Here is a 57,671-nt window from a genome sequence, read left to right on the forward strand (position 1 = left end):
TCTTTTTATAAACTATATTGTAGTCTCTTCCTTTTGACAGTGTTCTTCCATTATATGTTACGGATACATAGGGTGTAATGGTTCTTCCGGAATAGGTCTGCCTGCTTACATTCGATATGGAAGCTTTACTGATTGGAATACCAGTGAAGTTTTTAACTGTCAACTGATAAGTCCCAGTATTCCCCCTCCTAGCCTTAACAAGAACACAATAGGTTCCGCTGTCCAACTCAATATGATCGCTGTCCACTGCCAACCCCAGTGAGGAATCCACATCTTGGTAAAACGATCCCTTTTCATCTCCGCTGGTTGTATAAACTTTCACTTCTATATCAAAATCAGCAGAATAGGCCAAGGTATACTTTCCCTTCCCCACGTGGATTCTATAGAAGTCTTTTTCATCTCCGACCGCAATCATTCCCCTCATTGTTCGCCCCACAGTCGTTGGGTTCGCTGTAAACAGAGTGTCATTGCTCTCCGTCTCGTCACAGGCAATCGCCTGAAATGAAGTAGTTAAGGTATAGCTGCCCACATGTGGTGTAGTAATAAAGAGTCCTCTTAGAGCTCCAAAGCCTACATAGTAGGTTCCAGGATTCAAATAATAATTAATCTCCTGATGGCTTGTCCCTGAATCATTGATATCCCTGTCGGAAGATCTCAACTCCTCTCCGCTTGCGGACAGAAGCAAAAGTCTCTGGTAATACTCTGCCATAAAATCCACCTTCAGGCAACCCGGAGTACTGATAACCACTTTATAATACTTTGCCGCATTGTTTTCTTCAGTAAAAACTCCGCTGATCCTGTCATAAGGCAGTTTTAGGGTTCCTGAATTCACGATAGATTCAGCCGATACATTCAGCCCGCAGAGCAAAACCATAAAGCAAAGTATTCCCACAAAGGTTGCAAATCTTTTTTTCGTATTCATAATCATTACCTCCCTGCATTTTTCTATATTATACTATTTGTACCATTTCTTTTCAATTTTTTTCAGGTTTTCGCTCAATATTTTAAAAAGTCATAGTTACTGTTCACAGTAACAATCCATATTTCTATTTCACAAAATATTAATGTTTCTGATGTTTTCATTAATTCTCTGGACACACAAAAGACGAAATGCTATGATAGGATAGAAAAAACGGAGGAGAATATTATGATCAGAACAATTTTGAAACCATTGTCCTTTATACCAGCCCTGCTGCTGATGTATATGATTTTTTCCTTTTCCGGTCAGACAGGCGACGTATCCTCACAGCTCAGCTATAAAGTCAGCTATAAAATAGTAGAAACTGCCGATTATGTCTTCGATGGAAATCTGGAAACCTGGCAGATCGATGAATGGGCCAATAAAATCAACTTTATCACCCGAAAACTCGCACATATGACAGAATACTTTGCACTGGCTGTGGCCGTGTCCTTTCCATTATATGTGTACGGCCTCCACGGTATCCTGCTGATGCTGGTGGCCGGCTTGATCTGTGTTGGGTTTGCCTGCGGGGATGAGTATCATCAGTCCTTTGTTGCAGGCCGCAGCCCCTCAGTGAAGGATGTGTGCATTGACAGTGTAGGAGTGTTTTTGGGAATTATTGCGGTCCGCATTGTTGGATGGACGGGCCGGAAAACAATTTTCAAACCCAAAAAGCCAAAGGTAAAGAAGGTAAAAGGACGTAAAAAAGTAAAATATATGGATGATACTACGTATCACGTTCCCTATGGCAATCCCCAGGGGCAGAACCGTTACGGTGCTCCTCCAAATCCAGGACAAAGCTATTATGATCCCAGAAGTGCACAGCCTCAGGGACCTACTCCATATCAGACAGGCCAAAGCCAGCCCCAAGGTTACCACGGCCCACAGGCAACTCCGCCACCATATTCTCCAGGTTACGGGTATCAGGGCGCTGATGCCGGTGCATGGGCACCTCAGGACCAAAGTATTCACTCGGAGATACCGGAACCGGAATATATGGAGGACTGGAGAATCGATCCATCCGACGTATTCAATAACGAATCAGCTGCCGGAAGGAATCGTGCTTACTATCCGGAAAATGACGCGCTGGCAGACGACTGGGGCCTGAAGGACCCTGCCAGCCAGAGAGAGCCACATCAGAGAAAACAGGTTCCACCGGTTCAGCCTCCCCTTCAGAATGCAGGGCCGGCAAATATACCCAACCACCAGCAGCCCAGGAGGGAAGCTCCTAAAAAGAAACCTACCAGGAAAAAAAAGGACTGGTTCTTTGATTTGTAACAACGCTGCAAATATAGAGAAGTTCTGAGGGAATGCAGAGATACGCCTGCATTCCCTCTTTTCGCCCGATTATCTTTTGTATGATTACAATGAACTTTTGATACTGCAAGATCAAAAAAAATTAACGTATACAGAGAGCGTCGCTCATCACACAGCGTCTGCTCTTTGTGAATGATCTCGCTGAGGTCAGTCCTTCCCCGGTACGGCTGCAAATGGAAAAGGTCGTGTAGCCCTCACTCCCAAAGCCGAGACCTGCATAGGACGGTGCATTTTTCACAAAGATTGCGGTATCTACGGCTTTTCCAAATTTCGTCAGGTTGTGGATGTTGGTGGAATGCATGTGTGCGCTGTGCTTGTTTCCATGCTCCAGCTCCACTGCCGCTCTGATGCCCTCCTCTACATTTGGCACCCGCACGATTCCCAGTACAGGCATCATCAATTCCTCCCAGATCAACGGATTTGTCTTATCACCCTCAAAGATAATGCACCTGACCTCCTCCCCCACAGTTACTCCAATTTTTTCGAGCAGCGCTTTTGCACTCCGCCCCACGCACTGCCGGTTTAATGTCCTTTTTCCATCTTTCTGTACAAACACGGTCCCTATCAGCTTTTTCACCTCATGGGCGGTGGCCTGGTAGCATCCCGCCTGTTTCATATAATAAATCAGCTCATCTGCGATTTTATCAACTGCGATCACTTCCTTCTCCGTAAAACAGGGAAGATTGTTGTCAAAGGTACAGCCGTCTACAATATCCTTTGCAGCCTTAGGGATATTCGCCGTCTCATCCACCAGCACCGGAGGATTCCCTGCCCCTGCACCCATGGCTCTCTTTCCGGAGGAGAGGACAGCAGACACCACCCCCGGACCGCCTGTTGCCACCAAAAGACTGATATCCGGATGTCTGAACACCCTCTGACTAATCTCCATGGTCGGTTCTTTCACGGCTACCGCGATATTGGCAGGACCGCCCGCTTCAACACTGGCCCGGTTTACCATATCGACCGCCCTGTTGGAAACCTCCTTGGCGGCAGGGTGAGGCATGAAAACCACTGTGTTTCCTGCCGCAAACATTCCTATGGTGTTGCATATCACGGTTTCAGAGGGATTGGTACAGGGGCAAACAGCTCCAATGACTCCGAACGGGCCGCTTTCCACCAGGGTCAGCCCCCGGTCACCGCTCCATGCCGTTGTCACCAAATCCTCCGTACCCGGCGTTTTGTCTGCCACCAGATAATGCTTTTTTATTTTATCTCTGGTATTTCCCATACCTGTTTCTTTTACTGCCAGCTCTGCAAACAGCTTTGCATTTTCTCTGGTCCTGAGCCTTATGTTTTTGATTACCTGTTCCCTCAGATCAAGAGGCATTGCCTGCACTCTCTTTTGCGTGATCCCAGCTGCAGCTATGGCATCCTCAAGCTCCCTGAAGATGCCCATTTGACTGCTATCTTCCTCCTGCTCCTGGTTTAGCACCGGAACATAACTGGCCAGCGCCTCTTCTACGATTTTACGAATCTCTTCCTGTGTCAATGCCATACTCATTCCTCTCTGGTTTTAGGTGATATCAAGATCTTCATAGCGTTTTCATCTCGGATACAGCAAAATCCTTCTTCAATCGCACTCAGTGGGTAAACACGGGTAACGTACTTTTCCAGATTCATCTTGCCTGCGGAAACATATCCCATAATCTCCCTCATAAGAGCTGCGGTTGTGGCGTGCACACCGTGCACGGACAGCTCTTTGTAGTGAATCAAATTGCTGTCCAGATAGCCCTTGCCGTCGCCTGCTATTCCACCAAACAGGCTGATTCGCCCCATCTTGGATGCAACTTCGAGAGCCTCTGTGTGAACACTTGGCACGGACAGGGCTGTGATCACCACATTGGCCCCCCGTCCCTCTGTCAGTCTCATCACTTCCTCCACTGTATTCTGTTCCCTGGGATTGATGAGTGTGATATCCGGTATCATCTCCCTGGCGATCTTTGCCCGCGGTTCTGCAATCTCCACCATAATTACTTTCCTGGCACCTGCGATCCTGGCCAGTTCAGCGTGGATACATCCAATATAACCGCTCCCATAGATCAAAACAAAGTCCTCCGGCCCGATGTTAAGATAGGTCTGCGCATTCAGGGCACAGGCCGCCGGCTCTGACAGTGCTGCTGACATATCGGACACATTTTCTGGGATTTTGATCACATTGCCCATCTCAATGGCCTGTTTTGGAATCTCCATTTTCTCCGCAAAAGCACCCTCATACTGAAAGCCAATGGTTTTTAGGGAGTTGCACATATTCGTGTGCCCTGTACTGCAGGGCCAACACTCTCCGCAGCCTACAGCCGGTGCAACTGTGACGCGGTCTCCCACCTGAAATCCTTTCTGTTTAGCCAGTCGTCCGGCATGGATAATCACCCCTGCTGATTCGTGCCCTAACACCCTTGGAGGTGTGATCTTTTCATTTCCCTTCATAAAAGTCCGGAAATCCGTTCCGCAGATGGAAGAGAAATTTATCGAAACAATGATATTATCTTCTGTGGGGACCGGCTGAGGTACCGTGGTCACCCTCATCCGTCTCTTCTCATCGATTACATATGCCTGCATTTCCGATTTCTGTTTTGGAGACTGACTTACAATTTCCTCCACTGCCAAAGTAATAATTTTTTCCAATTCTTGTTTGTCCATGCTTCTCCTCCATCTTTAACAATCTTGTAATTTAAATAGTTTTCCGAAAACTGTTTTGTATCATATGTAATTATTATATTATCATTTGATACTATCCTACTCCTTTTTCCCGCTAAAAGCAATAGCTTTCCTCCGCATTGTCTGATTTTTGTCAGTATTGCACAGTTTTCACACTAGGCGAGGTATTTTCACGCTTTGTGTAATAGTATACATCGTAGGTTTATTTTCTCTCAAAATAAAAACACCGCAGTATGAAAGGTAACATTCCATACTGCGATATTCATTTTCCTTTACTCTGTAAGTGCTGCTTTTATAACTCAGCAAGTAGCGGAATGGAAGGCGCTGCTCCCCTTCTGGATACAGTAATAGAGGAAGCCCTTGCACACCGGTCCAAGTTTTCTCCCATAGGAAGCCCCTCCAGAAGCCCGGCTATGAAATATCCGGTAAAGGTATCCCCAGCCGCTGTGGTGTCCACAGCCTTGACGGGATAAATGGGCTGTGATACGGTTCTCTGATAATCCGTGTACACGGCCCCGTCCCCTCCCAGGGTGAGAACCACCTCTGAGTATGGATAGAGCTTTGCCATTGCTTTTAAAATCTTTTCCGGATCTTCTTCCCCAGTAATCTCCCTGCCCTCAATCTCATTCATCATAAAAACTGCTACCTTTGACATATCACATTCTTTCAGGTAAGCGTCAAAGGGGGATGGGTTTAAAACGACTTTCATTCCCCGTTCATAAGCCCGGTCAATTATGTAGGCCAGCTCATTGATCTCATTTTGCAGGAGCAGATAATCCCCTTCCCCAAACTGTTCCAGCACACTGTCCACATGCGCCCTCTCCTGTCTGCGGTTGGCGCCGGCGTATAGCATGATGCAGTTCTGGGCATCCCTGTCCACCTGGATGATGGTATGTCCGCTCTTCCCATCCAGCCTTCGCACAAACGAGGTGTCAACCCCATCGTCCTTCAGGCATGAGAGCAATTCCTGCCCCTCCTCACCCACGGCACCGGCATGATAAACCTGACAGCCTGCTTTTGCAAGGGCAACCGACTGGTTCAGCCCCTTTCCCCCGCAAAATGTTTCCATTCCCTTGGAAGTCTGCGTCTCCCCAGGACGCATGATATGGTCTACCTGATAGACATAATCATAATTCAAAGACCCAAAATTTAAAACCTTTTTCCCCATTTTGAAATTTCCTTCTCCTTTCTGTAAGCATACTTTGATTATAGCACAGCCCGTCCGCTTCCGCCAGTATTCGTATTCTTATCACCCGGAAGGTTTAAATGCCTTTTAAAAACACAGTAAATATACTCCCCCTCCCCTCCGCTGACTCCACCATAATGCTCCCGCTCTCCTTCAGCAAAATCAGCCTGGCCAGGTAGAGTCCCAGCCCGGACCCGCTCTCCTCTTTCACACCTGGACAGCGATAAAACCTCTCAAAAATCCGTTTCTGTTCCTCTTTTGGGATTCCTACTCCCTGGTCCTGAAAGGAGATTTGCATATAGCTGACCTGGCGCTGTACGGATATCCGTATTACAGTGCGCGGAGGGGAATATTTGAGAGCATTCTCCAGAATATTTACAAAGACCTCCCTGGTCCATCTCCGGTTCTGCAGAACCTTTCGGTCCTCAAACTCCTCCAGCACAATGGAGATTTCCTTTTTCTTTGCCAGATGATAGACTTCACGTACTGCCTCCGACAAGGTTTGCCCCAGATACTCCGGGTTGGCCTGGAACTGGATGGCGCCGCTCTCCAGCCTGGAAGCATTCACAAGATTTTTCAAAAGCCATTCGCTTTTAACCGCTTCCTCCCGGATGTTTTTCAAAAAATGCTGGCTCTCCTCCACGGAAAGTTCCGGGTCTTCCAAAAGCTCCCCATACATGCGAATGTTTGCGAGAGGCGTCCTAAGCTGATGGGAGATATCCGATATCAGTCCCTTCACCTGATTATTCTCCTCCTTTGCCCTAAAGGATGTACTCATGATCTCCTTTTGTATCTGTTGAAGCAAAAACGCTACTCTGGAGTCCAGATTCTCTTTAAGGTCCGGGTATTTTGCAGACTTTCCATGGACAAAGTCATCCAGCATTCTGGTAATATAAGTTATTATTCTATCGTAGTACAGCTTTGCGGCGCCCGCTCCAATGAGAGCAAACGCCGCCGCAATGACAATGATACCCACAATTTTCATATTCATTTACTCATCTTTCCACATATACCCCATCCCATGCACTGTCCTCAGGTGCTCCCCGGCATCATCCAGCTTCTGCCGCAGCCGTGAAACCGCCATACTTATGGAACGATCATCCACATACCGCTCTTTTGTACCCCAAACGGCCTCCCAGAGCTGTTCTCTTGAGAGAAGCTGGCTTTTGTTTCGGAGAAAATATTCCAGTAGTCCATATTCCGTCTTACTGAGCCTGCACTCTCTGCCATGGCAATATACCCTGCACTCGTTTAAGTTTAACCGTATCTCCTTTGAACACAGTATGCTATGCTCCTCTCTGCGCTTTAGCACAGCCTTCACCCGCATACGCAGCACAGCCAGTGAAAAGGGCTTTGTCACGTAATCATCCGCTCCGGCCCTGAAGCCCTCCACCATTTCCTCCTCCATGTCCCTGGCGGTCAGGAGTATCACAGGCATTCCATAATCCCTTTTCAGTTCGCTGCAAAGTGTAAAGCCATCCCCATCCGGAAGATTGCAGTCCAGAATCAAGATGTCAAAATCTGCTTGCTTGAACAGAACCTTTTTTAGTTCCTTTACTGATTCCGCTGTTTCTACCTCATACCCCTCCTTTTGAAAGGCAAAGGCCAGTCCCTCCTGCATCCTGTGATCATCCTCCACAATCAGCATCCTCATGCTTCAACATCCCTTCTCAAAAGTTTTCGTAAATGCGCAGACCTGTTGAATAGTTACAGTATTTCCTTTATTCTGCCATCCTCCAGAGTAATGATTTTGTCGCAGAGCTGGGCCAGTTCCTCATTGTGCGTCACGATCAAAATTGTCTGGTTATATTTACTTTGGATCTCCTTTAGCAAAAGCATTACCTCCAGGGAATTCTGCCGGTCCAGGTTTCCAGTGGGCTCATCTGCTAAAAGCAGTGCCGGACGGTTCACCAATGCCCTGGCAATCGCAATTCGCTGCTGCTGCCCTCCGGACATCTGCCCCGGCATCTTCCCTGCCTGATCCCCTATGTGCAGCATCTCCATGACCTCCTCCACAAAGTCATGGTCAATCTTGTTTCCCCTCTCAAAGGTACTCGGTAAGGTAATATTATCATATCCGTTCAATACCGGCAACAGATTGTAGCTTTGAAAGACAAATCCAATAAAACGCCGGCGAAACACCGCCAGTTCCTTTCGGTTTAAGCCTGACAGGGGCCGGCCCTCTATCTCGATTTCCCCCTCTGACGGCTGGTCCAGTGCACCGATTAAGTTCAGCAGGGTGGATTTTCCGCTGCCGGAGGCTCCCACGATGGCGGCCATCTCCCCCTTTTCTATGGAAAGATCCACTCCGTCCAGCGCCCGAACCAGCGTATTGCCGCTCCCATAATACTTTTTCAATTTTATTGTTTCTAAAATTTTCATACGCTTCCCCTCTCTGCCTCTATCCTATATCAGACAGTTCCTCTGTAATTTCGTGAAACAGCACCCTCTTGGCAGGAAGTATCACTGCTATCAAACTGAGCAAGATATTTACTCCCGTGACTCCTATGGCCAAGGGCCAGTAGAAGGAGTACTGTGCATTGATAAATACAAAACCGTGATCCATGAAATATTTTACGGGTATCTGGATGACTATTGTAAAAATAATCATTAAAATACTGATGATACTTCCATATGCCACCCCCTCCCAGGCCATGGTACACATCAGCCTGGAATCGGTGATTCCCATAGCTCTCATGACTGCAAACTCCTTTTTCTTTTCCATCAGAATGTAATTTACAGTGCTTAGAATATTGAAAAAACCAATCGCGAGCAGCAGGATCACAATGATTCGCACCAGTATCATAGTCTGCTCCAGATACTCCTTCTGCCTAATGATCTCTTCAGTATAATCAATGACACTGCAGCCGTCCACGCCTTTTAGGATACTTCTGATTTCCTTTGCTGTCTCGTCAGCTGTCTTTTTATTTTCTAACTGTACTGAAACGATGTTGTAGCCATCTACATCGAAACATTGCCTGAATTGATCATTTGTTATGATAATACCAGTGGTATCAGGCGGCGGATACGTCAAAAATTCCTCATTGTCCGCAACTCCTCCCTTTACGATTGCACCAATGGTAAATGTCCGCTCCTCGTAGGCATCCTTAAACTCACCCTGGGGAAGAATACCCAAGATACGCATATTTTCCTCCGTAATCCTGCCTGGATTTTCCTTGGGAAAACGCAGTGTAACTCTGTCACCTACATGCAGGCCAATGATATCCCAGTTCCCCACTCCATCCATCTCCGTCTGAAAAATAACGGTATCCTTCTGTTTTACAGAATCAATGTCTCCCTCCAGTACAAAATCTTCCATCTCCCTGAGCATTTCTTCATCATATCCATAAAACTCGGTCTTCAGGTTGTATTGACCGTTTCCCTCATGGAACATATGTCCTCCCACAGTTTCTATCAGCGGATTATACTTATCCAGGTTCTCCCAGAAGCCTTTCTCCAGCGCCGAGTCCCTTATTTGCTCCTTTTTTAACAGGATCGCGCCAAAATAAAAAGAGACGGGTTCAGCCAGCCTTACTTCCGGCAATGCTTTCATTTTTTCTACCTGTTCTTCCCGGATCTCCCCTGCCAGTCTCAGGTTTTCAATTGCCACCTTGATGTCCGCGTTGGTCCCATTATCTGACATCTGTGTCAGTTTATGGTTCCGTTCCACCTGTTCTTCGATATAACTGCCGGTCAGAAACACCGTGCCCCCCAACGCCAGCATAAGGATCATGGTAATAACCCTTCCTTTCCTTTCCAGAATATATTTCAGCAGCACAACTGGCATCATATGGTTGGTTTTTCTGGACCATATGAGGCTTGCTCCTGCCTCTCCCGCTTTCTTTGACCTCAGATACCCCCTTCCTGTTTTCTTCTTTTCTTTCTTTCCTCTTATGGTCTCGATGACATTCATTCTGCCCAGTTGGAGCGTGACTAAAAGAACAATAAACAGCAGGATCAGTAAAATCAAACCTGCATTTACCATAATATCTCGTGGAGACAGCTGGCCCAGATAGGATACGGAAAAATCTACTGCGCCCACTCCGCGGTAAAACTGATAAATCCCCCAAATCAACGCTGCCCCCAATGCTGTCCCTATTGGAAATCCTGCCAAAAATAAAAACAAAAGCTCGCTTCCAAGCAAGATTGCTATGTCCTTCCTCTCTAAGCCGAACGCCTCCATCTTGCCATACTCTCTGATCCTCTGCTGTACAGAAATTCGAAAGATGCTATACAGTATGATCATGGAAAAGATCGTCACCATTATGGTTCCCAATGCCTTATCCATCCCCATACCTGCCAGCCACTCCTTAAACGCTTCACCCCTGACTGTTCCCTGCCCGTTATCTGATGAGTAACTGAAGTCAATGTCATATCCGGTCACATTAAATTTTCTATAGTCTATTTTATATAAGAGATTTCGATTTTGGATCGCGTCCTCCCCGATCCCGGATTTTTCATGAAAGTCTGCCTGGAGCTTACTGATATCCCTGCTCTCATCATATTTAAGGTATAGCAGATAGGAACCTCCATTGGTGTCCTCTTCTGACACATATCCATGCTTTAGACCATAGCCCTTGTCATTCTCCCTGTCCTTTAAGATCCCTGTTACGGTGTAAGCGTCTCCCTCCATTTCAATCTGCGCCCCCAGCCCATCTTCTGTAAGGTAAGCCAGGACCCACTTCTCTAAGGCAATCTCCCCTGCCCTCTTGGGATACCGTCCCTCAAGCAGCTTTAGACCCAATATATCCTGGCATCCCCTGTCTATCATGCTGAGACGGAGCGCCATTGGATTATCATAACCTCCATATGACTTGCCAAGGCGTTGATATCCAATCTTCTCAATCCCACACTCCTGTGCAAGGCTGAACGCTTTTTCTACCTCTATATCTGCTAAATTCTTATAGGCATAATGATAATCCCCGTAAATCTCCCTGGCTCTTTCCAGCTCCATCTTATTGTTTGCCTCAAAGGCACTGGTGATGGCAGTGAGGATTGCCACGGTGGCAATGATGCCCAAAAGCACATAAAGAGATTGCTGCTTAAAAAATCGGATGTATTTCAGGCTTAATCGTATCATACTACTTCCCTCCTCTGTCTCTTTCTGATTTTATCATACGCCCTAAATATAACAATTTGTCTACAAAACAAAGAAACCCAAAAAAGGCCTGCCATACTGATTCTTTTCAGTATGACAGGCCCCTCTTCTATGACTTACTCTATTCTTCAGTGACACCTACCAGTTCTTCCATGTCTTCCTCAATCTGTACATCACCGTCATCCAAATCGGCTTCCATGATTTCCAGATCTTCATCATCCATATCGTACTCTTCCTCCATGCCGGTATCAATCTTTACATTGCGGTAGCGCTTCATACCTGTTCCGGCAGGAATCAGTTTTCCGATGATGACATTCTCCTTCAATCCGATCAGAGGATCAATTTTGCCCTTGATGGCTGCCTCTGTCAGTACCTTGGTAGTCTCCTGGAAGGAAGCTGCGGACAGGAAGGAGTTGGTTGCCAGGGATGCCTTGGTGATACCAAGCATAACCTGTTTGCCCTCAGCAGGCTGTTTACCGTCTTCCAGCATTTTCTCATTTTCATCCTCGAAATCCAGAATGTCCACAAGGGTGCCCGGAAGCAGCTCTGTATCTCCATTGTTCTCAATACGAATCTTCTTCAGCATCTGGCGCACAATGACTTCGATGTGCTTGTCATTGATCTCCACACCCTGCAGGCGGTATACACGCTGTACTTCCTGGATCATATAGTCCTGTACAGCACGCACACCCTTAATCTTTAAGATATCGTGCGGGTTTACGCTACCTTCTGTCAGCTCGTCTCCAGCCTCCAGATAAGCGCCATCCTGTGCTTTGATTCTGGAACCGTAAGGAATCAGGTAAGTCTTAGAATCCCCGGTATCCTCATTGGTCACCACAATCTCACGTTTTTTCTTTGTATCCTTAATCATTGCCACACCGGCAATCTCAGTGATGATCGCAAGACCCTTTGGCTTACGTGCCTCGAAAAGCTCCTCCACACGGGGAAGACCCTGTGTGATATCGCCTCCGGCCACACCGCCGGTATGGAAGGTACGCATGGTCAGCTGTGTACCCGGCTCTCCAATGGACTGGGCCGCAATGATACCCACGGACTCACCCACCTGTACCGGCTCCCCGGTTGCCAAGTTGGAACCATAGCACTTTGCACACACACCAATGTGTGATTTACAGGTCAGGATGGTACGGATCTTAATCTTGTCAAACGGTTTCCCGTTTTCATCCACACCCTCAGACATAATTCTGGCTGCACGCCTTGGCGTGATCATATGATTTGCCTTTACCAGAACCTCGCCCTCTTTATTCTTAATGGTCTCACAGGAGAATCGCCCTGTAATACGCTCCTGAAGACTCTCAATCTCTTCTTTTCCATCCTGGAAAGCCTTCACCCACATACCCGGGATTTCCTTACCCTCACAGCAGTCCACCTCCCGGATAATCAAATCCTGGGAAACGTCCACCAAGCGTCTGGTCAGGTAACCTGAGTCAGCAGTACGAAGTGCCGTATCGGACAGACCTTTACGCGCTCCATGTGCGGACATGAAATACTCCAGTACGTCAAGTCCCTCACGGAAGTTGGATTTGATAGGCAGCTCTATGGTATGACCAGTTGTATCTGCCATCAGTCCACGCATTCCTGCCAGCTGCTTGATCTGCTTGTCGGAACCACGGGCTCCGGAGTCCGCCATCATATAAATATTGTTGTACTTATCCAGTCCGTCCAGCAAAGCCTTAGTAAGAATATCATCCGTGTTCTTCCAGGTCTCCACCACTTCCTTGTAGCGCTCCTCCTCAGTAATCAGACCGCGCTTATAGTTTTTGGTGATGCGGTCCACCGTATCCTGAGCCTTCTGGATTAGTTCCGGCTTCTCGGGCGGCACGGTCATATCAGAGATTGATACGGTCATGGCTGCTCTGGTGGAATATTTGTAACCCATAGCTTTGATGCTGTCCAGAGCTTCCGCAGTCTTGGTTGCACCGTGGGTGTTGATGATCTTCTCCAGGATCTGCTTCAGTCCCTTTTTACCCACATGGAAATCCACTTCCAGCTTCAGGAAGTTCTCCGGTTTGCTTCTGTCCACAAATCCCAAATCCTGTGGCAGAATTTCGTTGAAGATGAAACGCCCCAGGGTAGATTCCACATTTCCGGTTACCACCTGTCCGTCCGGGGTGGTCTTGCTCAAGCGCACTGTGATCCTGCTCTGCAGGGTCAGTACCTTATTTTCATAGGCCAAAATCGCCTCATTTACATTGCGGAAAAACTTGCCCTCTCCCTCAGCGCCCGGTCTCTCCTGAGTCAGGTAATAGATACCCAGCACCATATCCTGTGAGGGAACTGCCACTGGTCCTCCATCGGAGGGCTTTAACAGGTTGTTGGGTGAGAGCAGCAGGAAACGGCACTCTGCCTGCGCTTCCACGGAAAGAGGAAGATGCACAGCCATCTGGTCACCGTCGAAGTCCGCGTTGAATGCGGTACATACCAAAGGATGCAGCTTGATTGCCTTACCCTCTACCAGAATGGGCTCAAATGCCTGGATTCCCAGACGGTGCAGTGTGGGGGCGCGGTTCAGCATTACCGGATGCTCTTTAATGACATCCTCCAGCACATCCCATACCTCTGTCTGCAGTCTCTCTACCATTTTCTTGGCGCTCTTAATGTTGTGGGAGATTCCCTTTGCCACCAGCTCTTTCATCACAAAGGGCTTAAACAGCTCTATGGCCATCTCTTTTGGCAGACCGCACTGGTAAATCTTAAGCTCCGGTCCCACCACGATAACGGAACGGCCGGAGTAGTCCACACGTTTTCCCAGCAGGTTCTGGCGGAAACGGCCTGATTTACCTTTCAGCATATCGGATAAGGACTTTAGAGCACGGTTACCCGGTCCGGTTACCGGACGTCCCCTGCGGCCGTTGTCAATCAGGGCATCTACCGCCTCCTGGAGCATTCTCTTCTCATTGCGCACAATGATATCCGGCGCTCCCAGCTCCAACAGCCTTTTCAGACGGTTGTTGCGGTTTATGATTCTTCTGTACAGGTCGTTTAAATCAGAGGTGGCAAATCGTCCTCCGTCCAGCTGCACCATAGGACGCAGATCAGGCGGGATCACAGGGATTACGGTCATAATCATCCACTCCGGGCGGTTGCCGGACTCACGGAAAGCCTCCACAACCTCCAGTCTCTTGATGATCCTGGCCCGCTTCTGGCCTGTGGATTCCTTTAAGCCTCTCTTTAACTCAACAGACTCTTTCTCCAGGTCAATGGCCTCCAAAAGCTCTTTGATGGATTCCGCTCCCATTCCCACACGGAAACGGAACCCCCATTTTTCCCTGGCTTCCTGAAACTCGCGCTCTGTGAGCACCTGTTTGTACTGCAGATCCGTATCCCCTTTGTCCAGGATAATATAGTTGGCAAAGTACAGCACCTTCTCCAGTGTTCTCGGAGAGAGATCCAGGATCAGGCCCATCCTGGAGGGAATTCCTTTAAAATACCAGATGTGGGACACAGGAGCCGCCAGCTCTATGTGGCCCATGCGCTCGCGGCGCACGCTTGCCTTTGTAACCTCAACACCGCATCGGTCACAGATGACACCCTTATAACGGATTTTTTTGTACTTTCCGCAGTGACATTCCCAGTCCTTGCTGGGTCCGAAGATACGCTCGCAGAACAGACCGTCCTTCTCGGGCTTTAAGGTTCTATAATTTATGGTTTCCGGCTTTTTCACCTCTCCTCTGGACCAATCTCTGATCTTATCCGGAGATGCCAAACCGATCTTTATTGCATCAAAAGTCATTGGCTGATACACTTCATTGTTTGTTGTTTCTGGCATTGATGGTTCTCCTTTCTTTCCATCCTTTCAGGGCTGCTTATTCCTCAAAAGATTCTTCCAGGTCTAACACCGCGTCATCTTCTTCCACATCTACCAGTTCATCGCCTTCAAATTCCTGCTTGCTGAAGCCATAGTCCCCGAAGGATTCGTCCTCCTTGCCATAGCCCCGCTCGCCCTCAATGACAGAGTGAAGGTCCGTCTCACCGTAGTCTACGGTCTCCATGATCTCCACCTCTGTGTGGTCGTCACGCAGCACACGCACATCCAGGCCTAAGGACTGCAGCTCTTTTAGGAGCACCTTGAAGGATTCCGGAATACCCGGCTCAGGAATATTGTCGCCTTTGATAATCGCCTCATAGGTCTTCACACGTCCGATGACATCATCCGATTTCACTGTCAGGATCTCCTGAAGGGTATAGGAAGCACCATATGCCTCAAGGGCCCAAACCTCCATCTCTCCGAAACGCTGACCGCCGAACTGGGCTTTACCTCCCAGAGGCTGCTGTGTTACCAGAGAGTACGGGCCTGTGGAACGGGCGTGGATCTTGTCATCTACCAGATGATGGAGTTTCAGGTAATGCATGTGTCCGATGGTAACCGGGCTGTCGAAAAACTCACCGGTACGCCCGTCACGCAATCTTACCTTGCCGTCTCTGGAGATGGGCACACCCTTCCAGAGCCCCCTGTGATCCCTGTTCTCATAGAGGTAATCCATCACCTCAGGGAGAAGTTCCGCCTCATGTTTTTCTTTAAACTCATCCCACTCCAGATTGACATAGTCGTTTGCCAGATCCAAAGTGTCCATAATATCATTCTCGTTTGCTCCGTCGAATACAGGAGTAGAAACATTAAAGCCAAGAGCTTTCGCAGCCAGACTCAAATGAATCTCCAGCACCTGTCCAATGTTCATACGGGAAGGCACACCCAGAGGATTCAGCACAATGTCCAGAGGACGTCCGTTGGGCAGGAAGGGCATATCCTCCACCGGAAGCACGCGGGAAACCACACCCTTGTTGCCATGGCGGCCGGCCATCTTGTCACCGACGGAAATCTTTCTCTTCTGTGCAATATAGATACGAACCGCCTGGTTTACTCCAGGTGACAGCTCGTCACCGTTTTCTCTTGTAAATACGCGGGCATCCACCACGATGCCGTACTCGCCGTGGGGCACCTTCAGGGAAGTATCCCTTACTTCTCTGGCTTTCTCACCAAAGATGGCGCGCAGCAGGCGCTCCTCAGCCGTCAGCTCGGTTTCTCCCTTGGGAGTCACCTTTCCAACCAGAATATCTCCGGCGCGCACCTCTGCACCAATGCGGATAATTCCGCGCTCGTCCAGATCCTTCAAAGCATCATCACCAACGCCCGGAACATCTCTTGTGATCTCCTCAGGCCCTAACTTAGTATCTCTGGCCTCTGCCTCATACTCTTCAATGTGGACAGAGGTATACACATCGTTCATAACCAGACGCTCACTCAGAAGTACCGCATCCTCGTAGTTGTATCCCTCCCAGGTCATGAATCCGATCAGGGGATTCTTTCCAAGAGCGATCTCTCCGTTGGAGGTGGAGGGTCCGTCTGCGATTACCTGGCCCTGTGCAACCCGGTCCCCTTTGAATACAATGGGTCTCTGGTTGTAGCAGTTGCTCTGGTTACTTCTGGAAAACTTTGTCAAATGGTACTCATCTCTGGTACCGTCGTCATTCTTAATTACAATATCCTTTGAGGTGGAGCGTTCCACCGTACCTGTATGTCTGGCAACCACACACACACCGGAGTCTACCGCTGCCTTTGTCTCCATACCGGTACCAACTACGGGAGACTCTGTGGTCAGAAGCGGAACAGCCTGACGCTGCATGTTGGACCCCATCAGCGCACGGTTGGCATCGTCATTCTCCAGGAAAGGAATCAGGGCTGTTGCCACTGAAAATACCATCTTTGGGGACACATCCATGTAGTCAAACATGCGTCTCTCATACTCTTGGGTCTCCTCGCGGTAACGGCCGGATACATTTTTATGGAGGAAGTGCCCGTCATCATCCAATGGCTCATTCGCCTGAGCCACGTGGTAGTTGTCTTCCTCATCCGCAGTCATATAGATAACTTCGTCTGTGACACGCGGGTTGGTGGGGTCTGCCTTGTCAATCTTGCGGTACGGAGCCTCAATGAAACCGTACTCATTAATTCTGGCGTAGGTAGCCAGAGAGTTGATCAGACCGATGTTGGGACCTTCAGGGGTCTCAATGGGGCACATTCTTCCGTAATGGGAGTAATGAACGTCACGCACCTCAAATCCGGCACGGTCCCTTGACAGACCGCCGGGGCCTAAGGCGGAGAGACGTCTCTTATGTGTCAGCTCTCCCAGAGGATTGTTCTGGTCCATGAACTGAGACAGCTGGGAGGACCCGAAGAACTCCTTCACAGCCGCAGTCACAGGCTTAATATTGATCAGGGACTGGGGAGAGATCCCCTCCAGATCCTGAGTGGTCATTCGCTCGCGCACAACTCTTTCCAGTCTGGAAAGACCGATGCGGTACTGGTTCTGAAGCAGCTCGCCCACCGCACGGATACGGCGGTTGCCCAGATGGTCGATGTCGTCGTCATTACCCAGGCCGTACTCCAGATGCATATTATAGTTAATAGACGCCAGGATATCCTCCTTGGTGATGTGTTTCGGAATCAGGTCGTGAATATCTCTGCGGATGGCGTCCTTGATGTCTTCAAGATCGTCATTTTCTTCCAGTATTTTTTCCAGTACAGGATAATATACTAACTCTGTAACACCCACTTCTTTGGGGTCCACATCCACAAAGTTAGTAATATCTACCATCATGCTGGAGAGCACCTTCACATTGCGCTCCTCTGTGCGAATCCACACAAAAGGCACTGCCGCGTTCTGAATGGAATCAGCCAGCTCTCTGGTCACCTCTGTGCCCGCCTCTGCCAGGATCTCGCCGGTTGTGGTGTCCACCACATCCTCAGCCAGCACATGGCCTGTGATTCGGTTGCGCAGCATCAGTTTCTTGTTAAATTTATACCGTCCCACCTTCGCCAGATCATATCTTCTGGGGTCAAAGAACATGCTCATAATCAGGCTCTCTGCGCTCTCTACAGCCAGAGGCTCACCGGGGCGTATTTTTTTGTACAGCTCTAACAGACCTTCCTGATAATTTTCGGATGTATCCTTTGTCAGGCTGGCCAAAATCTTCGGCTCTTCACCGAAGAGTTCAATAATCTCAGCATTGGTACCGATTCCCAGTGCGCGGATCAGCACGGTAATGGGGACCTTTCTGGTTCTGTCTACACGAACATAGAAAATGTCATTGGAGTCTGTCTCATATTCCAACCATGCTCCCCTGTTTGGAATGACAGTAGAAGAAAACAGTCTTTTACCTAATTTATCATGAGTAATTGCATAGTAAATACCCGGGGACCTCACCAGCTGGCTGACGATAACACGCTCAGCCCCGTTAATTACAAAGGTTCCGGTGGCTGTCATCAGCGGCAGGTCACCCATAAAGATTTCGTGCTCGTTGATCTCGTCATTTTCTTTGTTATGGAGTCTCACCCTTACTTTTAAAGGTGCTGCATAAGTTGCGTCTCGCTCTTTGCATTCTTCAATCGAATATTTTACATCGGCCTCACATAAAGTAAAATCCACAAATTCCAGGCTCAGCTTACCGCTGTAGTCCGCAATCGGAGAGATATCGTCAAAAACTTCCTTGAGTCCCTCGTCCAAGAACCACTGATAGGAGTCCTTTTGAACCTCAATGAGGTTCGGCATTTCAAGAACTTCCTTTTGTCTTGAATAACTCATGCGAAAACTTTTGCCGCTTCTGATCGGACGGATTCTGTTTTTCTCCATTGACATTTCACCCCTGTTCTTTCTATATCAATATAAATTGCTTCCATCAGCTACTTTTGGGCAGACTTGTGCCTAAGGGCACAATCCTTCACAATAGTGCATTTTTCATGTTATCAAAAAAAAAAGTCAATGTCAAGCTTTTTATTGCCTGAAATTGACTTTTTCTCATAAAGTAGTTATTTCTTCTTATATTCTACGATGACAGCTGCAACAAAAACAACTGCGATCAACGCGATCATCAGAATTGAGATGATGTCCATCCTGTTCACCTCCATTATACCATATTGCGGGTAATGCAAGGATGGACGTTATAGGCCGCAGGCCCAGTGTATGTATCGGACGGTCCGCATGCGCACCGAGGGCTTCTTTCTCCCGGCAAAGCGCTGGTACTCCTTTCTCCGGGCTGTCATCAGGCGAACCATCAAAAGCACGGTCAGATAAATCCAGAACGCCCTGGTTCCTGAAAAAAGCCCTTTTGCTTCTGCAAGAATCTGCAGACCTTTTTGCAGACCAGGCACGTTTTGGGCATCCGGGATGTTCTCTGACATCATACTGCCTGTCACCTGCCCGGCCTCCCTCTCTGTCACGCGCCCGACCTCCCTGGCGGAGGACATTGCGCTCTGAATACAATCCAGAGTCTGTGCGGTCAGGACCAGCACAAGCACTGCCAATATGATAAACACTTTTTTTCTCATGCGGTCCCTCCCTTCCGTACAGTTTATTTTATCCAGGGTATGAAAAGCTGTAGTTCACTTTGTACTCTTATGATAATATATTTAATGCTTTTCTTCAACCACTAAATACAACAGGCTTTCTATAAGCCTTATTGTTAAAAGTAAGCGTTTAGATGGAGCTCTGTTACGTGCGTTATCCAAAGGACGTCGCCCAGGCGTTGGCAGCTCTCACGCAAACACCCGAGCGGCTGTTTTCTGAAACCGAGAGGAACCCAGAACTTTTCTACAGCTTGTCAGGAAATCGTCTGGGCAGCGCCATCTACCGCCTACGGGAAACAGCTTCCCCCGGCGGAGGGAGCGCCCCCCTCGCCCCTTCCTGAACTGTTACAGAATAATTACCTTACCCTTACTTTTATTTTCGCCTTCACCCCATTAAAAGTTTTAACAGTAATGATTGCCGTCCCTTTTTTCTTTGCGACTACTTTTCCCCCTGCCGTGACAGCTGCCACTGATTTCTTACCGGACTTAAATGTTATCTTATAACTTGCCGTATTCTTAGGCAGCTTTGTTCTGATCTGGAATTTCCTGCCTTTCTTCAAAGTAACCGCCTTTTTATTTAAACTCAATTTTTTAGGCGCTTTTTTCACCTTGATCTTACACTTTGCGGAAATCCCATTTTGAGCGGTAGCCGTGATCACTGCGCTGCCAGTTTTCTTGGCGGTTATTTTTCCACCTGCTGAAACAGACGCCACCGATGGTTTACTGGAACGCCAGGTTACTTTTTGGGAAGCTTTTGCAGGAAGTACCGATGCCTTTACCGTCAGCTTTTCTTTTAATCCCATGGTAAGGGCGCTTTTGCTTATTTTTACCTGAACCGGCTGCCAAACCTTATCCGGCTCTGGCTTGCGATTGGTTTCCGGTTCTGTTTCCGGCTCTGGTTTCGGCTCTGGTTTCGGCTCTGGTTCCGGCTCTGGTTTTACTCCCTTCTGTTTTAGAGGAATCTGGATGACATTGACTGAATATGCCGGGATATCATAAATAAGCGTTTCATTTTCTATTGGCTTTTCACTTATTTCCGGCGCCACTGTCTCTCTGCCAATGCTATTAGCCTCATTTAATCCTCCTGTCAGCATCGTAATTTCTGCCTGCTTATCGGTATCCAGAGACAAATTGTGGAATGTAAGCTTGATTTCTTTTATCCCGGCATCTGGATTAACCAGCTTGATATACACATTATCCTCATCCATATTCACTACCTGATAAATGTCTGTCTGATACTGGAAGAGATCGCTGGAAAAATCATATTTTTGGGTAGCTTCCGCTGCTGTCTTCGTGCTGGTGTAACTTCCCTCCAGTTTACCCCCCACCCCATAAACAAACGTAATGCTCATATTGTCATTGTTCTTTAACTTGGTCTCATTTTCTGTCTGGTAATGCTGATTAGGGTACTGATTGCCAAGAACCATTCGCGTAAGAGAGGACTCCCCTCTGTTTTTGCGGGTAACTTCCATACAGCTTCCGCTGTTGCCGTCTTTTCCCAGATGATACCAGTAATACTGGTCACTCTGTCCGGCTCCTACCATGAAGCCGCCGTTGCCAAAGGTTTTCTTCACTCCCTCCGCCACAATCCGATAGTTGGACCACTTTTCTTTTATAGCGCGCGGAAGATAAAGCAAAACCGTTCCGCTGCTGCTGTCAAAATTCAGCTTTCCATTTTTAATAGTATAAGATGCAGAGCCTTTCGTATCAAGGGCAGAATCAAAGAGGGCCCATTCTGTCGAAATATCGTCAAAATCATCCTCAAACAAGATGTTCCCATCTTCTCCATAAACCGTAATCTTGTCAATGGAACCTTCTACCTTATCAGCGCCAATCACCGGACTGCCCCAATGTTCATAGTCCTTGCCCTCTGACTGCAGCTTGGTGTCTATCAATTTTGTTCCATAATGGGTTCCAAACATCTGCTGAACATAATAATTAGCCGACCCCGCTGTATCAAATTCATCAAAATAAATCAAATCATGGGACCAGTTCAAACTTCCTGTCTTATACAGAAGAGGCGCATAGGAAATATGTTTGACAACATCGGCATTTCTTTCTAATCCGGTAATATAAGCAGCCTCCGCCAATGCCGTATGAAATTTATTGTCATCCTTTACCGCATACTCGCCTACAAAAATATCAGAACCGCCCTGAGCGGTGCGCTGATAATAATTATAGCGGTCAGATTGATTATACATAAAAGATTCCGACTCATAGTAATGTTCATCCACCAACGTCTCTCCCGGCATCGTCTGTGCCAGCCTGTCATAAGCATACTCCAGATTTTCTCCGCCGGAAGTGGGACCTGCGCTTGAGATAATCGTCAGGTTTCGCTGCGGGTAATTGGTTTTTGCGTAATCCTCCACCGCCTGTTTAATAATATCCAAATTATCAAAATATTTAGCCTGGAAATTCTCATTTCCTATCCCCAGGTATTTTAAATCAAAGGGCTGCTCATGTCCATTTTTTGCTCTTTTCTCTGCCCACTCATTTTCTTTGGGGTCTCCCCAACAGTAATCCAGCAAATCTGTTGCCATACGGATAAAGTAGTTCAGCTCTTCCCCTGTTTTTGCCGCCACATCTGCCGTCTCATACTGACAGAGAACGCCGGCGCTTAAAATGGGAAACGGCTCCATCCCAAAGTCCTCGCACAGGCATAACAGCTCATGATAGCCAAATCCATAAGACTGCATATACCCCCAGGTGCGGTTCTGGTTATTCCAATTCTCCCACCTGTTCGTATTGCTTTTCCTCTCCTCCAGCGCCCCTATGGTATCCCGCCAATCATAAAGCCCTTCCCAGTTAAACCCTTCGACGATACATCCACCTGGAAAACGCATAAATTTAGGATTTAGGGCTATCATCCGCTCCAGCAAATCTTTTCTCACCCCTACGCCGCAGGCATAATTCATATTTCCATAACCATAGCTGTCATGCGGAACCAGAGAGATCATATCCAGACAGAGCGAATCCTCTTTCTTTGCCCCCTCCACAGAGAGTACTATTTTCCCCTTCGTATTTTCCTTCACAGTTGAGGCCAAATCCACAGAAACCTTTTTCCATGTGCCGTCCGCTTCCACAGAAAGCGTTTTTTCTTCTGTAATGGTATTTCCTTTGCTGTCCACAGCCTTCACCTTCAAGACTCCCTCATATCCGCTGTCCGCTCTCGCGAATGCGGAAAACGTATAGCTGCTGTCCGGTTTGACAGGCATAGCCGCCCCGTTTGGCTCGGACTGAGGAGCAAAACCGCCGTTTTTCAAAACAGCATTTCCCGTAATGACAGCATAATGAGGATTCTTGGCATTGATTCCTGCCTCTGCCTTTACTTCAAATGCAGACGGCGGAGACACGTCCCAATGAAGCTTATAGTTTCCGATCGTCTCATAACCATATTGTGCAAAATAGCCGGCGTCACTTCCTCTTTGAACATACGCGTTTTCAAACGAATAGTTCTTGACCATCTCAGGATAGAGGCCCCCGTCAGCCGCACTGTTGATATCCTCATAAAAAAGCCCGTACAAATCGGCGCTTAATTCCTTTGTTACCTTCTCTCCGTCAATATCCATGGAATACTGTCCAATATCCTCGCTGTGACCTTGAGACATAACCTCTGTGATCTCTGATTTTCCAAGTTCTCTGCCGTAAACACGGAAATCTTTAAACTTACCCTGATACAAAGGATCTGCCGTATAATTGGATTTTCCGATATAGGCTTCCAACCCGCTGCCAAAATCGCTGACTGTTCTGGAAACTTCTGAGGCGCCAGCTAAGCGCCCATTGATATAACAGGCAAGGCTGCCCGGCTTTAACACGATCGCATAGTGTGTCCAGTTTCCCACATATCCTTTTGTCTGTACCGATTCCCGGATTCCTTTTTCTGTGCTGTAAGGCTGAACTGCATTGACCGAATCCGTGATCACTGCTTTCAAGGTCTCATGCTGCTTTTCACACGGCACAAAGTAAAAATAATTGACCGGCACCTGATTTTCATTGACCGGGCTGCCAAAGAAAAAGGCTCCCAGCCAGTTATCCCTTGGGTCCTCGTCCTTTAACCACATGGTAATGGTCAGTTCATCCCGGCCGTCAAACATTCCTTTTGGCAGCGTAATATAGGCGCTTTCGCCGCTCTTTCCTCCCGGCAGAGACGCCACGCCTTGGGAAACGGTTACCCCTTCCCCAATAAGGGCGTCATTTCCATGACCGGAAGAGTCTTTTCCATCTTCTGCAAATTGATACCATGCGATCAGACCGGATTCATCCCTTTCCCCGGGCTGCTCTTTTGCCAAAGCCGCATGAGAACAAATCCCCATAGCCATGACTGCCGCCATCAGCAAACTCCCTGCTTTTTTCCATATTTTTTTCCTCATATTCCCTCCTGCTTATATTTCAGAGAAAAGCCCCTGTTGCAGACAATTTCCATTATTGCCTGCTTGGGGCTTTTCACACACTTACTTTGCATTTTCAGACAAAAGACTATTTTTTAATTTTTACCTGTTTTACTTTGCTCCATGTTCCATAATAAGTCTTTCCGCTTACTTTCTGATAAGCACGGATTCTAACGAATGCTTTCCTTCCTGCTTTCAGCCTGCTGATTGTCTGACTTGTAATCTTTCCTTTTTTAACCGTGTATTTCTTAATGTTCTTCCAGGAACCTTTCTTGTAGGAAACCTGAATCTGATATCCGGTTGCTTTGGTAACTTTCTTCCAGCTCAGAGAAGCTTTTCCCTTTGATTTGCTGACAACCTTCTTCCAGCTTACACGTTTCGGAATAACTTTTACTTTATAAGCAGCTGTCTTTCCATTGCAGGATGCAGTAATCGTTACCGTTCCTGCTGTTTTTGCCTTTACTTTACCATTTGCATCCACGGTTGCTATGCTCGTCTTGCTTGATGTATAGGCAACGGCGCCTGACGCGTTAGCCGGAACGATGGAAGCTTTTCTTGTTAATGTCTTGCCAACTTCTAACGTGGCTGTCTTTGTCGTTGCAAACTTCACACCCGCTACAACAGGCGGCTGCGGCTCTGGCTTCGGTTCTGGCTTCGGCTCTGGCTCCGGTTCTGGCTTCGGCTCTGGAGTATCCCCACCGTTTTCTTTTGCTTCCACGGTGATTGCCACCTGAGTCGTCACATCCGGGCGGGCTTTGCTGGATACCGTGATGGTTGCCTTGCCTGCTTTTACTGCGGTTACCACACCGTTTTGCTCCACGGCTGCCACGGACGTATTATCGCTTTCAAATTTAAGATCCTTGCTGTCTGTAGTATCTTCCGGCGTTACGCTGGCTGTAATCGCATAGGTTTCGCCTTCTTTGACTGTCGCTGCCGCTTCTTTTACAGTAATTCCAGTAATCGGATTCTCAACTACTTCTGCAGCCTTGACAGTAACCGGAATCTCAACAGAGAACGCAGTTCCTTTTACGGATGCGGTTACAACTGTATTTCCAGCAGCCACAGGTGTCACAACTCCGTCTGCACTGACGGCTGCCACACTGTTGTCTTTTACCGTGTACTCAATTTCGCCTTCTGCATAGTAAGGTACCGGAGAAGTTTTAATCTGCTTTTCCTCGTTTAACTCTAAGCTAAGTGCAGACGTATAGGAACGGATACCTGTTGCGGCCGTATCTACACCAACGTATTTGCTGTCGTCAAAGTCATACCACAGCACTACATTGTCACTGCCGGAGTCATAAGTTCCGTTATCCAGTTCTTCCTTTGACAAAGCATCAGCGTATACACGGATATTGCGCATACTTAACTGGGACAAGCGGGAAGTCTCGGGACAATAGCCAATACCAAGCGGACAATCTAAATAACTAACTGCCCCAACATTTGCATTTGTAGTCAGCTCGCTTCCTTCCAGATAAACGGAAATATTATTTCCATCATAGATAGCCGCTACATGAAGCCAGGAATTCATCTGCTCAGCAGTAAGAGCTTTCTTTGCAATTTTCCAATCACCGCTCGTATTTTTGATAAAGAAATAAACGCTCTGCTCAGAAATTCGGAATGCAGCACAGTTATCCCCTTTGGAAGCGATCATATTATAGTCAGCGCCGCTATATCCGTAATTATTCGGATTAATTACAGCTTCAATGGTAAAACTATTGCTTCCGCTAATTAAATTATTAAAGGTATCCTCTGCTCCCGGTACATCGCCGTAGCCTTCAAACATTGTACCATTTTCACTCATTACAAGGCTTGCATTTGGCATTTCTTTCATATTGATGTCAAAGTTGCCGGCACTCTTATCCTCAATAACAACGCCGCTGTCTTCCCCTGCCAGCTGCTTCGCCAGCCCGATGGCTTCCAGTACCTTCTGATAGCGCGCTTCTGTCACCTGAGCCTTGGCTGTTTCCGGCAGAATCTCATAAGCCGTCTTGATTTCTTCCAGCTCTGCGGTGTCACTGGTTGTCACATAAATACGGTCTATCATATCAATGACTTCCGCTGCTGCCTGGCTGATAATGTCATCCTCAGATTTTGAAGTAACCGTTCTGTACGGACGGGTTACCTCCATCACATCCTCGTCTGTGCCATAAGGAATCATTGTATACTGATACTCATATTTTTTATTATTTGGAAGCAGGTAGGCTGCCAAAGTATCCGGTCCACAGCTTTTATTTCCAGTTCCCTGTGAGCGATAGTTCACGGTCAAAACAGTGGAATCCAGTTTGGTCAGTTCATACGGATGCTGTGCCTTGGTCAAATCATCTGCGGTAAAGTGCAGGGCGGATGCCTCTACGGTATCTGTTGCGGCAATTGCCATAGCACTGTCAGATTCCGGATTTGTCACAGTAAACCATTTCACTCCTGTCACGGTACCGGTATCCTGTGTATCCAGATACGGATAGAACATTTCATTGACCGTAGTGTTGTAGATACCTACCATTGCAAAATCCTGTCTGTCCCACATAGACTCTACCGGTCCGTTTCCATACCAGGATACATTCTCATATCCTGCCGGAAGTTCCATCACCGTGCCGATGCGGAGATATCTTCCAAGACCCGTCTTGGTAGCGTCAACCGATGCGTCTACCGTAACGGCACCGCTGCCGTCCACCGTATATTTCATCTGCTGTACCAGATTTACTTGATTTCCGGAAGCCAGATCTACTGTGATCACAGTCTGTCCATCCTCATTTTTATCCACTGAGATATCAGAGGCTGAAATCTTTTTATTGACATGCTGCCAGTTGCCGTCATAGTTTCCGTTGTCGTTGTTCACCAGTCCTCTCCAATAGTTTGGCAATGGGCCTGTGGTCAACAGTGTTTCATTCTTGTATACGTAGTTCTCCATCGTTCCGGTTGCTTTATCAATCTGGAAACTGAAATCTTTACCGCTTACCTGGATAGCCTCTTCCCCATCCTCAGAAACCGTAACGTCTGTGGAAACTACTTTTGTAACCTTTTCTACTTCTGCGGGAACCTGGAACTGCTCGTAAGCAACCTCATGTCCTGCTTTTGCCCACAAAGTATCCTTTTTCAGGCGGACAGAAAGATTCAGATAATACTCTGCGCCTGCTTTCTTTTCACTCGGCATAGATTTCAGATAAGGTACGGAAATCGTTCCTCTCTCTCTTCCTGCAATGTCTGTATCGGTTACCACACCGCTGCCGATTTCTTTTCCATCCTCTGTCAGAGTCCAACTTACATCAAATTCATTCAGATTCAGGAAGTTGTTTTCATTGTAAACTTTAATTTTTTCACCCATCAGGTTTGCATCGCTGGCTGTAAACCATACGCTCTGATACTGATATTTTACTTCATACAGCTCCGGCTGCACATCACGGTCAGGGGATACCAGACCATTGACACAGAAGGAATTATCGTTGGGGTTTTCGCCATTATCACCGCCGTAGCAGTAATAGCTTCCTTTTGCCTCCTCCTGATACATATTTTTATATGCGAAGCTTTCTGCATAATAATCATATGCCTGATCGTCAGACTCTCTCAAATCTGCAAAATCAGCCCACAGAACCACATCCTCGGATGTTTCTGAAATTGCCGGTTCCGTGCTGTTCTGTGCATTTAATTCCTCTGCACTCAGTACCTTATTGTAAACACGTCCGATGGAGATTTCACCGTCAAAGGTTCTGCCATTGTCTGCCGTGCATCCCACACCAAGCGCTACGCTGCTTGAAGCAATGGTGGTGTTTCCATTTCCTGTGGCCAATAACTTGCCGTCACAGTAAATCTTAATCTCACCTTTGTTATAAGTAGCCGCCACCTGATGCCAATTTCCAACCCAGTTGGAAGGTGCATTTGCTGTCACAGATCCCCATGCGCCATTATTATAGGCAAAAAATTCAAGCTGTCCGGTACCGTTTGTCTTTAAGGCAATCTGTGTATCGCCCTTTCCTAACATGACTGCGTTGCCGCTGTTTGAATACGGTTTACAGATCACTTCAACCGTAAATGTTTTTCCGGTTCCTGAGAGAACCTCATTATAACTTTCATCGTCAAACAGTGCATATCCATCTGCACTCTGGGTACTCAGCGCAGCTTCTTCCGGAGCCTTATTGATAGTGCTGACGGAAGCTGTTCCTTCGATCTTATTCTTTCTGTCGCTGATCACATAAGCTTTGGGAAGGGTATCAAGACTCAAAAGTCTGGACTGGTCAACCCAATCCCATATAAATCCACCCAGCATATTGTCGGAGGAGCGGATAGCATCCCAGTATTCCTTTAAGTTGCCCACGGCATTTCCCATGGCATGATCATACTCACAGAGGACGTAAGGCATATTGTATCTCGCCATATCCTGCACCGTGCCTACCGTCGGATACATATTACTGCCCATATCGGTTCCATTTGACTTGTTAGAACTTTCATTGTGAACCGGTCTGGTTGAATCATTATTCTTAAAGTACCAGATCAGGTCATAGAACATACCGTTCGCATAGCCGGCGTCACCGCTGTAGTAATTCTCGTTTCCTGTAGACCAGACCACGATCGCCGTACGGTTCTTTAAGCGCTTAAAGGCAGTGACGGTTCTGTCCATGGCTAACTTCTGGAAATTTTTTTGTCCGTTTCCGTTATTCATAATCGCGTGAGACTCCAGATTTGTCTCGCCCATCATGTACAGTCCATATTTATCACACAAGTAGTAAAGATATTCATCGTTGCTGTAGTGTGAAGTACGGATTGCGTTTAAGTTGTACTGTTTCATGATGGTAACGTCCTCTTCCAAGGTTTCCTTGGGGACATGTTTTCCATATATCGGATCCGTGTCATGACGGTTTGTACCCTTTAACAGAAGCTGTTTTCCATTGATCCTGATCGGTTCATATTCCGAATCACTGGTGATGCTGTTGCCCTTTGCATCAACTTCTGATCTGACAAATTCTATTTCACGGAAACCTAACTGCTGAGAAGTGCTTCCCAGGTAAGCGCCTGTATTGGAATCATAAACGGTCAGCACCAGTGTGTACAGGTACGGCGTCTCTGCGGACCACAGCTTGGGAGACTGTACCAGCTTACTGCCCGAAGCCGCAGCTTTTCCGTCTGCTCCGTTTTCTGCTCCTTTGATACTGCCCGGGTCTAATGTAATACCGTCAACGAACACATTTCCCTCTTCGTCGTACAGTTTTGCATCTACCTTATATCCGGATACCTCCTCTGTGGAGGCGTTGGCCATGGTCACATCCAGGCCGAGCATTGCATTTTCATAATTTTCATCCAGGTCTGTCTCTACCTTATAGTCCTGAATGTGCACCAGCGGTGCGGAATACAGATAGACATCCCGGAAGATACCGCCGTCATAGTACATATCCTGGTCTTCCATCCAAGTACCATCGCAGAACTTATGTACTTCGACTGCCAGAAGGTTTTCACCGGTTTCATTCAAATAGTCTGTGATATCAAAGCTGTGCGGGCTGTAGCTGTCTTCACTATACCCCACCTCATGGCCATTCACATATACATAATAGCTGGACTCTACTCCCTGGAAAGAAATATAAATCCTTCCGTCTGCCGCTTTCATATTGTCGCTCACAGTAAAGGTCTTTCTGTAAAGTCCCACCGGATTGTAATTTACCGGCGCGTTGGGAACCGTTACGTTACTGTCATATTTTGTCTGGAACGGCATTGTTACATTGGTATAAATTGAAAAATCAAATCCATAATGTTCCCAGCTTGACGGAAGCTGTAAGTTACTCTTCCAGTCGTCTGTGGAAGGAACATAATCTGTCTTATAGAAATCTTTGTAAGCATCACCCTGAGCCTCTTTCTGATTCTGAAGAACCACCAGCGACCAGTCTGCCGCATCCTCCCCAGTCAGAAATTCCACATAATCAGATGCCTCTTTCTCATAGTCTCTGGCTCCTTTGATGGCCTTGTCCACGCTGTCATATACTACGCTGGTGGTCGCAAAGCTGCTGGCTTCCTCAACATTAATGCCATATACGTCAGCTCCCTTGACGGTGTTTCCATCCACATCCGTATACTGGGTGCCTGTCCACTCCTTATGTGTAAATTTTGTTTTGTTGACATTTTCATCCACTTTTGAATTTAATTTTGGGATGTTTGTATTTGTCCACGGGTCTGCCGCTCTCATGGCATTTGGCTCTACACTTACCGCTTCCTCATTTGCCTGTGGCGCGGCATAAACTGCCGTACTGGCAACCATGGAAAAAGCAAGCGCTAATGATAACACTTTTCTCCACTTCATAAAACAATCTCCTTTTGAAAAATAGCTGCCTGATAGATATACAGCTACGCCCTCGTTTTCAAGAACTTCGTATTCTACGGAACCCTATCCTCCTTTCCCAATCTCCGTTCTATCAGAAGAATACAAAAAAATGAATTTGGCAGAACTTTCCACCTTATTACTTTTAATCCTACCACTAATTTTGTCTAAAAAACATATAAAATTCTTTACTCTTCTATTAAATTTATTACATTCCATAATTTTTATATAGTTTATTGCTGTTTTTCCGTCATTTCGTACTCATTTATCTCCCAAGTTCCGAAGTTTGATATAAACCAAATCACCCGCAACCCCTTCTGTATAAGCCAATCTATGCTCGGTAATTTAACCGGGTACAGCCACATTTCTAAACGAGAAAATTGAAATCATGACAGCGGGGTATTTCCTCACTTAGTGACTACGGCAGCAAAAAAGAATCCTGCGCGCGGGATTCTCCGCCTGCGGCGGGGCTGCCCCGGCAGCCATCTTCCACTCCGCCGCAGTGCGATCCCGCCCGGAGGGCTTTTTATATCATAGGGAATTCCGAAGGACTTTCCTATGATATAAAAAAGAGCCCGGCGGACCGGACTCAATCTTTTCAACATCTCATTATTTAAGGGTAACCTTAGCGCCTTCGCCTTCCAGTTTTGCCTTAATCTCATCAGCCTCTGCCTTAGCAGCTGCCTCTTTGATTACCTTAGGAGCTCCGTCAACTACTTCTTTAGCTTCCTTCAGACCTAAGCCAGTAGCCTCACGAACGATCTTGATAACCTTAACCTTGTTCGGGCCAACCTCTGTCAGCTCTACGTCGAACTCTGTCTTCTCCTCAGCTGCCTCTGCTGCTCCGCCTGCTGCTGCCACAACAACGCCTGCTGCTGCAGATACACCAAATTCTTCTTCACAAGCTTTTACTAACTCGTTTAACTCTAATACAGATAACTCTTTAATCGCTTCGATAAATTCAGCTGTTGTTAATTTTGCCATTTTATTTTCCTCCATTTTTTGTTTTATTTTTGTTTATGATACCTTACGGTATCTAATGGGATCCCATTGAGATCCGGTCAGAATTAAGCCTCTTTGGCTTCTGCGATCTGGCTGATAACACGAGCAAAGTTCGTAATCGGGGACTGGATGCTTCCAAGCAGTTTTCCAAGAAGTTCTTCTCTTGAAGGTACTGCTGCCAGTGCCTGAATGCCCGCCTCATCGTAGTATGCTCCCTCTACAACGCCGGCGATCAGCTTTAAGGTCGGAACCGTCTTTGCATGCTTTGCAAGAATTCTTGCAGGAGCTGTGGCATCGTCCTTAGAGATGGCGATTGCGTTAGGTCCTTCCAGATGTTTGCAGAGCTCTTCACATGGTGTGTCTTTGAATGCAAAGTTCATCATTGTGTTCTTGTACACTTTGTAGTTAACACCGGCTTCTCTCATTTCCTTACGAAGAGCAGTATCCTGTTCTACCGTAATTCCACTGTAAGTAACCAGTACAACTGACTCTGCGTCCTTAATGCCTTCGCTGATCTCTGCCACGATTGGCTGTTTCAGTTCTACTTTTGCCATAAAATGGTGCACCTCCTTTATAGTATGTGTACCGCCAAAAAAGCCTCCCCATCAAAGACGGAGAGGCACAATAAATCATTCTATCGAACGCTTTACTCCTCGGTAGGCGTTTTATCCTTATGCCTTACGGCACCTACTGTCTTCGGCAGTTTCCTGATAGACTATAACACAGTCTGCCGGAAACTGTCAAGTTTTTTTTACTTTATTTCCAGTTTTTAATTCCAAAGTTCATCAGTTTGCGTGTGTCACTCCATCTGGCCTCACTGTCAGGCGCCCCCAGAACAACCGATATATACGTTTTTCCGTTTCTCTTGAGCGCTCCCACAAAGCAGTGACCTGCTTTGGATGTGTACCCGGTCTTGACTCCCATGGCTCCCTTCATACTGCCCAGAAACTGATCTGTAGTCTGTACCGTAAATGTTCTGCCATTAGACACACAGGAAAACTGATAGCTCTTTGTCTTAATGATTTTCCGGAACGTCTTGTTCTTCAGTGCATATCTGGCCATCTTTGCAAGGTCTGCGGCTGTGGTTCCATGGTTTCCCTCGTCCAATCCGCTGGGTGTGACAAAGGTTGTCTTCTTACACCCGATCTCCTTTGCCTTTTTGTTCATCATTTTTGCAAACCGGCTGACTGAACCACCTATGTGCTCCGCCACTGCAGTGGCCACATCGTTGTAGGACGGAAGAAGCATGGCGTACATCAGATCCCCCAGACGGTACTGCTCCCCGGCTGCTGCATAGAGCTTCACCGCCTCCTGGCCGGCGGCATACTGGGAAAAGGTGACCAGATCATCCATATCCCCGTTTTCTAACGCCAGGATGGCTGTCATGATTTTCGTGGTGCTGGCGTTGGCCCTCTTTCGGGATGCCTTTTTCTGGTAAATAATTTTCCCGGTATCGGCATCCACGAGGATAGCGGAGGGCGATGAGAGCTTCAGGGATTTTGAGGTTACCTTTTTTCCTCTGGCATCCAAGAAATACCTGCCAACCCAGGTGCTGGTAACCCTCTCTCCCTTTTCATTGACGTAATAGTCACCCACCCACTGCTTTTTGGCAGCGTAGCTGTTCCACTTAAAGTAGTAATACTTTCCTCTGTATTTTTTCCACTTTTTCTTCAGATAAGTGCCGTCCTGCTTCTGGTAACGAACCCCTTTAGCGTTCGTCACCATCCCTGCCTTTACCTCTCGGATTCCCGAAGGGGCTACGGCAAAGAGCAGCAGAAAGAGCAGTGCCAGAAACAGGCTTTTCTTTGTATTTTCCATCATTTTTATTCCGCGTCTTTGATATTTGCGTGGTATTCCTGCAGGGACTTCACGGGCTGTCCCTCGCCCTTTCTCATGGACTGAATCCCCGCCACCGTTGCCTTGGCCGCCGCCATGGTGGTCATGTAAGGAATCTTGCCCTTGATCGCCGCTTTGCGGATGTAGCTGTCATCCACAGATCCCTTTTTACCGATGGGGGTGTTCAGGATAAGGTCAATCTCTTTGTTGGTAATGGCATCCAGGATATTGGGTCTTCCCTCATTGATCTTGGCGATCTTGACAGCATTCATACCCGCTTCCACGATCCGGTCATAGGTGCTGCCCGTAGCAATGATCTTGAACCCACAGTCATACAAGCCCTTTGCCACCTCGATCAGTTCTCCCTTGTCCCTGTCGCTGACACTGATCAGCACCGTGCCCTCCAGAGGCAGTTTTACCTGTGTAGCCTCCTGTGCTTTGTAGAATGCTTTTCCATAGCTGCTGGACATTCCCAGCACTTCGCCGGTGGAGCGCATCTCCGGCCCCAAAAGGGGATCTACTTCCTGGAACATATTGAACGGGAACACTGCCTCCTTGACGCCATAGTGGGGAATCACCTTATCCTTCAGTTCCGGAACAGGTGAAATTCTTCCGGTCAGTTCTGAAGTCATGATATCCGTTGCCAGCTTCACCATTTTAATGTTGCACACTTTCGAAACCAGGGGTACGGTACGGGATGCTCTGGGATTTGCCTCCAGCACATACACAACGCCGTCCTCGATAGCATACTGCATATTCATCAGACCCACCACATGCATCTCCTGAGCAATCTTCCTGGTGTATTCTTTAATGGTTGCAACCTGTTCCTCTGTCAGATGCTTTGACGGCAGAATACATGCGGAGTCCCCTGAGTGAACACCTGCCAGCTCAATATGCTCCATGACAGCCGGTACGAACACATTTGTACCGTCGCTGATAGCGTCTGCCTCGCACTCTGTGGCATGATGCAGGAAACGGTCAATCAGAATCGGGCGGTCAGGCGTTACTCCTACCGCTGCCTTCATGTAGAAGGTAAGAGCCTCATCATCATGCACCACTTCCATGCCTCTTCCTCCCAGCACATAAGAGGGGCGGACCATAACCGGATATCCGATTTCGTTGGCAATCTTCAAAGCTTCTTCTACATTAACAGCCATACCTGCCTCCGGCATGGGAATCTGCAGCTTGTCCATCATAGCACGGAACAGGTCCCGGTCCTCCGCCATGTCAATGGTCTCAGGTGTGGTTCCCAGGATATTGACTCCGGCTTTCTTTAAATCTGACGCCAGGTTCAGAGGTGTCTGTCCTCCAAACTGCGCAATCACGCCCACTGGTTTTTCCTTTTCGTAGATACTCAGCACATCCTCCAAGGTCAGAGGCTCAAAGTAGAGCTTGTCTGAGGTGTCATAGTCTGTGGAAACTGTCTCCGGATTACAGTTTACAATGATGGTCTCAAATCCCAAGTCTTTGAGCGCCAGCGCTGCGTGTACACAGCAGTAGTCAAACTCGATACCCTGCCCGATCCGGTTGGGACCGCCGCCTAAGATCATAATCTTGGGCTTTTCTGTGCTCACCGGGCTATTATCCTGGATGTGGTAGCTGGAGTAATAGTAGGCCGCATCCTGGGTGCCGCTCACATGAACGCCCTCCCATGCTTCCACGATACCGGCAGCCTTCCTGGCATCCCTGATATCCTCCTCGGGAAGATCCAGAATCTGGCTCAGGTACTTATCGGAAAAGCCATCCCGTTTAGCCTGTTTCAGAACTTCCGGCCTTGGCAGCCTTCCGCTGCCGGCTTTTAAGGATTCCTCCTCCTCCACAAGCTCCTTCATCTGTTGGATAAAATAGTGTTTAATCTTTGTCAGTTCAAACAGCTCATCCACTGTAGCGCCTTTGCGCAGGGCCTCATACATAATAAACTGGCGCTCACTGGTGGGAACCGCCAGCATTTTCAGCAGCTCTTTTTTCGTCTTGCTGCTGAAATCCTTTGCCCCGCCCAGTCCGTATCTGCCGTTTTCCAGGCTGCGAATGGCCTTCTGAAATGCCTCTTTGTAGGTTTTTCCAATACTCATCACCTCGCCCACTGCGCGCATCTGGGTTCCCAGCTTGTCCTGAGCGCCTTTAAACTTCTCAAAGGCCCAGCGCGCAAACTTGATCACCACATAGTCTCCGCCCGGCACATATTTGTCCAGAGTGCCGTACTTCCCGCAGGGAATCTCATCCAGTGTCAGGCCGCTGGCCAGCATGGCAGAAACCAGTGCAATGGGGAACCCTGTCGCCTTAGAAGCCAGTGCAGAGGAACGGGAGGTTCTGGGGTTGATCTCAATGACAATGATGCGGTCGCTCACCGGATCATGGGCAAACTGTACGTTTGTACCACCGATCACCTCAATGGCCTCCACAATCTTGTATGCCTGCTCCTGAAGGCGCTTCTGCACCTCCTCAGAGATGGTGAGCATAGGAGCGGAGCAGAAAGAGTCCCCGGTATGTACACCAAGGGGGTCAATATTCTCAATAAAGCAAACGGTAATCATATTGTTTTTAGAGTCGCGGACTACTTCCAGTTCCAACTCTTCCCAGCCCAATATGGACTCTTCCACCAGTACCTGTCCCACCAGGCTGGCCTGCAGTCCCCTTGCGCAGACCGTCTTTAACTCCTCCACATTGTACACCAGGCCGCCGCCTGCGCCGCCCATGGTGTAGGCAGGGCGCAGCACTACAGGATATCCCAGCTTGTCCGCAATGGCAAGGGCCTCCTCCACAGTGTAGGCAACCTCACTGCGGGCCATCTCGATCCCCAGGCTGTTCATCGTTTTCTTAAACTCAATACGGTCCTCGCCGCGCTCAATGGCATCTACCTGCACGCCGATCACCTTTACATCGTATTTTTCCAGCACTCCTGCCGCTGCCAGCTCAGAGCAGAGATTCAGTCCGGACTGTCCGCCAAGGTTTGGCAGAAGGGCATCCGGGCGCTCCTTCTCAATGATCTGGGTCAGTCTCTCCACATTCAAAGGCTCAATGTAAGTCACGTCCGCGGTTTCCGGGTCTGTCATGATGGTCGCCGGATTTGAGTTGACCAGTACAATCTCATATCCCAGATTGCGCAGAGCCTTACAAGCCTGTGTACCGGAATAGTCAAACTCACAGGCCTGTCCGATTATAATAGGGCCGGAGCCTATAATTAATACTTTGTGAATGTCATTTCTCTTCATTTGTCTTCCTCTCTTACTCGTTTTGTTCATAATAGTAAATTTTTTCTAGGACTATTATATCGGACTTGATGGGGGATGTAAAGTAGAATTGAGGGTGGGAGGTGTAAGTTGCGGGGGGACGTTAGGGAGAGAACGGAAAAAGGGGCGGGGAGGAAGCGGAGAGTGCTTAACCGTTTCGTTTGTCATTTCTAAGAGCGCGGGGCCTGCTCGAAACGCAAAAGGCGCTCGGCAACTCGCCAGGAATGCCTGATGCATTCCCGGCTCAGACAATGCCTCGCTTGGGCCCAAGTGCCCACTTTTGCTGACCGCAGTCCCCGCGCTCTAAGAACTGACAAAACTCACTACATGCACTCTCCGCTTCCTCCCCGCCCCTTTCTCCTTCCACTACGGTTCTTGTGAGCTTTTGTATATTACACCTGCCACTGTGGTGGGAGGTGATGTGGTTTTTCTTGAACTGTTAGTAATGCAGTGTATGCGCCCTTTGCGGCAGGGATGTGCGGGAGCCTCCGGCGAACTGGAATTCGTTAATATCCCATTGCTTTCTTGACTTCAATGGTTTTTTCTTGTGATGTAAGCATTTCTAATAAATGAAATGCGACATCAGATGCAGTTTTAGGACATGAAGATGTTATGATATTATCATCAATTACTATCCATTCATCTCCGAGTACAGCTCCAAAATTTTTCAATTCTTCTCTCTTATATCCGCCACGTAAATGATATGTTGTTGCTTTTCTATTTTTTAATATACCACTTTTTGCTAATGGAAAGGCAGCAACACAGACTGATGCAATTGGCTTACGCTGTAAATGAAAAGAACGGATTAAGTTTAATGTTTTTTCATGATACGCTTCCTTATAAAATCCATATTCTTCAAATCCTCCAGGTATAGCCAACGCATCATATTGCTCTACCTCAACATCATCTATCAGAATATCTGCTGTTATGGACACTCCAAATGTACTTACGATAGTACGATTGAATCCACATATGTCAATCAATATATCACAATTAAAATCATTACGTGCCCATCCAATAACGTCCACAAAAGGACTAAATTCCATTGTCTCAAAACCATTTAAACACATTAGTAATATTTTCATTTCCTTACCTCTCCTTAAATTCTAATTTTTCAATCCATGCAACCCTCCAAGAACGGGAAGCTGTCAATCTGTAAACAGGCTAATTTCGGCAAACATCTTATGCAGTCTATGTTCATCAAATGGCAGATATTCTGCTATGGTAAAGCCCACCACTTCTGACTCTGCTGTGATCATTTTTAAAAGTTGACTCATCTTTTCCATTGTCATCCGACCGCCGCCAGAACCGTCGCCAGCCAATTCCGGGTTGGCAAAATACGTTGAATGAAAGAAATGCTCATCCAAAACATCAATATCAAAATGAACCATTATAGATTTAAATCGGCTCATAAATGTTTTAATTTCTTCATCAGACACAAACGCCCCATCCTGTACCTTATATTTCACACCAACTTGATTCAGGAATTCCTCCTGATAATCATGCAAGGGCTGCAAGCCAACATACAGGATTTCATCTGACTTGAACTTCGCATTTTTCATCTGCTGTGAAAGCTGCTTCGCCCCTGCCCCCAAGAGCGATCCGAGCACCATGGCATGGGCATTGGGATAACTGCCTTTTGTTGTCGAGACATCCGGGTGTGCATCAATCCAGATGATTCCCGCAAGCACCTCACTCTCCGCGAAAATTCCGTTTTTAACAGCCTTTTCTTCCCCGTTTGGAGGAGTGACCGATACTTTTATAAGCGGCTGATTTTTATTCTCCGGCAATATATACTGCAGAAGATTTGCTCCAAAATAATATGTCTCAAGACCTCCACTAACATAATCAGGATATAGTAATCTGATAGTTTTCATATGCTTTCATCCTCCTGCTAACGAAGCGCTTAAAGCTTATCCGATAAACGAACCTGATTTTGCAGCACATCCTCACGTAAAATATTTAACATTTTATCAGGTTCTTCAAAACAAGGACTGTGTGCAGAATTATAAAAGGTGTAAAATCCTTTGATGGGAGCATTGAGCACCTTTGCATAATCTTTGGCAACTGCATAAGATACCTGATAGTCGTACCTGCCCTGAAAGATATACACAGGAACCTGCAAATCAGGTACATGTTCTATCAAATCCGTGTAAAGTACAGTATCCCAAAGATATTTTAAAGAAAAACTATTTCCCAGAGGGAATTTGAATTTTTCAATCAAAGTATACCCCTTATATCCAAGCACAATTGAGACACAGTCTAACATAGAGGTCATATTGTGCATAACGCCGATACCAAGCTTATTCATGCCTGTACTCCGCACGCTGAGGTACTTAAAGTTAATTGGGTACCCCTTATCAATGGGGTATTTTTCCAATCTGCGAATCATCTTTGTATCGTTTCTTTTCGCAAATTCCTCCAGCATATATGTATAAGCCAAACGTTCCGATCTTTCCTGTTGCGCCACCTGCCCAATACCGATGAAAGCATGGAAAAGCTCTGGATGCCGCTGCACAACTAGGACCCCCAGCAAAGAACCCCATGAATGTCCCATGACATAGATTTTATCTTTACCAAAACGATTGCGTAAATAATGCGTTACCCTAATTGTATCAGAAATCATTTGTTCAATTGTCATTTCCTGCGGTGTAATCTTATGGCTATAAGATATTCCACTCCCTCGTTGTTCCCACCAACAAACAGTAAATAACTTTTCTAATCCCGTTGGGTATTTCTGGGTAAAAGCAATTTCAGGGGAACCCGCTCCGCCATGCAAAAACAATAGTATAGGGTTCTCTATATTTTCACTCTGCAAAAACATGCCCTGCTTTACCCCATTAATTTTCACAAAAATTTTTTCATTCATTATTTCATCTGGTATCTTGTGAGGACTCCTATAATCGTGATTCACAAGATGCTTTTTCCTTTCTTTTAGCCGAATATAATTGATACAAACAACTCCTAATTTCACAGCTTTACAAGCTGGAATTCCCTACCCTATTATTTTAAGTGCAATTTCTTTAGCAGCACTACTTGAAATCTGTCCTGCATGTGCACTGTCACTAAGGTATATAGCAATATATCTCCTTTGTTGTTCCTTTTCTGTAAAACCTACAAACCATGCTTCTCCATCAGTACCTGAACCTGTTTTTCCATATATTTTTTGCTCCTCATTATCTTGAATCAGCATGATCTTTTTAAGTATTTCAATACTCTCGCTGCCATAGATACTTTCACACTCAAAGATTTTCGATAAAATCTTTACCTGTTCAAAAGGCGAGATTTTCAACGATGAATTTAACCAGAATCCATTTAATTCTTCGTATGGATTTACATTACTTCCTTCCCATTCTGAAATATCACAGTTGCCATATCCTAATTCCGTGAGCTCTTCTTTGATCTCATCCTCACCTACAGAATCTAGAATCTGGCGAAAATACCATATACAAGATGTTTGGAATGCTGTTTGCAAAGTCAAATTCTCATTCCATTCTGGATTGGGATATTTAGTTCCGTTATAGTTCATAGTGGATGTTTCATCCTTAATAATATTATTGTGTAATCCTACTAGTGTAGATATAATCTTAAAAGTCGAATATGGAGAAACTTTTTGTTCTGCTAACTCTTTATTATATAAAGAATATATGTTTTCTGATGGACTGTACAAAACTGCACATCCATTTATGCCATGAAAAACATTTTTTAAGTCAAGTCTTTCTTCCTTAGTATTTTCAGTTTCATTTTTTTCTGTTTTATTATTTGTTTCTGATTGTTCTAACTGCTTCGGTTTGGCCTGCTCCACTTTCTCTTGTTTAGACGAACACCCAAGTAGTATTATGAAACATACTGCTGATAAACAAAAAATCTTTAAAAATTTTAACATAAGTTCCCCCTGCAACTTTTCAATTTATCAACTACCTTGTGATTTTTAAAATATATTGATATGCAAATTCAATTGCACTACAAGTCAAATTTTCACACAAATGTGGTGGGTCGCTTTCTGAAAAACCTGTAGGACGCAATTTCAAACATCTTAATGAACCAAACTTTTTATCAAAGGCAGACGCGAAATTATAACAAGCAGAAACCGTCTCTTTTTCTTCATTTCCCAACTCATGAAAATAAATTCCTAAAAACATAAGAGAACCTTCAATTAAGCCACACTGCGCCCTATATCCACCTGCACCATGCAATCCAACTGCAGACCAGATGACTTGCGGCTCAACCATAGTTTCAAATAATTCACTTAAGCAAATGATTGCCGTTCTAGCACAGTTCATATCATCGTTCCAGTATAATTCATGTACCCGATTCACTATATAGTCTTTCATTATGCGATACCTCCATGATCTCAGAATTTCCAGCCAGACGAGCTGAAATTTGATGCCCATCATACTCTCTTTAACTGCTTTGCCTCATTTGCAAATAATAGAATACCATATAGACCACAAACTAAAAGTATAATATCTTCATAGGCGTTGAAAATCACTGATTTAATCCCAGTCAATCCCCAAATAGTCAATAAAGCCAAAAGGACCTTATTTTTTCTTTCATAACCTGCATAGACAACTATACTTAGGCTGATTACAGGGCAAAGCAAAAAACTTTTGAATAGGCTCTGTCCCATACCATGCAAAAAAAGCAATGCCGATAAACAGATTTACAATTCCTAACGAAAATTTTGCCGCCCACTTTACTCTTTGCATGTAAGATAACATAATCGCTAACAACATAAATGTAAACAATATTATTTGAATACTCCACGTCTGCTCATTATAATTACCAATAACGTTCCAAAATGCTTGTGCATCCATCACTTTACTTTCCTCACTAAATCCTCATTCCCGAATACCTACACCTGCTCAAGCGGCAGCATAGAGGTTTTCTGTAGGCCAACGCGGCCAACTTAAGTTTCATTGCTTTCTAATTCCAGATCCAGAGATTCAACAAATTCAATTTCTCAAGCCCAGACAACTGTAAATTGGTAACTTGAAAAGCATGTAATAAAAATGTACTATTTATTTTTTCTTTCAATATTGATGGAAGATACAATAGCATAGATAATCATACAAATTACAATCAACATCACTACTGGATACAGCCATTTAAGCGCAAAAAATATTTCTATAGCAAGAAGCAAAAACGCTATTCCTACTAATAGAAAAACAATTGCAGACTGCCTATAATGAGACTTCTTATCCATCGTTTCACGTTCTTTTTCAGAGGCATAGAGATAAGTATTATTAAATAAAAATCCTTTTTCTTTAAATTGAAAATAGCTAATAATAAAGGCAGCCAAGCATGCACTAAGTACAAAAACAAAAATAATCAAATCCCCTATATTCATAAAGTCAATCCGCTCTTCTCATTTTCTCCTGCCCAGTTACCTGGATATTCACAATTTGCCATAATAAATTCATCGACGGTAAAATGTTCCTTTGTACAATGCCAGTTAATGTATGCGCCCTTATGAAAATATTTTTTGATTTCTTTCTCATTTTGTGAAAGCACTACGTTCGCTCTATAACCTGAATCCGTCAAAGCCAAATTGCTTTCACTGCAAACCAAATCAGCAATGCCCAAATTGCAACGATAGGAATAGCGTAATACCATTTCTTTGGCTTTCCTGCTCTCCATACATCCGCGGCCTTGTCTTTACTACTTTGCCAAACCTCTTCTGGTATGAACTTAACCGTCACCCAAACCAGCACAGGTAAAATAATAATATCGTCCAAATATCCCAGCACAGGAACAAAATCAGGTATTAAATCTATCGGTGATAACGCATATCCCACTGTAATTCCCGCAAGAATTTTTGCAATGGTTGGAGTATCGGGATCTTTTAATGCAATAAAAACAACCGGTATATCCGATTTCATTTTCTTGGCACGCTCTTTCAACGTCACAATGCCGCCTCCTGCCTTTTCCACCTGAGGCGATAGACACATCACCTGTTTTATTCATTCTAATATAAACACACGAAAATGTCAAAACGCTGATTTCGTTATCCTCCTAAAGATTTCCCCTCCCCAACCACAAAAAAAGCCGCTGCCCACAACCGATCTCTCAGTCATGGCCCAACGGCTTTCCTCTGCGCAATTCTTACACAAATTTCGCAGTATTCAATTTAATACCAGGTCCCATTGTAGGAGCGACTGTCACGCTCTTTAAATACTGACCTTTTAAGGTGCTCGGTTTTGCTTTTATAATCGCACCCATAAGCGTCTGGAAGTTGTCCGCTAACTGCTCCTCTGAAAAAGAAGCTTTTCCGATTGGCACGTGAATGATATTTGTCTTATCCAATCTGTACTCGATCTTACCAGCCTTGATATCCTGAACTGCTTTTGTTACGTCCATGGTAACGGTTCCGGCTTTGGGGTTTGGCATTAAGCCCTTGGGTCCAAGGACACGTCCCAAACGTCCAACCACACCCATCATGTCCGGTGTAGCAACAACTACGTCGAACTCGAACCAGTTTTCGTTCTGGATCTTCGGTATCAGTTCTTCTGCTCCCACATACTCTGCTCCTGCAGCTTTTGCTTCCTCTGCCTTTGCATTCTTTGCAAATACCAGAACGCGAACTTTTTTACCGGTACCATGTGGTAATACAACAGCTCCACGGATCTGCTGGTCAGCGTGACGTCCGTCACAGCCAGTTCTGATGTGAGCTTCGATTGTCTCGTCAAATTTTGCTACAGCTGTCTTCTTAACAAGAGCCATAGCATCCGCTACGTCGTAAAGGTTTGCACGGTCTACTGCCTTTGCAGCCTCTACATATTTCTTTCCTCTTTTCATATTAAATAACCTCCTGGTGGTGTTTGCGGGAATATCCCTCCCACTTGTTCTTAGTTTACAAATGTACTATCTTTACTCCTCAACCGTAATACCCATACTTCTGGCAGTACCTGCGATCATGCTCATGGCTGCTTCGATGCTGCCCGCATTCAGATCCGGCATCTTCATCTCAGCGATCTCTTTGATCTTGTCCTTGGAGATGGTTGCCACTTTTGTCTTGTTGGGAACTCCGGAACCTGATTTCAGGTTGCATGCTTTCTTTAACAGTACAGCAGCTGGCGGAGTCTTGGTTACAAAACTGAAGCTTCTGTCAGCGTAAACAGTGATCACAACAGGGATGATCAGATCTCCCTTATCAGCTGTTCTTGCGTTAAACTCCTTTGTAAACTGAACAATATTAACACCATGCTGTCCCAGTGCAGGACCAACTGGCGGAGCTGGTGTTGCCTTTCCAGCAGGAATCTGTAATTTAATATAACCTGTTACTTTTTTTGCCATTTTGGCACCTCCTATGTGGTAATGTCGGGGGTTTCCCTCCCACTGACTGGTAAGCCGCGAATTTACTTACCAGGGTTTTCCTGTTACATCTTCTTGATTTCCGTGAAACTGATTTCCACCGGTGTTTCACGGCCAAATAACTCAACATTGATCGTAACGATCTGTTTGCTCTGGTTTATGGACTGGATTACGCCAACCGTATCCTTCCATACACCGCCGATAACCGTGACGGTATCGCCCTCCATGAAGTCCACAACCAACTGTGCGTCATGAATTCCGAGCGGCTTCATCTCTTCTTCGGTAAGTGGCACTGGCTTAGATCCAGGACCAACAAATCCGGTAACACCTCTGGTATTTCGAACGACATACCAAGTGTCATCATTCATAATCATATTCAGAAGTACGTAGCCTGGAAACATTTTCTTTTGAACCTGTTTCTTGGCACCGTTTTTCACTTCCACAACATCCTGCATGGGGACTCTGACCTCCAGGATCTGATCCTCCAGATGTCTGTTCTCAATTGTCTTTTCAATGTTGGCCTTTACCTTGTTCTCATACCCTGAATAGGTATGTACAACATACCAGTTTGCTTCTGACATAAAATCACCCTTGCCCTTACTTGATTAAGAAATCCAAACCGTACTGTACCACAAAATCTACAACCGTAATAATGACTCCAAGTACGACAGAAAGGGCAACGACTGCTGCTGTCTGTTTGCCAAGTGATTTCTTGTCTGGCCAAATGATCTTGTTGAATTCAGCTTTAAGACCGTCAAACCAGCTCTTCTTCGGAGCTTTCTCTGTCTTTGCAGTTTCTCCCATAATTGTCACTTCCTTTTCTACCGACTATTTCGTCTCTTTGTGCATTGTGTGTGATTTACAGAACTTACAGTACTTCTTTGTTTCCATTCTTTCAGGATGGGTTTTCTTATCCTTTGTCATGTTGTAGTTACGTTGTTTACATTCCGTACATGCCAATGTGATTCTTGTGCGCACAACTTCCACCTCGCTCTCATCTTATTTTGTTAACAGCTTGCGTAGGCTGTTGATTTTTAGGCATAAAAAAAAGACCTACTTCCATTCGCCTGTACATCTTATCATATTTTGGGCTTTAAAGTCAAGTCTTTTTTCTGAATCCGAATTGGGTTGCCATCCAGACGTCACCCATCTATATAGTTACTTACAATCCTCTTCCCCGCCGGAGTTGCGGCCAGCCCGCCCTGTCCGGTCTCTTTCAGAGAGACATGCATACGCTCTCCCACCTCTTTCATGGCATCAATCACCTGGTCCGGGGGAATCCGGCTCTCAATTCCCGCCAGGGCCATATCCGCTGCTGCCAGCGCATTCACGGCTCCGATCACATTCCTTTTCACACACGGCACCTCCACAAGGCCTGCCACTGGGTCGCACACCAACCCCAACAGATTTTTAAGAGCCATGGCAGCGGCATGGGCAATCTGACGGTCTGAGCCCCCCTTTAAATGTACCATGGCTCCTGCAGCCATAGCGCTGGCTGAGCCAATCTCCGCCTGGCACCCGCCGGATGCTCCTGAGATGAATGCCCTGGACGCAATCACCTGGCCAATCCCGGCGGACACGTAGAGGGCCTCAATCACCTGCTCCTTCTCTAATTTTTCCCCTCTTGCATAGGGAACCAGCACAGCCGGCAGCACACCGCAGGCTCCCGCCGTGGGGGCTGCTACAATGCGCTTCATACAGGCATTGGACTCTCCCATCTGCAGAGCGCCTGCGATCGCCTGGCCCACAAAGCCGCCCACCAGAGGCTTTTCCTCCCTAATGTACCGCTCCATCTTTCCGCCGTCTCCTCCCGCAAGTCCGCTGTTGGATTTCAGTTTTTCATCGTAGCCGACGCTTGCCAGGAGCATGGCATCCCACATCTGTTCCATTTTCTTAAGGGAATCCTCCCTGAAAGCTGCGCGCTCATTGAGGTCATCCAGCAGAACTGCCTCCCAGAAGGGAATCTTCTGGGAGGCGCATATCTCCAAAATGTCCTCCAGTGCTCTAAATGCCATTTCTGTACCTCCTATACCCGACCGTCCCGTATGGGTTTGCTTTCTATTACAGGAGTTTCCTCTCCCATGGAAATATAAGTGACCTTCTCCACACCTTCCAGACGCTTTAGCCACTTTATGGCCTCCCGGGGTACATCCTGGTCCAGCTCCAGAACCATCACTGCCTTGCCGCCGCGTTTGTCTCTGTACAGAGACATCTTTGCGATATTCACCGACTTGTGGGACAGCATGGAAGTCACTTCCGCCACATGCCCAGGCTGGTCCATGTTGTGAACAATCAGCGTGGGACATTCACAAGTACAGTTTACATCAATTCCATCCAGTTTATTCACCAGAATTCGTCCACCCCCTGTGGAACAGGCCTGCACGTGCAGCTGTCTGCCGTGCGCACCCATCACCTCAATCACGACTGTATTGGGGTGGGCGCCTCTCAGATTTGCCTGTCCAAAGTGAAAGTCCAGACCTTCCTTCCCGGCGACTGTAAAACTTTGCGGAATACGCATATCATCCGGCTGCATTCCCAAGAGCCCGGCTACAACGGCCCGGTCCGTACCGTGCCCTTTCCCGGTGGCATCAAAAGACCCGTACAGGGAGATCTCTGCCTTTACGGGTTTTTCTGCCAGCAGCTTTCTTGTAATGAGTCCAATACGCACTGCTCCGGCTGTGTGGGAACTGGACGGCCCCACCATCACTGGGCCCAGGATATCAAATATACTCATGGCCTCCTCCTCTTTTGGTAAGTCAAACAGACAGTACAGCTAAATCCGGGTTTTCACTTCCAAAATCCTTTTTACAGATTCATCAATGCGCTCCTCTGTGATTCTCCCACTGTTCACACCATCCAGCACCCCCTGGAAGGCTGTCTGAAAATCTTCCGGCATCAGCAGCAGATCGCATCCCGCCTCCAGGGCGCGCACTGCAGCCTCTGCAGACTCATAGCTGCCGGAGATCGCACCCATGTTTAAGGCGTCCGTGATCACAAGGCCCTTAAATCCCAGCTCTCCCCGGAGGATATCAGTCACCACCTTTGCGGAAAGGGAGGATGGCATGTCGTCCCCTGTTACATTGGGCACACAGATATGGCCCACCATCACCATGTCAGCTCCAGCCTCAATTCCTGACTGAAAAGGTACAAAGTCCTGACTCTTCAACTCCTCTTTGGTCTTATTATTATACGCAAACTCCTGATGGCTATCCTCCGTTGTGGAGCCATGTCCTGGAAAATGTTTCAAAACCGTGAGCATCCCCTGGCTTTTAAATCCCTTTACCGCCTCTGCAGTCATCTCTCCCACTGTCTGTGGGTCTGTTCCAAAGGAGCGGTTCCCGATAACGCTGTTTTCTTCACTGGCTGCCACATCTGCGACCGGGGCATAATCTAAATTGAAGCCAAAGTCCTTTAAATAGCCTCCGATGGCTGCGCCCGCTGCGTGCGCCTCTGCCTTGTCACCGGATCTTCCGATTTCTCGCATAGGCCCTGTATTTTCAACGGAAAAGTTTTCATGGTTGGCAATCCTGGCTACCTCTCCGCCCTCCTCATCAATGCTCAAAAAGGCGGGAACCCCTGCCCTGCTGGTACTGATCTGTCTCATGTTAGTGAGCATGGTTCTAAGCTGGTCCTCTGACTCCAGGTTATTCTGAAAATAGACAAGCCCGCCCACCGGGCAGGCATCGTAGGCCTGGGATGTGGACTCCCCAGCGGCTGTCACATCCTCAATCCCTGTCAGGGCCTCCGGAGTAATCACAAACAGCTGCGCCACCTTATCCTCCAGGCTCATATCTGCAAGCAGCTGCCTGGCCTGGGCAGTTCCGGCCAGGTCTGTCTCATCCTCCTGGCCCTGCTTCTCTTTATGTACTGTATCCTCAGACTCTCCCGTCTCTTGCACTGCTGCCTGAGGCTGCTGCAAGGTCTCTACGCTGTCGCTGTTGTCCACCTGAAACCAGAGGACAAGGATCAGCACAAAGACTCCCGCAAAGACCAATGGCAGCAAAAGAGACAGCACCATCTCCAAAATATTTTTTTCGTCTTTCACTCTAACACTCCTATTTTGCCCTTGCTATCACATATCGATACAACACCTGGTACACACTGTCCATATAGTGCAGTCCGTCAACAGTGCCCACTCCTCCCGGCAAATCCTCCACATATCCCTGACTCAGCAGCCAATGGTAGCTGTCTATGTAAGCCAGAGGAAAAGCTGCCCTAAGCTTGTCGTTGAACTCCTCCACTCTCTCATTCTTCTTGGTATCCAGATAGAGTCCGTTGTCACATTCCTCAAAATAAATCTCCTCCACCGGGTTTACTGAGAGAAAATAGAATCTTGCCTTGGGATATGCACTCACCAAATCCTGATAAAGCAGAAGATAACTGTCTACATTTTTCAGATCATTAATTCCAAGACAGAGGATCACTGCAGAGTAGGGATTCTCTTTCAGCTCCTTTTTCAACGACCGCACGGCAGTGCTGGAAAACCACTGGTAGCCCTGCCCCCATTTTGCGATAAAGGTGTCCGTACCGCCCACGGCCTTCTGCAGCCCAACGGTCCTGGAATCTCCCACAAAAATACGCTTTCCGGCAAGCTGGTAGCCCTTTTTACCCACATACTCTGACTTGATCCACTTATTAGTCTGCAAAACTCCCCTCTTACTAAAATAATATCTCTTTGTTCCTATTTTATTCCATCCCTTTAAACAGGCGCCTGTTTTTTTTGAAAAGTAGTATTTTTCCCCATCGACAGTCTGCCAACCCGCCGCAAGCCCGTTTTTACCGTTCAGATAGTATTTGTTTCTTTTATAGGTTTTAAACCCATCAACCCGGTATCCTTTTTTGTTTACAAAGTAAATCTTTCCATTTACTTTCAGCCAGGTATTTTTTGCAAAGGTCTTGGTGGCCGAATAGCGGAACCGGTAACCCTTTGCCTTGCGTACCCATTTTCCAGGCTGCTGGTACTGGGCGGACATTGTCTGAATCAGATTAAAACTCTGCGTGGCCTCTGCTCTTGCTGTCCGGCTCTCCCCTGCCAGCCAAAAGGCCAAAAGGCACACAAATGCCAGAAACGGTATCTTCCATTTTTTCATAGTCAATTCATCCCCTTATTTTTATGTTACTGATTATAACATCGGTTTTCTCTTTTTTCTACCCCTCAAACGCCTCAGGATTTTCACCTTCGGACTTCTCTTTCCAGGAAGAGTATAACAAAATCTCACGGATGATACAATCCAAAAACTGTCTTTACCAGAAACGACCGGGTCATTTTTGAAAATGACCCGGTCGTCTCGGCATTTTGGCCTTATGCTATGGCCTTACTGATTTCACCCCTGAGAATCTTGCGTATACTTTTTGGCTTCCGGTCTTTGTATAGGCCCTTACCTTAAAGCTGTATTTGGTTCCTTTCTTTAGTTTCCTGGATGCAATTTTTGTTTTTTTGGTATCATACCACTTCTTATAGCTGCCCTTTCCGGCCCGCACATATACCTGGTATCCATCCCCCTTCACTTTTTTCCAGGACAGCTTTGCCTTTCGGCCGCCGCTTAATTGGGATACTTTCAGGGTTGTCTTTTTAGGGCTGGTTGCTGCCTTTAACTCACCTGACAGCTCCCCTTCCCCGGCATCATTGAATGCCGCAGCCCTCACCCGGTAGACAGTTCCGGAGCTTAGCTTCTGAATGGTCAGGCTGTTTCCTGTTGTCTCTCCTTTCACGGTCCACTTACCTGAGCGGTACACATAGACACGGTAGCCTTTGGCACCTTCCACAGGTTTCCAGCTCAATTTCACGGAACCTGTGCTGCTCTTTAGTGCCTTTAAGCCGCTTACTCTGGCTGGCACAGGCTTTTTATTCTCCTGTATGGAGACTGTGACCAGACATACATCCACATATCTACCATCCTGTGTTGTCACCATGATCACTGCCTGACCGTTCTTTCCGGCAGTGACAACACCATTCTCGTTTACTGCAGCTACTGAAGCATCCGTGGAGCTATAGCTCACCTCTGTGCAGTCTGCCTGGGCCGGATACACCTCTGCCATTAGCTGCAGGGTCTCTCCAGGCCGGGTAAACTGGGCTGTGTTCTGATTCAGCTTAACCCCCTCCACCCTTACCGGGATGTTTACACGTATTTCACACTCAGCAGTCAGTCTCTGATCCTCCGTTGCTGCGGTGATAATGGTTGTACCGTTGGCTGCAGCTGTTACCATTCCGCATTCATCCACCTGGGCTGCCTCAGGATTGGAGGAGTTCCAGATCACCTTTTTATCCGTTGCATTTTCAGGCAATACCTGGGCTGTCAGCTGCAGGATTTCCCCAGCCTTGGTAAGCTCGGCCTCTGTCTGGCTTATGACAATTGCCTCCGCCTCCACAGGCACTTCCGGTATATCCACCTTAACAGTACACTTGGCAGTGAAACCGCCATCCTCTGTGATTGCTGTAATCACTGCCTCGCCGCTTCGAATGGCTGTGATCACCCCATTCTCACTGACTGCTGCCACTGTTCTGTCACTTGACTTATAGGTAACTTTCCTGTTAGTGGCTCTTTCCGGCTGTATTTCTGCCTGCAGTAGTGCCATCTCCCCGGCTGCTGTCATTTGTATTTCATCTGTGGTCAGGGCAATACCTGTTACTTTTACCTCCGGTTCCGGAATTTCCACTGTAACCAGACACAGATCCACATGTCTTCCGTCACGGGTTGTCACCATAATCACTGTCTGGCCTTTCGCTGCCGCAGTTACCAGTCCATCTCCGTTTACAGTTGCTACGTTTTCGTTTGTTGAAGTGTAACTTACTTCTTTGCAGTCTGCCTTAGCCGGATACACATCTGCCTCCAACTGCAGGGTTTCCCCCTCCTCTGTCAGCAGTGCGGTGTTCTGATTCAGCTTCACGCCCTCTACTTCCACAAATGGCTCCACAGTAACCTCGCAGATTGCCGTATATCCTCCGGTCACTGTAGTCACAGTGACGATGGCCCGTCCTCTGTTTACTGCTGTTACCAGACCTTTCTCAGATACGGTCGCTACTTCTGTGTTGGATGATTTCCACTTGACACTCTTGTTCTGAGCATTCTCCGGCTCCACTGCTGCACTGAGCTGAATCGTCTCTCCTGGCCCTCGCAGAACTGCTGAAGTCTCGTCAAGTGTAACACCGGTAACCGGAATCTCCGGATCTGGTCCGCCCGCTTCCGCAAGGCCTGCTATGGCATCCTCAAGCATTTTTATGGTATCAGCGATCTCTGCATTTCCTGCCTCCTGGCTATCAAGCACACCCCTGGCATTGTCAAAGGCATCCATCAGCGCTTTATATGTCTCTTCGGTATACTTATTCTCCTCTGCCTCATACTCGGATCGCGTGCTATACAGCTCCTGAAGTGCAGTCTTATCCACATACTCATCCGCGCTGCTGTACACACGGAAGGAATAAATCTCAATATAGTTATTGCTTGAAGAAGAAGATTTTCCGTTCTGCTTTATCGTAATAGTGTACTCATCCTTTGGATCAAGTCCACTGAAGCTGTAGAGTAGCACATCTGTTTTTCTAGAGCTGCTGTAGCAATCCACAGCCTTTTTGGAGTTTTCCACCTCTTCCCCTTTGGAGTTTGTGATGCTCACTTCCGCGGTTCCATGGTCAGAGGCCTTTACCCCATACCACTCTATTTTATTTCCCTTAAAGGTAAAGGATGCGGTGGCACCCACTGCTATGGTATCACAGGTGCCGGTCCTTATGGTCCAGTCCCCGTTTCTCCTGATTGCGTCTGCATCCCCTTCCGTAACGGCAATCTGTTCTGTACTCTCCAGGGCTTCCCTGGCTGCATTCAGCTCTGCAGTGTACGCATCTGCCTCCTCCTGCGTCAGCTCTTTCTGGTTCAATGCCTCCCTGGCTGCTTTTAATGATTTTTGGAAGAGATACCAGCTGTCTTTTGTGTAACCGTTGTTGGCTATTTCCTCCGCTGCTTGAATGGCAAGCTCAAGCTCCACCGTGTCAATCACACTGTCATCTGTGTTGATTTCCCAACTGTCCTGAAGCGCAGACCCCAGCTCATTTGCAACTTTAGCTGAGATGGCAATGGTTCCTGTTACATTTTCTGGAATCCTAAAGGCAAATCCCGCTTTTGAGCCCTCCGCCTTTCTCTGCTCCATGTACAGAAGTTCGCCGCTGCTTTCTGCCTGAATCACTGCCTGTGCATTTTGGGTTACGCCCGCTGCCGTGACAGTAACCAGTCTGGTGTGTTTGTCATAGGTGATTCCAATTTGTCCGTCCGGAGTGTGTTTGTTAAGCCTGACCTCCGGCAGTACGGTTCCCTCTTTTTTAATCCATGTACTGTAAGCAAACGGGATGTTGTTTTCATCCACCGCCAGAATCTGCAGAGCTTTATTTTCCGACTGTTTTGGCACCTGGGTTGATCCCTTATAAACTGTGCTTGTCCCTGCGCCCACGGTCAGCTCCTCAAAGACAGCGCTCTCCAGTTCCATTCCTGCGCTCAAATCATACCATAGGTAAGCAATCCGTCCCTTTATCTGCTCTGTTCCTTGATTCCGAAATGTCATGTTCACATTCAACTTCTCATTAGGCCTCAATTCCGATGCCTCACTGCCGTTGTCATAGGTAATCTGAGCCGGATCGGTCATCACGGTCATGGGTGTTTCCCCTGACTTCCGGACATGAAAGGTATCCACGATAAAATATTTCCCCGATTTTTTCTCGCCTCTTAATTTGTATTTTCCCTCAGGAAGTTTCGGAGATGTGTACACAGTCTGCTGATAGAGCCTCTCCGATGCCGTACAGCTGACAGTCCTGCGGTCAACCTCCTCACCTGTCTCGGCATTTGTGAGAATCATCTCCACATTTCCCTGGTCTGAATATTTTCTGGTAATAAATTCAATGCCGGTTCCGGTGAACTCTACCTCAAACCAAGCTGTATTTGTATTCTTGCTATCCGGATAAGCGCAGATTGTGGAATTGTCATCTCCCATCTCCCTCTTATCAAAATACCATCCATCCTGTGTATAGAGGTCTGTGGATACTTCTGTGCTGTATTTCACAGCGGGATCATTGCAGTCTACATTGGAGAATTCCCCCACAGCCTTGTGGTAACTCAGGGTCTGCATACGGTTGGTCCTGTGGATATCCAGAATAACCAGTCCGTCATCCGGAAGCTTGTTCAATTCCGCAAAAAAGGTCTTCTTCTCCTTCAGCGCCGTCCCGTTGACGCTCTTTACAATGTCCCTCTCCCTGAATCCAAGGGAATAAGCCTCACTGTCCTGTGGCACTGTTTCAAAGTAGATACCATCATACCCTGTGGATGCTGTGGCGGACATAATGTTGTCGTCAATGCCGGAAACCGTAGCTCCTTTCCACTCTTCTCTCTGAAGAATATCAGAGCCGCCGGAGCCGGAATCAATTTTGGCATAGATGGGCGCCTTACATTCACACCCTGGCTTTCCAAACTGATCCATAGGGAAGTTCTCAAATCCGGTCTGCCTCATCCCCTCCTGATTTTGGACTGTGTAGTCGTTTCCTCTGGGATTCTTAAATTCCGGGCTCACATCAATCAAGGCGTTCTTGTCAAACGAATTGGAAGTTTTATTTGCGTAGAACCATGCCGGCAGGTTGATCTTTGCACCGTAGTCAAAATACCAGTTTTGATCCACTGCATACTCTGCCTTTTTGAATCTGCTCTCATCCACACTGGCAAATCCGTAGGGCGTGGAATTCGCAACAATATTGCTGTGTATGTCGTCCTTTGCCTCTGTATAGGAAACATGAATCTGGAACTGACCATCCAAAATAATGTTGTTGTAGACCTTTCTGTTAAAGCCTTCCCTCAGCTTGATCCCCAGCCCCAGGCAGAGATTGTTGTAAATCTCATAATTGGAGGAACCGTCGTCCAGATCAATGCCCCAGGTATGGGCCGCGTCTGAATTGTGCTGAAACCGGTTATCATGGATTTTATTTGTCTGGTAAGCGTCAATCAGAGCCAGATCATAAGTCTTCCCATCCTTCTCGTAATGCCGGATTATTTCCCCGCTCTGTCCGCTGGCATTGTATTTTGGAACGGACCAGAAACGGTCTCTGCCCCAGGAGTTAAAGGGTCCGTGATCCGTTGTCTCCAGTTGGGCATTGTATATGTCATTGTAGGCAATTTCATGTCCCCCGAAGGTTCCGTCATTTACATTTACACAGGAGCGGGCGCTCTTGTGAATGGTGTTGTGCAGAATCTTCACCCTGCTGCTCACGGAAAGGTTTACACCGCAGGACTGCTTTTCGAAGATTCCCAGATTTTCCATATGATTGTTGGTAATCTCGATGTCCCTTGGATAGTCCTCGGTTGCAGGTCCGATCAATTCCGGAAACTCAACATTGGTCTTATGTACCTGAAGATCCGGATAAAGGGCATGGTCCCAGAAGGATGCCTCTCTGGCAGCCACTGGATTGCCCACAACCTGCACCGCGGTTGCACCGATGTTTATAAACTCGCTGTTGTTGATTATATTTTTATCATTGTATCCGTACATGAAAATTCCGTTGCCGCCCATCTCCAGGAACTGAGAATTCTGCACTTGGATATTTTTCGTATTCTCCATATAAATAGCACCTGCTCTTACCACACACCAGTCTCCCCTCATCAGAGGAATATACTCTTTTCCCTCCTGGTTGACCGTAAACATGGTGCGCTTTGTGCCAAAATAGGTAAAGCCATCCAGGGTAATATCGGTTACCGGCTGTTCACTGTCCCGGCCTTTTATGGTAATGATATCCGTATTGACCGAGGCTTCCACTGATGCCTTGCCCAGATCCATCCCCTGTGTGGGCCAGAGATAGAGCTTGCCGTCTTTGCTGTCATAATACCACTCTCCCGGAGCGTCCAACTCTTCAAACACGTTCTCCACCACCACCGCGTCTTTCATCCCGTTCCCGCGGTTGTTGTCCCCTACCCACTGGTACTTTAGTCCCAGAGCGTCCGATGTATTTTTGCCTGTTATAATATAATCATTTCCGCCCCAGCCGTTGCTGTGTATGGCGCGGATATAACCTCCGGCGGGGTCCGAATAGTTCTTAACCCTGGCCTTGATCTGTGCCTTGGTAGATGCGCCCTCCAGGGGAAGTTTGCCCGGTACCGCATCGGGATAGCGCGCCAGCACCTGCTCGTCCCCATTGATGAACAGCTTGTCAATCCCCAGATTCTGATCTATCTGGACGACCTTAATGTCTGTATTCTCCTTATAATCCGTCCAGTTCAACTCATCCAGAGTCATAGCTCCGCTCAGCTTCACCTTCTCATCGCTATAATTGGAAAAGGTGATTCCGGAATCCTCCGCCGTCAGTTCCAGAGGCTTATCAAAGAAATAGGTCCCCTCCCTGACATATACCACCGGATTTTCCTTGTCCGATGCTCTGGCTGCATCCCTTGCCTTCTCAAAGGTGGCAAAAGGACGTTCCATGGAACCGTCCCCATTGGTATCACTTCCATTTACCGCCACATAAAAAGTCCCATCCGTGCCGGCTGCATCTACCGTTGGCATTTTCAAAGGCCCCCATCCCATCACTCCGGTGGATAGCATCGCTGCCGACAGGACTACTGCCGCCGCTTTTTTACTTTTCTTGATCATTCCTTCTCCTCTCTTTCTTCTGCATTTACTGTCTCCTTTGTCGAGTTACCTCTGACTGTTTTTCATTATAGTCTGCTTCCTCTCTTCATTTAATAGAAGAAACGCTGAAAAACTTCAACTATCTTACAAACCTTTTGTATTCCCGCGGTGTCTTTCCGGTCCACTTTTTAAACGTGCTGCTGAAATACTGGGCATTTTCAAATCCCACTGCCTCGGAAATTTCACACATCCGCAGTGAGGTCAATTCTATCAGTTCCTTTGCCCTCTCAATGCGTCTTTTGGTGAGGGCCTCCACAAACGTAGTTCCCGTATAGCGCTTGAAAAAGCTGCTGAAATGGCTGACACTCACGGATAAATAGCTGCAGATCGCATCCAGCGAGATATCTGAATCACTATAATGCTGGTCAATATAGTCTCTCGCCAACAGAACCAGCCGCTGGTTACAGCCGTCTTTCTGCTGTTCCAGAACATCCGAGACCAGAAGGCAGGCAGACTGCAGATCCTGCTCCATCTCTGCCAGGGTTTCATCCTCATAGATGCTGATCTGAATCTGCTTCATTTCTGTATAGATCTTCTCTTCCTCTATTCTGGCCTCTTCCAATACCCTTTCCAGCTCCATCATCACATTCTGCAGCCAGAACACACACTCCCTTTTCCCTGCCTCCCCCTTTCTCAGTTCTCTAAAAAAGCAGTCCAACTCCTGGGCAAAATCAAGCTTCCCCCCTCTCTTTACCTTGTGCACAATCCCAAGTCCCCTGTTACGCATCTCTGCCATCGTTTTTCCTCTGTCCGCTGTAGGCTGGCGCGCTTTATAAATATCCTGATCCCTGTCCATAAAGCGGTACTCCACTGCCTCCCTTGCACTGAAAAAGGATTCTGTAAGTTCTCTTCGCAGAGAGACGGTCCGGCCTTCTCCGAACACGATGTCCAGATGCAAATAAGTAAAGATTGCCTCCTTCAATTTTTTGCAGAGGGCCGCCGCCCTGGATTCCAGCTCCATGGGCCCTCCAGCTCCCAAAAGAAGGACTGTCCGTCCCTCCCGGCTCTGAAAGGGAATACAGTTTTCACTCTCTTGTGCTACTTCGGAAGCGATATTAAATACTGCAAAGTAGGCCAGTTCCCTCTGATCCTGAAAAGAGCTGTCCTTAAAAATCGATTCCCGCCTGGCTTCCGCGTAGAGAACAGTATAGAACCGCTCACTCAGCGTGATACCCATCTCCTCTAGCTTTTCTTCTGTCTCGTTGTCAAATCCTTCATAGATGATGCGGTTCAGCAGCGCTTTTCTGCGAATCTGTCTGCCGTTGTAATAGGCAGAACGTATTTTCTTAAAATTCTCCAGCCACAGGTTTTTCAAATCCAGGCTCTGCTTCATTTTGGTCAGCAGCCCTGTCATCTCCGCCGGACTCACTGGTTTTAAGAGATATTCCGCAACCTTATACCGGATTGCCTTTTTTGCGTACTCAAATTCATCGTAACCGCTGATGATCACGATTTTTGTATCCGGATAATTGTGAAACACAAACCTTGACAGTTCAATACCGTCCATGTGCGGCATCTTGATGTCTGTGAGCAGCAGATCCGGAGGAGTGCCCCGGATCACCTCCATAGCCTCTTTCCCATTTTTGCAGGTGCCGATAAGCTGATACCCCAGCTTTCCCCATGGAACACAGTCCCGTATGGCCTCCTGAATCAAAACCTCATCATCCACAAGCAATACCTTGTACATTTTCTCACACCCTTTGTCTCATCTTACCTTACAGGATTTTCCTTTTCTTTTAATATCTTCCGGTAAAGATATAAAATCTTACTCAACTGTTATCTATATTAACAATCTAAGATTTTCTCTTAAACCTAATAATCTACGATCATTCCTGTTTTTCTACGGTAAGGATACAAATGTGAAAAATAACGTAACTATTCAGGAGTGCAAAAATCCCATCAAAATTAACAAAAAAACACCTCAGAGAAAAGCGTAAACGGTTTTCCCGTTGCTTTTACTCTGAGGTCCTGCTACTGGAGCTCGCTAATCTTTTGTATTGCTTTCCCGACTCCCTGATCCATCACCAGCTCAGGAGTCATCTCATAACTGATGTATTCCAATAAATCCGAGGATATTCTCCCCTCTGTGCGCACATAGTTGATCTGCCCGCGGACGGACTCCATAAATGGGTCCTCCGCCGCAACCCTCTGATTGGCCGGGATATAGCCATGCTTTAGATGTATGCTCTGCACCTCTTCCCCTGTATAGGCCTTTAAAAGCCGGATGGCTGCTTCCGGGTTTTTACAGTTCTTGGGGATGAACAGCCCATTGCTGCCGGAATGAATCACGTTTTCACTTCCCATCCTGGGCCATGGCAGAAGCACGGTGTCAATTCCGGCCTCCGCGGCCTCACTCCTGGCCGCCCTGGCTCCTG

General features: G+C 47.0%; 39 protein-coding genes and 1 other annotated feature (2 of these 40 running past the window's edge). Of the genes, 1 reads left to right on the top strand and 38 read right to left on the bottom strand.

From position 1 onward, the window contains the following. Window positions 1–922, bottom strand: the 5' portion of a protein-coding gene (locus AC0THY_RS00475) for a hypothetical protein (RefSeq protein WP_489992514.1). It extends 353 nt beyond the left edge of the window; only the first 922 of its 1,275 coding nucleotides appear in the window; its start codon is at window positions 920–922; the stop codon falls past the left edge of the window. 225 nt (window positions 923–1,147) lie between these two features. Between AC0THY_RS00475 and AC0THY_RS00480 the strand changes: the two genes are divergently transcribed. Beyond that, window positions 1,148–2,239 carry a VanZ family protein gene (locus AC0THY_RS00480; protein ID WP_489992515.1) on the top strand — a complete coding sequence of 364 codons (1,092 nt, stop codon included), beginning with the start codon at window positions 1,148–1,150 and terminating at the stop codon, window positions 2,237–2,239. 121 nt (window positions 2,240–2,360) lie between these two features. Here the strand turns inward: AC0THY_RS00480 and AC0THY_RS00485 are convergent, their stop codons facing one another. From AC0THY_RS00485 to AC0THY_RS00665, 37 genes are all read right to left on the bottom strand, one after another. Beyond that, window positions 2,361–3,773 (bottom strand): aldehyde dehydrogenase family protein, encoded by a 1,413-nt coding sequence (locus tag AC0THY_RS00485; RefSeq protein ID WP_489992516.1) that lies wholly within the window; start codon window positions 3,771–3,773, stop codon window positions 2,361–2,363. Window positions 3,774–3,775: 2 nt separating this feature from the next. Next, on the bottom strand, window positions 3,776–4,915 hold the full coding sequence (locus AC0THY_RS00490; protein WP_489992517.1) for an alcohol dehydrogenase catalytic domain-containing protein: 1,140 nt from the start codon (window positions 4,913–4,915) through the stop codon (window positions 3,776–3,778). A 310-nt stretch (window positions 4,916–5,225) separates the two neighbouring features. Continuing rightward, a complete protein-coding gene (locus tag AC0THY_RS00495; protein ID WP_489992518.1) occupies window positions 5,226–6,101 on the bottom strand; it encodes a ribokinase in 876 nt (291 codons plus the stop codon). 94 nt (window positions 6,102–6,195) lie between these two features. Continuing rightward, window positions 6,196–7,110, bottom strand: coding sequence for a sensor histidine kinase (locus AC0THY_RS00500; RefSeq protein ID WP_489992519.1), 915 nt, complete (start codon window positions 7,108–7,110; stop codon window positions 6,196–6,198). Continuing rightward, on the bottom strand, window positions 7,111–7,773 hold the full coding sequence (locus tag AC0THY_RS00505; protein WP_489992520.1) for a response regulator transcription factor: 663 nt from the start codon (window positions 7,771–7,773) through the stop codon (window positions 7,111–7,113). It lies immediately after the preceding gene. Between the two features lie 53 nt (window positions 7,774–7,826). Continuing rightward, entirely contained in the window at window positions 7,827–8,501 is a 675-nt protein-coding gene (locus tag AC0THY_RS00510) for an ABC transporter ATP-binding protein (protein WP_489992521.1), read from the bottom strand. Between the two features lie 19 nt (window positions 8,502–8,520). Further along, window positions 8,521–11,199, bottom strand: coding sequence for an FtsX-like permease family protein (locus AC0THY_RS00515; RefSeq protein ID WP_489992522.1), 2,679 nt, complete (start codon window positions 11,197–11,199; stop codon window positions 8,521–8,523). Between the two features lie 139 nt (window positions 11,200–11,338). Beyond that, window positions 11,339–15,004, bottom strand: coding sequence for a DNA-directed RNA polymerase subunit beta' (rpoC, locus tag AC0THY_RS00520; protein WP_489992523.1), 3,666 nt, complete (start codon window positions 15,002–15,004; stop codon window positions 11,339–11,341). 37 nt (window positions 15,005–15,041) lie between these two features. Further along, a complete protein-coding gene (gene rpoB / locus AC0THY_RS00525; protein ID WP_489992524.1) occupies window positions 15,042–18,866 on the bottom strand; it encodes a DNA-directed RNA polymerase subunit beta in 3,825 nt (1,274 codons plus the stop codon). A 308-nt stretch (window positions 18,867–19,174) separates the two neighbouring features. Further along, window positions 19,175–19,561, bottom strand: coding sequence for a hypothetical protein (locus tag AC0THY_RS00530; RefSeq protein ID WP_489992525.1), 387 nt, complete (start codon window positions 19,559–19,561; stop codon window positions 19,175–19,177). A gap of 374 nt (window positions 19,562–19,935) precedes the next feature. Further along, window positions 19,936–23,949, bottom strand: a complete 4,014-nt coding sequence (locus AC0THY_RS00535; RefSeq protein ID WP_489992526.1) for an alpha-L-arabinofuranosidase C-terminal domain-containing protein — start codon at window positions 23,947–23,949, stop codon at window positions 19,936–19,938. Window positions 23,950–24,055: 106 nt separating this feature from the next. After that, on the bottom strand, window positions 24,056–30,247 hold the full coding sequence (locus AC0THY_RS00540) for a glycoside hydrolase family 2 TIM barrel-domain containing protein (RefSeq protein ID WP_489992527.1): 6,192 nt from the start codon (window positions 30,245–30,247) through the stop codon (window positions 24,056–24,058). 627 nt (window positions 30,248–30,874) lie between these two features. Further along, entirely contained in the window at window positions 30,875–31,249 is a 375-nt protein-coding gene (rplL, locus tag AC0THY_RS00545; RefSeq protein ID WP_489992528.1) for a 50S ribosomal protein L7/L12, read from the bottom strand. 83 nt (window positions 31,250–31,332) lie between these two features. After that, complete coding sequence (gene rplJ, locus AC0THY_RS00550) at window positions 31,333–31,821, bottom strand: 50S ribosomal protein L10 (protein WP_489992529.1); 489 nt, start codon at window positions 31,819–31,821, stop codon at window positions 31,333–31,335. Between the two features lie 27 nt (window positions 31,822–31,848). Then, window positions 31,849–31,985: a sequence feature (ribosomal protein L10 leader region), on the bottom strand. 38 nt (window positions 31,986–32,023) lie between these two features. Next, window positions 32,024–33,088 carry a D-alanyl-D-alanine carboxypeptidase gene (locus tag AC0THY_RS00555; protein WP_489992530.1) on the bottom strand — a complete coding sequence of 355 codons (1,065 nt, stop codon included), beginning with the start codon at window positions 33,086–33,088 and terminating at the stop codon, window positions 32,024–32,026. Window positions 33,089–33,090: 2 nt separating this feature from the next. Further along, window positions 33,091–36,315: a carbamoyl-phosphate synthase large subunit gene (carB, locus tag AC0THY_RS00560; protein ID WP_489992531.1), complete on the bottom strand. Its 3,225-nt coding sequence runs from the start codon at window positions 36,313–36,315 to the stop codon at window positions 33,091–33,093. Between the two features lie 524 nt (window positions 36,316–36,839). Further along, a complete protein-coding gene (locus tag AC0THY_RS00565; protein ID WP_489992532.1) occupies window positions 36,840–37,418 on the bottom strand; it encodes a DJ-1/PfpI family protein in 579 nt (192 codons plus the stop codon). A gap of 63 nt (window positions 37,419–37,481) precedes the next feature. Then, window positions 37,482–38,210, bottom strand: coding sequence for an arginase family protein (locus AC0THY_RS00570; protein WP_489992533.1), 729 nt, complete (start codon window positions 38,208–38,210; stop codon window positions 37,482–37,484). A 29-nt stretch (window positions 38,211–38,239) separates the two neighbouring features. Beyond that, window positions 38,240–39,202 carry an alpha/beta fold hydrolase gene (locus tag AC0THY_RS00575; protein ID WP_489992534.1) on the bottom strand — a complete coding sequence of 321 codons (963 nt, stop codon included), beginning with the start codon at window positions 39,200–39,202 and terminating at the stop codon, window positions 38,240–38,242. A 126-nt stretch (window positions 39,203–39,328) separates the two neighbouring features. Beyond that, entirely contained in the window at window positions 39,329–40,219 is an 891-nt protein-coding gene (locus tag AC0THY_RS00580; RefSeq protein WP_489992535.1) for a penicillin-binding transpeptidase domain-containing protein, read from the bottom strand. Window positions 40,220–40,250: 31 nt separating this feature from the next. Beyond that, window positions 40,251–40,667 carry a C-GCAxxG-C-C family (seleno)protein gene (locus AC0THY_RS00585; protein WP_489992536.1) on the bottom strand — a complete coding sequence of 139 codons (417 nt, stop codon included), beginning with the start codon at window positions 40,665–40,667 and terminating at the stop codon, window positions 40,251–40,253. 59 nt (window positions 40,668–40,726) lie between these two features. Then, window positions 40,727–40,963, bottom strand: coding sequence for a DUF6064 family protein (locus AC0THY_RS00590; protein WP_489992537.1), 237 nt, complete (start codon window positions 40,961–40,963; stop codon window positions 40,727–40,729). Further along, window positions 40,887–41,150 (bottom strand): DUF6064 family protein, encoded by a 264-nt coding sequence (locus AC0THY_RS00595; RefSeq protein ID WP_489992538.1) that lies wholly within the window; start codon window positions 41,148–41,150, stop codon window positions 40,887–40,889. Before AC0THY_RS00595 ends, AC0THY_RS00590 begins: the two co-directional genes overlap by 77 nt. A 200-nt stretch (window positions 41,151–41,350) precedes the next feature. After that, a complete protein-coding gene (locus tag AC0THY_RS00600; RefSeq protein WP_489992539.1) occupies window positions 41,351–41,683 on the bottom strand; it encodes a DUF3784 domain-containing protein in 333 nt (110 codons plus the stop codon). A 190-nt stretch (window positions 41,684–41,873) separates the two neighbouring features. Beyond that, window positions 41,874–42,242 (bottom strand): YkvA family protein, encoded by a 369-nt coding sequence (locus tag AC0THY_RS00605; protein WP_489992540.1) that lies wholly within the window; start codon window positions 42,240–42,242, stop codon window positions 41,874–41,876. A 196-nt stretch (window positions 42,243–42,438) separates the two neighbouring features. After that, window positions 42,439–43,131, bottom strand: a complete 693-nt coding sequence (gene rplA / locus AC0THY_RS00610) for a 50S ribosomal protein L1 (protein ID WP_489992541.1) — start codon at window positions 43,129–43,131, stop codon at window positions 42,439–42,441. A gap of 72 nt (window positions 43,132–43,203) precedes the next feature. Beyond that, entirely contained in the window at window positions 43,204–43,629 is a 426-nt protein-coding gene (gene rplK, locus AC0THY_RS00615; RefSeq protein ID WP_489992542.1) for a 50S ribosomal protein L11, read from the bottom strand. 83 nt (window positions 43,630–43,712) lie between these two features. Beyond that, window positions 43,713–44,228 (bottom strand): transcription termination/antitermination protein NusG, encoded by a 516-nt coding sequence (gene nusG, locus AC0THY_RS00620; RefSeq protein WP_489992543.1) that lies wholly within the window; start codon window positions 44,226–44,228, stop codon window positions 43,713–43,715. Window positions 44,229–44,244: 16 nt separating this feature from the next. After that, entirely contained in the window at window positions 44,245–44,451 is a 207-nt protein-coding gene (secE, locus tag AC0THY_RS00625; protein WP_489992544.1) for a preprotein translocase subunit SecE, read from the bottom strand. A gap of 24 nt (window positions 44,452–44,475) precedes the next feature. Next, window positions 44,476–44,625: a 50S ribosomal protein L33 gene (gene rpmG / locus AC0THY_RS00630; RefSeq protein WP_489992545.1), complete on the bottom strand. Its 150-nt coding sequence runs from the start codon at window positions 44,623–44,625 to the stop codon at window positions 44,476–44,478. 164 nt (window positions 44,626–44,789) lie between these two features. Next, a complete protein-coding gene (gene sdaAA, locus AC0THY_RS00635; protein ID WP_489992546.1) occupies window positions 44,790–45,662 on the bottom strand; it encodes an L-serine ammonia-lyase, iron-sulfur-dependent, subunit alpha in 873 nt (290 codons plus the stop codon). 11 nt (window positions 45,663–45,673) lie between these two features. After that, window positions 45,674–46,381: an L-serine ammonia-lyase, iron-sulfur-dependent subunit beta gene (gene sdaAB / locus AC0THY_RS00640; RefSeq protein ID WP_489992547.1), complete on the bottom strand. Its 708-nt coding sequence runs from the start codon at window positions 46,379–46,381 to the stop codon at window positions 45,674–45,676. A 39-nt stretch (window positions 46,382–46,420) separates the two neighbouring features. Continuing rightward, on the bottom strand, window positions 46,421–47,692 hold the full coding sequence (locus AC0THY_RS00645; protein ID WP_489992548.1) for a glycoside hydrolase family 3 protein: 1,272 nt from the start codon (window positions 47,690–47,692) through the stop codon (window positions 46,421–46,423). A 10-nt stretch (window positions 47,693–47,702) separates the two neighbouring features. After that, window positions 47,703–48,737, bottom strand: coding sequence for an SGNH/GDSL hydrolase family protein (locus AC0THY_RS00650; RefSeq protein ID WP_489992549.1), 1,035 nt, complete (start codon window positions 48,735–48,737; stop codon window positions 47,703–47,705). Between the two features lie 217 nt (window positions 48,738–48,954). Beyond that, window positions 48,955–55,257: an Ig-like domain-containing protein gene (locus AC0THY_RS00655; RefSeq protein WP_489992550.1), complete on the bottom strand. Its 6,303-nt coding sequence runs from the start codon at window positions 55,255–55,257 to the stop codon at window positions 48,955–48,957. A gap of 118 nt (window positions 55,258–55,375) precedes the next feature. After that, window positions 55,376–56,983, bottom strand: coding sequence for a response regulator transcription factor (locus tag AC0THY_RS00660; protein WP_489992551.1), 1,608 nt, complete (start codon window positions 56,981–56,983; stop codon window positions 55,376–55,378). Window positions 56,984–57,267: 284 nt separating this feature from the next. Continuing rightward, window positions 57,268–57,671, bottom strand: partial view of an ABC transporter substrate-binding protein gene (locus tag AC0THY_RS00665; protein ID WP_489992552.1) — the final stretch only. It continues 844 nt past the right edge of the window; 404 of the gene's 1,248 nt are visible here — the last part of the coding sequence; its start codon lies beyond the right edge, outside the window; the stop codon is at window positions 57,268–57,270.

Source organism: Ruminococcus sp. 8Y-12 (assembly GCF_058119865.1).

Coding starts and splice junctions, on each gene's coding strand:
- AC0THY_RS00570 (WP_489992533.1), bottom strand. CDS start 38,210: ATGAAAACTATCAGATTACTATATCCTGATTATGTTAGTGGAGGTCTT.
- rplL (WP_489992528.1), bottom strand. CDS start 31,249: ATGGCAAAATTAACAACAGCTGAATTTATCGAAGCGATTAAAGAGTTA.
- AC0THY_RS00580 (WP_489992535.1), bottom strand. CDS start 40,219: ATGTTAAAATTTTTAAAGATTTTTTGTTTATCAGCAGTATGTTTCATA.
- secE (WP_489992544.1), bottom strand. CDS start 44,451: ATGGGAGAAACTGCAAAGACAGAGAAAGCTCCGAAGAAGAGCTGGTTT.
- rpoB (WP_489992524.1), bottom strand. CDS start 18,866: ATGGAGAAAAACAGAATCCGTCCGATCAGAAGCGGCAAAAGTTTTCGC.
- sdaAA (WP_489992546.1), bottom strand. CDS start 45,662: ATGGCATTTAGAGCACTGGAGGACATTTTGGAGATATGCGCCTCCCAG.
- sdaAB (WP_489992547.1), bottom strand. CDS start 46,381: ATGAGTATATTTGATATCCTGGGCCCAGTGATGGTGGGGCCGTCCAGT.
- AC0THY_RS00485 (WP_489992516.1), bottom strand. CDS start 3,773: ATGGCATTGACACAGGAAGAGATTCGTAAAATCGTAGAAGAGGCGCTG.
- AC0THY_RS00530 (WP_489992525.1), bottom strand. CDS start 19,561: ATGAGAAAAAAAGTGTTTATCATATTGGCAGTGCTTGTGCTGGTCCTG.
- AC0THY_RS00505 (WP_489992520.1), bottom strand. CDS start 7,773: ATGAGGATGCTGATTGTGGAGGATGATCACAGGATGCAGGAGGGACTG.
- rpoC (WP_489992523.1), bottom strand. CDS start 15,004: ATGCCAGAAACAACAAACAATGAAGTGTATCAGCCAATGACTTTTGAT.
- AC0THY_RS00500 (WP_489992519.1), bottom strand. CDS start 7,110: ATGAATATGAAAATTGTGGGTATCATTGTCATTGCGGCGGCGTTTGCT.
- AC0THY_RS00535 (WP_489992526.1), bottom strand. CDS start 23,949: ATGAGGAAAAAAATATGGAAAAAAGCAGGGAGTTTGCTGATGGCGGCA.
- AC0THY_RS00575 (WP_489992534.1), bottom strand. CDS start 39,202: ATGAATGAAAAAATTTTTGTGAAAATTAATGGGGTAAAGCAGGGCATG.
- AC0THY_RS00595 (WP_489992538.1), bottom strand. CDS start 41,150: ATGGATGCACAAGCATTTTGGAACGTTATTGGTAATTATAATGAGCAG.
- AC0THY_RS00555 (WP_489992530.1), bottom strand. CDS start 33,088: ATGATGGAAAATACAAAGAAAAGCCTGTTTCTGGCACTGCTCTTTCTG.
- rplA (WP_489992541.1), bottom strand. CDS start 43,131: ATGAAAAGAGGAAAGAAATATGTAGAGGCTGCAAAGGCAGTAGACCGT.
- AC0THY_RS00600 (WP_489992539.1), bottom strand. CDS start 41,683: ATGAATATAGGGGATTTGATTATTTTTGTTTTTGTACTTAGTGCATGC.
- AC0THY_RS00495 (WP_489992518.1), bottom strand. CDS start 6,101: ATGGGGAAAAAGGTTTTAAATTTTGGGTCTTTGAATTATGATTATGTC.
- AC0THY_RS00655 (WP_489992550.1), bottom strand. CDS start 55,257: ATGATCAAGAAAAGTAAAAAAGCGGCGGCAGTAGTCCTGTCGGCAGCG.
- AC0THY_RS00585 (WP_489992536.1), bottom strand. CDS start 40,667: ATGAAAGACTATATAGTGAATCGGGTACATGAATTATACTGGAACGAT.
- AC0THY_RS00480 (WP_489992515.1), top strand. CDS start 1,148: ATGATCAGAACAATTTTGAAACCATTGTCCTTTATACCAGCCCTGCTG.
- AC0THY_RS00660 (WP_489992551.1), bottom strand. CDS start 56,983: ATGTACAAGGTATTGCTTGTGGATGATGAGGTTTTGATTCAGGAGGCC.
- AC0THY_RS00515 (WP_489992522.1), bottom strand. CDS start 11,199: ATGATACGATTAAGCCTGAAATACATCCGATTTTTTAAGCAGCAATCT.
- AC0THY_RS00540 (WP_489992527.1), bottom strand. CDS start 30,247: ATGAAGTGGAGAAAAGTGTTATCATTAGCGCTTGCTTTTTCCATGGTT.
- AC0THY_RS00490 (WP_489992517.1), bottom strand. CDS start 4,915: ATGGACAAACAAGAATTGGAAAAAATTATTACTTTGGCAGTGGAGGAA.
- rplJ (WP_489992529.1), bottom strand. CDS start 31,821: ATGGCAAAAGTAGAACTGAAACAGCCAATCGTGGCAGAGATCAGCGAA.
- AC0THY_RS00650 (WP_489992549.1), bottom strand. CDS start 48,737: ATGAAAAAATGGAAGATACCGTTTCTGGCATTTGTGTGCCTTTTGGCC.
- carB (WP_489992531.1), bottom strand. CDS start 36,315: ATGAAGAGAAATGACATTCACAAAGTATTAATTATAGGCTCCGGCCCT.
- AC0THY_RS00565 (WP_489992532.1), bottom strand. CDS start 37,418: ATGAAAATATTACTAATGTGTTTAAATGGTTTTGAGACAATGGAATTT.
- AC0THY_RS00590 (WP_489992537.1), bottom strand. CDS start 40,963: ATGGGACAGAGCCTATTCAAAAGTTTTTTGCTTTGCCCTGTAATCAGC.
- AC0THY_RS00510 (WP_489992521.1), bottom strand. CDS start 8,501: ATGAAAATTTTAGAAACAATAAAATTGAAAAAGTATTATGGGAGCGGC.
- nusG (WP_489992543.1), bottom strand. CDS start 44,228: ATGTCAGAAGCAAACTGGTATGTTGTACATACCTATTCAGGGTATGAG.
- rplK (WP_489992542.1), bottom strand. CDS start 43,629: ATGGCAAAAAAAGTAACAGGTTATATTAAATTACAGATTCCTGCTGGA.